The sequence below is a fragment of the Microvirga tunisiensis genome, from assembly GCF_009296175.1.
Lineage (GTDB): Bacteria > Pseudomonadota > Alphaproteobacteria > Rhizobiales > Beijerinckiaceae > Microvirga > Microvirga tunisiensis.
In genome coordinates this window covers 1-55,829 of sequence record NZ_VOSK01000004.1, presented here as the reverse complement: position 1 = coordinate 55,829, position 55,829 = coordinate 1, and the positions used below count along the sequence as shown (strand labels likewise).

The following is a 55,829-nucleotide window of genomic DNA, read 5'->3' as shown; positions in this document are numbered from 1 at the left end:
GACAGATGAGGGGGCTGCTTATGCTCGCCCTCCATCATGTTCACGTGCACGTAATCGAACGGCTCACCCATGAGCGACAGGGTAAGAGCGACCTTGTAAGTGGGCCCCGAAAAGGCAAACCCGTGCAATTCGAACCGTGCCGGCATGATGCGCTCCCCCGTCTGAGAAAATTCTGTGTTTGGGGAACCTAATCGATTGTGTCTCGCTCGGGAAGGAGCAGAATCCCATGCAACGGGGGATGTCATGGCCAACATGGAACGCGAGCGGAAACTGTTGCAGCAGAGCGTGGCGATTGTGGCCACCATTCCGGTTGCTGCGGGCCTTTACGGCGTCCTGTTCGGGCAGGCGCTCACGGGCGACGCGGTGAGCATCTCGGCGGAAAGCCATTTCCGGTTCCTGTCCGGTCTGCTCCTCGGCATCGGCCTCTGCTTCTGGAGCACCCTGCCCTCCATCGAGATCAGAACCGGCCGCTTTCGACTGCTGACCCTGCTCGTCGTCATCGGAGGTGTAGGTCGTCTCATCGGCTTGGGGCTGACCGGGCTGCCCTCGCTCTTCATGATCGGCGGCCTGATCGTCGAGCTCGTCGTCGCGCCGGTGCTGTGCCTGTGGCAGACCCGGATCGCCAATCTCTATGCGCAGGAATATGGGGTCGCGGAGGTGTGAGATCAGCCTGTCGCAGGATTGTCCAGCCATGGTCCCGGCTGCCCTCACATTGCCGGAATAAGGGCCTATCATCTTGTCGAATAAGGATTTGTAGTCAAAGCGTACCATCATGCCATGTGCCGTCTGGAAGCCCAGATGGACGAGCGAGCGTCCGCGACACGGATGCTCGGGATCGTCGATGGCCCAGGCCGCATCCCGCAAAAGGCCCCATCATGAGCGAAGATGAAAAATTCGTCGCGATTCTCCGGCAATCCGCCGATGTCGATACCGATGTCGTCGATGCCATCGAGCGCCTGATCCGCGAGGCAACGGATCACGACCTGAACCACATCAACGTTCTCGCCTTTGCGGCCAGGAACAAGCTCGATGAGGAACGCGTCATCGGCGCCTTCCTTCATGCTGCCCGACTCGGGTTGTTCGAGATGTCGTGGAACGTGCTCTGCCCCGGATGCGGCGGCGTGCTCGAGTCTGGTATGAGCCTCAAATCGATCAATCAGAGCGAATACAGCTGCGCCCTCTGTGCCGCCGGATATGAGCCGACCCTCGACGAGATGGTCGAGGTCACGTTCACGGTAAGCCCGCGGGTGCGCAAGATCGCGGCCCACGATCCCGACACCCTTCCCATGCATGAATACATGCGCCAGATCTTCTGGAGCTCGGGCATCGATCTCCCTGACGATTTCGAACGCCTCCTCGAGGAGATCGTGCTCGATGCGGTGGAACTCCCGCCCGGTGAGAGAGCGATCCTGTCGTTGCAGCTCCCGGCGGAATTCGTGATCGTTATCGAGCCGGTCACGCATGCGGCTCAATTCATCGACGTGAAGGGTGAGCCCACGCGCGAGCGTCAGAGCGTCTCGCTCGTTCTCAACGAGAGCCATCCGCAGAACGATACCCTCGTCATGCAGCCGGGCCCGTTGCGGATTTCGCTCGAGAACCGCACCAACCGGCGCGTCCTGCCCTCCGTTTGGGTGGCCGGCAACGAACTGCACGACATGCTGAAGCGGCGACGTCTTTTCCTCACGGCAAAGCGCCTGCTCACGAACCAGACTTTTCGCGATCTCTACCGCACCGACACGCTCGACATCGATCAGCGCCTGAAGATCACCAGCCTGACCTTTCTGTTCACGGACCTGAAAGGCTCGACGGAACTCTACGAACGCGTCGGCGATCTCGTGGCCTACGATCTCGTGCGCGAGCATTTCCGCGTTCTCCACGAGATCGTCGCGGCCGAGACCGGAGCCGTCGTCAAGACCATCGGCGATGCCGTGATGGCGACGTTCCCGACACCGGATCACGCGATTTCTGCGGCGCTGCGGATGCGCGACGCGATGCACAGCCTCAACGAGCAACGCGGCCAGGAAGACCTGTTGCTCAAGATCGGCATTCACGAAGGGCCGTGCCTCGCCGTGACGCTGAACGACCGGCAGGATTATTTCGGCCAGACGGTGAACATCGCCTCTCGCGTCCAGGGGCTTGCGGTCTCGCGCTCGATCTTCGCGACGGACAACGTTGTCGAGAATCCGGAGGTCTCGCACGTCATCGCCCGCCAGGGTCTGCAGCCGACCCTGCAGAAGACATCGCTTCGCGGGATCAACGACGAGTTCCTGGTCTACGAGATCCCATGACCGGCTGGACTCATCATTTGCTGAGTCAGGAATGTATGGGTCTCATCCCCGTCATGGCCGTCCCCGGACTTTTGATCCGGGGATCAGTCCCGGCCATCCCGATCCGAAAAGCGCTGTGCTTTCCGTAATCGGGATCACCGGCACAGGGCCGGTGATGACGTCGAGTTCTGATCGTCAGTCGCGCCCACTCACGTCCTCGCCGATGTCCTTGAGCAAATGCGGACTGAGCCTTGCGCGAAGGGAAGCCTGCAGCTCGGAGGGAGGGAGAGTTTTTGCGGATGCCTGGCCGCGCTCGCGCACGGTCGGAATCAGATCAATGCGAATGGTCAGCCAGACGAGGGAAAGTGTAATCTGCTTCATCGAAACCTGCAGCGTCGTTGAATGGAAGGATTGCGGCGTGGGGGCATGGAACAAAGAGCAAAACCATGTGACGCCTCCTTCGGCTGAGGTTGATGAAAAAAGCGGCCGATCGATCAGCCGCTGGAACAGGATACTCCACCTTGGACGATTTTGCCAGACGGTTAGCTCAAAGTGCCTTCTCGAACCGATATTCCGCTGATTTGGAAATATCGGTGAGTTGGCGCTGCCCGTCGATCTGCGTGTAGCCCAATCGCTTGTAGAGCCTGTGTGCGGTCGTGAACCGCGTGTCCGACCAGAGGACGATGCGCTCTGCGCCCCTTACGCGGGCATGGCTCTCGGCCTGCCGCACGAGCAAGGAGCCGAGCCCCTGTCCACGCTGGTCGGAGCGCACATAGAGCCGGTGCAGTTCCGCCGTTCCGCTTTCCGGAAAGTCGACGGCAACGCAGGCGCAGACGCGTCCGCGCTCATCCCCGACCGCCCAGAAGGCGCCCTCCGTCTCGGCATAGGATGTGCTGGGAGAGATCAGGTCCGGCAGATCGTCGTGCGGATCGACGAAGCACCCCGGATATTCCGCGTAGCACAGCGACAGGAGACCGAAGAGATCCTGTGCGTCGGCATCGATGACGGGCCGGATCATCGGCTGGTCTTCAACTTTTCTCGCTCGTTCCGTCATTGCCCCTCCGCGCCGTCGTTGCGGCGATTGTCATTTCAAGCATGTCGTGCAGCAGGCGATAGGCCTGCGCCGACAAATGGATGCCGTCGGTCGTCATCCCTTCCCTCGCCGCGCCATTCCCGTCGGCAAAGGCGTTCTGCAGATCGACGATGCCGGCCACGCGACCGTCTGCAATCTGCACGATGCGGCGGCTCAGGGACGCCATGGCATCGGGAGAATAGAAGCTCGTCAGGCGCTTGGCCGGCTCGATGGGCGGCGGGGTCAGCACGACGACCGGAACGTTCGCTTCCTCAAAATGTCCGACGATCCGGTCGAAATATTCCGCGACGCCGTCGAGTGCGCTCTCGGTGCAATCCTTCTTGGAATCGTTGGTGCCGACGAGGAGCACGGCGATGCTGGGCTCCGCCGAATTCAGGAGAAGCGGCACCCGCGGCTCCAGCGCCTCGGTCCAGATGCCGGAATAGCCCGCATTAAGCACAGGCAACGCGCCGATACGGTTCCAGTAGAAACCTTCGACGATGGAATCGCCGATGAAGAGGAGCCCGCCCGGACCCACTGCGGACTTGTGCGAGCTGATCACGATGTCGCGGATCAGCCAGTGCGGGGCGAAGGGATTGGGCTGCGAGGTCACGGGATCTGAGCCTCCATGAGGCCCGGCGGAAGCTTTTGCGTTCCGCCGGTTGGCCGAATGGCCTTACTCGATCCCGAGCTTCTGCTTCAGGATCTCGTTGAGAGCCTGCGGGTTGGCCTTGCCGCCCGTGGCCTTCATGGTCTGGCCGACGAACCAGCCGAGCAGCGTCGGCTTCGCCTTGGCCTGTTCCACCTTGTCCGGGTTGGCGGCGATGATCTCGTCAACGGCCTTCTCGATCGCGCCCATGTCGGTCACCTGCTTCATGCCGCGCTTTTCCACGATCTCGCGCGGGTCGCCGCCCTCGGTGAAGACGATCTCGAACAGGTCCTTGGCGATCTTGCCGGAGATCACGTTCTCGCCGATCAGCTCGATGATGGCGCCGAGCTGCGACGCAGACACGGGGGATTCCGTGATGTCCTTGCCTTCCTTGTTGAGGCGGCCGAACAGCTCGTTGATGATCCAGTTCGCCGCGGCCTTGCCGTCGCGGCCCTTCGCCACCTCCTCGAAGAAGTCGGCGGAGGCGCGCTCGGCCACCAGCACGCTCGCGTCATAGGGCGAGAGGCCGTAATCGGCCATGAAGCGGGCCTTCTTCTCATCCGGCAGTTCCGGCAGGTGCTGGGCCAGATTGTCCACATAGGCCTGGTCGAATTCGAGCGGCAGCAGGTCCGGATCGGGGAAGTAGCGGTAATCGTGCGCCTCTTCCTTGGAGCGCATGGAACGCGTCTCGCCCTTGCCGGGATCGTAGAGGCGGGTCTCCTGGTCGATCTTGCCGCCATCCTCCAGGATTGCGATCTGGCGGCGCGCCTCGACCTCGATGGCTTGGCCGATGAACCGGATGGAGTTGACGTTCTTGATCTCGCAGCGGGTGCCGAGCTCTTCGCCCGGACGACGCACGGAGACGTTCACGTCGGCGCGGAGGTTGCCCTTGTCCATGTCGCCGTCGCAGGTGCCGAGATAGCGCAGGATCGTGCGCAGCTTGGTGACATAGGCGCGCGCCTCGTCCGCCGAGCGCAGGTCCGGCTTCGACACGATCTCCATCAGGGCCACGCCCGAGCGGTTGAGGTCGACGAAGCTCAAGGTGGGGTGCAGATCGTGGATCGACTTGCCGGCATCCTGCTCGAGATGCAGGCGCTCGATGCGCACGGTGATCGTCTCGCCGCTCTCGGGCACGTCCACGATCACCTCGCCCTCGCCCACGATGGGGCTCTTGTACTGGCTGATCTGGTAGCCCTGCGGCAGATCCGGATAGAAGTAGTTCTTGCGGTCGAAGGTGCTGCGCAGGTTGATCTCGGCCTTGAGACCCAGGCCGGTGCGGATGGCCTGGCGCACGCATTCCTCGTTGATCACGGGCAGCATGCCGGGCATGGCCGCATCCACCAGGGAAACGTGGCTGTTCGGATCGCCGCCGAAGGCGGTCGAGGCGCCGGAGAACAGCTTGGCCTGGCTCGTCACCTGGGCATGGATCTCCATCCCGACGACGATTTCCCAATCGCCTGTCGCGCCTTTGATGAGCTTCTTAGGGTTGACCGGAGCGTTCATGAACCTTGCGCCTCTATCTCTCGCCTCTGCTGAAGCATCGGACCCAAAAGTGGAGTTGCACGTTTGGGACCCATCCGATGCTTTCTCCATAAATGAGAGCATCGTTGTGCGCGGAAAAACCGGGTCCACCTTTCCGCACGATGCACTACCCGGAGTAAGAGCGCCCCTCGAACGGGTCAACCCTTTTCAAGATGAACGGGCGTTCAGATTGCTTAACCCAACGTTAAGATTAGAAACAATTTATGCACAGATATCGAAAATAATTGCCACGCTCGGATGAAACCCCATCCGACATACAGCGTTGTTCGGGAGGTAAAACGGTCAAGGAGTTTCAAAATGGCTATGGATCCTATGGATCGCGAACCGAATGTCTACAATCGCGAGACCAATGTCTACGATAACACGAAGCGCGGTTCGAACACTCTTGCTTACGTGATCGGCGGTCTTGTTGTCGCGCTGGGCCTGTTGGCCTTCCTCTTCTATGATGGCGGCAGCAACGAGCCGAGCACCACCGGCAGCACCGGCACTCAGACGCAGAGCTCGTCGCCCAGCACCGGCTCGACCGCTCCGGCTACCCCGACGACTCCGTCGGCTCCCGCAGCCCCGGCGAGCCCTGCTTCCCCGTCGGCTCCGGCCAACCCGCAGTAAATTCGCGTCTCGCGTAACGCTGCGTACGATGGGTCTGACCTCCGGGTCAGGCCCATTTTTGCGTGGGCTCCCGCCCGGTTCGTGAGGAACCAAGCCGAAGCGCGAACGGTTAGGCTTGATAAAACCTGCCCGACCGGCAACGCATGAGGAGGATTGCCATATGGCCAGCAAATCGAGCTTCACCCCCGAGGAATGGTCTCGTCTCGTTGCAAGCCCGGTCGTCGCCAGCATGGCGATCACCGCGGCGGACCCGGGCGGGCTCTGGAGCCTGCTGCAGGAATCCATGTCGAGCGGCTGGGCGCTTCTGGAGGCGAAGCAGGATGCGCAGGCCAACCCCCTCGTGAAGGCCGTCGCGGACGATATCGCCAACACGGATACCCGGAACGCCGTCCGCGAATCCTTCCAGTCGCAGTTCAAGGGCAGCCAGTTCGCCGACATCAAGCGCAAGGCCATCGAAGAGCTTCACGCCGTCTCGACCCTGCTCGACGCCAAGGCCCCCGACGAGGCGGCTGCCTTCAAGGCTTGGCTGTGGAGCGTCGCGCAGAAATCGGCGGAAGCCGGCAAGGAAGGCGGTTTCCTCGGCTTCGGCGGCGTGGCCGTGAGTGATGCCGAGAAGGCGACTCTGGCGGAGATCGCCACTGCGCTGGGCAGTCCGGCTGGATCCGGTGGCGGGCTGGCCGAGACCTGATGCCCTGCCCTCATGCGGCTTGAACGATCGCCTTCCGCTTGCCTTGCGGAATCGTCATGGCGGCCACGCCTGCGAGGATAAACCGAAGCCCGATCCACGCCGCCCTGCTGAGGCTCTCGCCCAGGAAATAGGCCCCGATGGCGATCCCGATGGGTGCCCGCAGATAGGCCTGGGCCGTGGTGCCCACGGAGCCGAGGGTATGGATCAGGCGGAAATAGATGACGAAGGCCATGGCGGTCGAGAACACGGCAAGGCCGATCAGCGCCATGATCGATGCCCCTGACGGAACCAGGGTCCATGGCCGGTCCACAATCAGGCTCAGGGGCAGCAGGATCATCGCCCCCGACAGGAGCGATCCGGCGGCCGGAGCCATGGGATCGAGGTTCTTGAAGTTGCGCCCAAAAATCGCGGCTCCGGCATAACAGATCGTTGCCAGCACGACGGCGAGCTGCGCGGTCAATTCCTGGCCGACATGGGTGAAGGCCTGGCTACCGACGATGATGGATGTTCCGGCAAGGCCGAGGACGACCCCGGCGAACTTGCGGAGCGATGTCGCCTCGTGACGGGACCATAGCCACGTGATCAGGAAGGTGAAGACCGGCGTCATCGAGTTCAGGATCACGGCGAGGCCGGCATCGATGGACTTCTCCGCCCAGGCGATCAGCGTGAACGGAATGACGCTGTTGAGGCAGGCCTGAACTGCGAAGTTCCGCCAGCTCGCGGCATCCCGCGGCAAGCGGATCCCGCGCCACCTCATGATGAGCACGAGAATCCCGCCCGCAATCAGCGTGCGGGCGGCAATCAGGGTGATAGGCGGGATCGTGTCGATGCCGATCTTGATGAAGGTATAGGACGAGGCCCAGAGCGTCGCGAGGATCGCAAGCAGTGCGAGTTCGACGGCATGGTTGGGCTGGAGGGGACGCGTCGCCATGATTGAAGGTCCGTGCACTGCGGTGGAAAGCGGCACGAACCTGACATAGCTTGTGAAGATTGTCGCCCCATGATGCTTCGGCGCCGATCGAACTATCGCAGCGCCGAACTGAGGCCTGCCTTACCGTCGCGCCACCCGGCGGGCGGCATAGGCGCCGCTGGCCCAGAGCATCGCGGCGATGAAGCGGACCGGGAACAGGGTGAGTGCATCGGAGCGCACGGGGGCGATCCAGGGCAGCCCCATGCTGCTGATCGCCCAGGAGACGAGCACCGACACGGCTAGCGCCGCCATGCCGATGATCAACACCTTTCCAAACTGGTCGGCCTTCCAGCCGAGCCAGACCGCCATGAGGATCAGGACCGGATCGAAGGCCGCAGGCAGCCAGTCCCAGAGATGGATGACGGGAACGGTGGGGTGCACGTCGTCTATGCCCACCAAGCTTGAGGCAGCGTGATGCGGCCGGCGGAATCCTCGATCACCTGACCGGCGGCGAAGAGCGTCTCCTCGTCGAAGGCGCGGCCGATGAGCTGGAGGCCGAGCGGCAACCCTTGAGCATCCCGCCCGGCCGGAACGGCGATGCCGGGAAGGCCGGCCATGTTCACCGTCACGGTGAAGATGTCGTTCAGGTACATCTCGACCGGGTCGCCCGAGCCCTTCTCGCCGATGCCGAAGGCGGCTGACGGCGTCGCGGGGGTGAGGATCGCATGCACTCCTTTAGCGTAAACCTCCTCGAAGTCGCGCTTGATGAGGGTGCGCAGCTTCTGGGCGCGAACGTAATAGGCATCGTAATAGCCGGCCGAGAGCACGTAGGTACCGATCATGATGCGGCGCTTGACCTCGCGGCCGAAGCCGGCGGCGCGGGTCTTCTCATAGAGATCGACGATGTCCCGGCCGTTCTCGCGCAGGCCGTAACGCACGCCGTCATAGCGGGCCAGGTTCGAGGACGCCTCGGCCGGCGCCACGATGTAATAGGCCGGCAGCGCGTATTTGGTGTGCGGCAGCGACACCTCGACGATCTCGGCGCCGGCGGCACGCAGCCATTCAGCGCCCTGATGCCAGAGCTGCTCGATTTCGGGCGACATGCCGTCGACGCGATATTCCTTCGGAATGCCGATCTTGAGGCCCTTCACGCCGCGGGTAACCGAAGCTTCGAAATCCGGCACGGGAAGGTCCACGCAGGTGGTGTCCTTGGCGTCGGGGCCAGACATGGAGCGCAGCATGATGGCCGAATCCCGCACGGTGCGGGTGATCGGGCCAGCCTGGTCCAGGGACGAGGCGAAGGCCACCGTGCCCCAGCGGGAGACGCGTCCATAGGTCGGCTTGATGCCGACGGTGCCGGTGAACGCCGCCGGCTGGCGGATCGAACCGCCCGTATCGGTCGCGGTGGCGCCCAGGCACAGGTGAGCGGCAACCGCCGCGGCCGAGCCGCCCGAGGAGCCGCCGGGCACCAGATGGGTGCCCTCGACGGCGCCGGATGCGCCCGCGCTCACATTCGAACCCTCGCGCCGCCAGGGCGACACGACCGGCCCGAAGGCGCTGGTCTCGTTGGATGAGCCCATGGCGAACTCGTCCATGTTGAGCTTGCCGAGCATGACCGCGCCGTCGTTCCAGAGGTTCCGGGTGACGGTGGATTCATAAGGCGGAATGAAGTTGCCGAGGATCTTGGAGCCGGCCGTCGAAACCGTGCCTTCCGTGCAGAACAGGTCCTTGATGCCGAGCGGAATACCCTCGAGCGCCCCGCCCTCGCCTCTGGCGATCTTCTCGTCCGAGGCCTTGGCCATGGCGAGCGCCTTTTCCGGCGTCTCGAGCACATAGGCGTTGAGCGCCCTCGCCTTCTCCATGGCGGCGAGATGGGCCTGCGCGAGTTCGGTCGCGGAGAAGGTCTTGGCCTTCAGGCCGTCGCGGGCCTCGGCAATCGTGAGATGGGTCAGTTCGGTCACGGGACTGGATCTCTTCATCGGCGTCGAAAGGGCGCCATAATCTTCACGGGATCCCCGGTCGCGCTCCGCGTGCCCGGGGATGATCGAATTTAAAGACGGTCCGCCCTTTATTCGATCACCTTCGGCACCAGGAAAAAGTTGTCTTCCGTGGCGGGAGCGTTCTGGACGACCTTCTCCGGATAGCCGCCATCGGTCACGCCGTCCTGGCGCTTCTTCATGACCATCGGCGTCACGGACGTCATGGGCTCCACGCCCTCCACGTCCACCTCGTTGAGTTGCTCGACGAAGGAGAGAATCGCGTTGAGCTCGCCCTGGAGATGAGGCACCTCCGCATCCGTCACGGCAATGCGCGCCAGATGGGCGATGCGGCGGACCGTTTTCTCATCGACCGACATGAATGGTCTAACCTCTTGGAAATAGCTTCCGCGGCCTATAGCACCCGCCTGCCTCGGGGGGCAATGTTGGATGTGCGGGGAAGGCTTTACTCTGGCACTGCCGGTCTGCGCGCCCTGGCGGGAAGGACACCTTCCCCGTCCTGGCTGTCCCCGGGCTCGATCCGGGATCAGCCCCGGCCATCCCGCTTTCAGACCCGTCGCCCTCATCGTGAGGAGCAGCCGTGAGGCTGCGTCTCGAAGGAGGAGTTCAGGGCTCTCCGGACCCTCCTTCGAGACGCCGCTTGCAGCGGCTCCTCAGGATGAGGGCGAGAGACACGATCGGGATCACGGCCCGCGACACCCTCTGCCGTCATGGCCGGGCCTGCCCCGGCCATCCCGATCCGGTGAGGTGCTTCGCTTTACGGATCGGGATCACCGGCACAAGGCCGGTGATGACGGGGAGGATTATAGCCAGGCCTGCGGACTATGTTCTCACTTTGTTCTTGACACTGTGTATCATCTGGGCTCGACCCGTGCTCATCCCGGCCCGACGACGGGCGCGCTCGCGAGGCGTCGCAGATGTGGGGCGGGGAGCGGTCCTGCAGCAGGCCGCGCACGCCGGTTGGCGGGAGGCCCTTGGCAGCCCTGTGCTGGTCCAAGTCGAAACGCCTAACAGTCCCGCGTGCGAGGCGCCGTCCGGCTCTTCCATTCCACCATACCCATCGAGCCGGGCTGCCCAGCCACCCTCGATCACCTTCCGGCTCGCAGCGCAAGCTGCGGGCCCGCAGGCCCATGTCTTGTTCAGAGCCACTGCTTCCGGCGGAAACGCCAATACAGCCAGGTACAGGTCAACACGATGATCGTCAGCACGAACGGGTAGCCGTATTTCCAATGCAGCTCGGGCAGCACGTCGAAATTCATGCCGTAGATGCCGGCCACCGCGGTGGGCACCGCCAGGATGGCCGCCCAGGCCGCCAGCTTGCGGGTGATCTCGTTCTGCTGCGACTGGCCGGTCATCAGGCTCGATTCAAACGCGAAGGCCAGCACCTCCCGCAGCGACTCGATCTCCTCCTGCACCCGGCGGATGTGGTCGGAGACGTCGCGGAAGAGCGGCTGCATCGCGGCGTCCACTCCCGGCATCCCCGGCTGTTCGAGACGCCGGCACACCTCCACCAGCGGCACCGCGGCATTGCGCAGGCGCAGGAGATCCCGGCGCAGCTGATAGAGCCGGACGATCTGGTTCTGCGGCTGGTTCGCGGTCAGGATGCTGTCCTCGATCTCCTCCACCTCTTCCTGGATCGTCTCGATGACGGGCATGTAGTTGTCGACGATGAAGTCGAGAATGGCATAGAGGATGAAGTCCTCGCCCTCCGAGAGCGCCTTGGGCGCCGCCTCGCAGCGCTCCCGCACCGGCGTATAGGTCGTCGAGGCGCCATGGCGGACGGAGACCACGTAGCCGCGCCCGACGAACAGGTGCGTCTCGCCGAAGGCGATGCGCCCCTCCACCATCTGGGCCGTCCGGGCGACGACGAACAGCGCATCGCCGTATTGCTCGATCTTGGGTCGCTGATGCGCCTTGAGGGCATCCTCGATGGCGAGCTCATGCAGGCCGAACTCCGCCTGGACCCTCCTCAGGAGATCGAGCCCGGGCTCGTGCAGGCCGATCCAGACCACGTGCCCGGGCTTGCGCGACCATTCCCCGGCCTCCTCGATCGGGATCTCCAGCACGCGCCGCCCCCCCGCATAGACTGCCGACGCGACGACGCCGGGCATGCCCTTGGGCTGAGCGGAGACGAGCTTGAGAGGGTTTGCCATGACGATCCAACGCATAACAGTTCCGGACGTTGCCATGATGTAACGCGCACGCGCCGCTCCGCAAGCGCCGATGCGGGCTGGTGGTGGATCCGGGTGCGACGTGGTACATTGGCTCGCCGCCTGCAGGGGATCGAACCGATGACCAAGACCGTCACATCCCTCTTCCATAGCGAGCAGCACGCGACCGCCGCTGCGAGCCACTTGAAGCAGGCCGGCATTCCGGCCGACGACATCGACATTTGGACCACCCCGCACAATCTCGCGCCTCTCCTGGAGGATCTGGGCGTCTCGCGAACGGATGCCCATGCCTATGCCGAGGGCGTGATCCGCGGCGGCACCGTGGTGATCGTGAAATGCGATGCGTCCGCGGTCGACGAGGTCGTCGGCATTCTGGACAAGGAAGGCGTGCTGGATCTCGACGAGCAGCAGGCCGTCTGGCGCTCCGAAGGTTGGGAGGGCCCCGTTGCCGCAGAGCAAGCGGGCGACCTCACCGGATCTTCGGAGATGGCCCGGTCCAGAACCGACAGTACGGGCGCCGAACAGACGGAAGTGGTCGTCCACGGTCGGATCCGTATTCAATCCCGCAGGGCGGAGCGCCCGGTGCAGGAATAGGCATGCCGGCGTTCACGCAGGCACGACGATATCGAACTGGCCATGGAGCGCGCCGGGCTCCGGAGATTGCGCCGCGAGCAACGGCACGATGACGCTGCGGCGCGCGTTCGGGTCTCGGATACGGTTCAGGACGCCGTCGCGGGCGTTCAGAGTTTCGCCTTCGATATACATCTGCGTGACCAGCCGTCCCTGCCCCGGCACATGCACGGCAAAATGAATGTGGGGCGTCCGACCGGGATATGGCACGGGTCGAATGGTGCGAAAGCGATATCGCCCCTGCTCGTCGACCTGCGTGCGGCCGTACCCCTGGAAGGCGTGATCGATGCGTCCCTGTCCGGCCGCGCGAGGATGACGGTAGATGCCATTGGCATCGCACTGCCAGATCTCGACGACGCTTCCGGGCTTTGGCCGGCCGCGCAGATCGAGCACACGCCCCGACACGTGGATCACCTGCCCCAGCGCCCGCGCGGCTTGGCCCGTCACCCGAACGAGATCGTTGTCCATGTCGGGCGGAAACTCGACGGGATAGAAAGGCCCCTCGGTCTGACCCGGCGTCGCGACAAGCTCGGCGGCAAGCAGGATCTTCGGAGCGACCGCAGCCGCCGCCGCGACGCCCGCATGGAGCAACACGGATCGCCGATCGAGAGGCGCAAGGGACGGACAGGCCATCGAAACCTCGGACTTGGATCAATGGCCCTGAGGATAAGCCAGCCCTGCCCTCATGCCAGATCCTCGGAAACGGAATCGCAGCAACGTGATGAATGCCTCGGACCGGTGAGCGAGGCATGAACATTCGCTCATGCTGCACATCGCCAGGGTGTGGCTTCATTCGATGCTGCCCTCCGGCTCTCCGACGAGGACGGAAGGGTCGATCACTCCTTTTCGTTCGGGAGGAGCGCATCGAACTGCTCGGGCGTCAGGTAGCCAGTGACTGCCGCACTGCGACTTTTCTGGTAGCCCATGATCGCTTCCCGAGTCAGCGGTCCCATGATCGCATCGAGCGGACCCGTGTAGAGGCCAAGATCCCGCAGCCGTTGCTGAATCAGACGGCGCTGCTTTTGCCCGAGTTGCGTGTCTTCGATGGGGGTCGCTACCGGCGCATGTCTCAACCCTTCAGCCTGGGCGGCTGCAATCTGGGCCTGTGCTTCGACGCGCTTGGCTTCCTGCTTTGCCTTTTCAGCGTCGGCTTGAGCCTTCTCGACATCGGCCTGTGCCTTCTTGGCATCCGCTTGAGCCTTCAGCACCTCGGCCTGTGCCCGCTCGGCTCTCAACTGCTCATCGCGAGCGCGTGTTTCGGCCTGCTCACGCGCTCGGCGCTCCGCTTCCAGCTTTCCCTCGATTTCGTCCGGCTTCTGGGCGGTGGAGGCGACTTGTGGGGTGGTCGAGGCGACCGACTGCGCGACAGGTGCGGGAGCGGGCTTTGCGAGGCTGAGCTCGTCAACGCGCCCAAACACGGCCCCCATGCTGCCGTTCGATGCAACTTTTACCGCCTCACTGAGCGACGGACTTGGTTGTTGGAGCAGTTTAGTCAGCGCCTCCGCGGCCTGTTCGCCTGCTGCGTCGATCCGGGACACCGGAATGCGAGCCGAGCTGGAGAATATGGTGACGGCGTTTTTTGGAGCTTCGCTGGTGAACTGAGGCCTGGCATCCAATCCTTCAATGGGAGTCTCGAAGGTCGGCGACGTCATGAAGAAGAATACGCCACCCGTCTGCGCTCGCCCGACGATCTGCGCGATATTGGTGATCGAGAGAGCGCGCGATAGAAGGTCGGTCGCTCGTCCGAGTTCAGTGTTGGTTGCCAGGAAAAAAGTCTGGCCGCCCCAAGCGACGCCGTGCCCGATCAAGACGACGAAGGCAAGGTCGGCTCCCTCCGCCTTCGCTGCGAAATCGCGCAGACTGGCTCTGGCTGTAGCATTGCTCGGGTTGGGGCTTACGATCACCTCGAAGCCACGAGCTTTGAGGGCCTCTGCGATCTCGGCACCACGCTTCGCACCGATGCCGGATTTCGGAAGCTTCTGATAATCTTCCGATGCTAGGACTAAAGCGATCCTCCCGGCAGCCCGAGCAGTGGCGACGCTCATCAGAAGCAAGAACAACGCAAAGATGATACTCCCCAAAAAGAGTATCGCGTGCGCCCAACCAAGCTCTGCCAATGTGCTTTTGCGCACAGAGGAACGGCCCGCAAACCCACCTGCTTGTCCGAAATGCATGGCACGGCTCCACGACTTGCACTATCATGAAATTCGGTAGTTGTTACGCGAACTCACCTCACGAGCCGTTGGAGATCTCCCGTGGGATTACGGCTGAAATTCAATATCATTCTCGCCGTCTGCTATCTGCTTGGGCTCAGCCTGTCGATCTATCCATTTTATCAAATTTCCAGACAAGAAGCCATGGATCAGCTACAGTCGCAGATCGATGTTCTGCGAGCTCAAGCGCTCTCAATACGTCGCTATACCTCGGAAGAGATTCAGCCTTTGCTCGCCGAGCACTCGAGCGTCCAGTTCCTGCCGCAGACGATTCCATCCTTTTCGGCTCAGACGGCATTTCGCAACTTCCGAGGATTTTACCCGCAATTCTTCTACAAGGAAGCTGCGCTCAACCCGACCAACCCCGCCGATCTTGCGCGCGACTGGGAGCGCGAAGTCATCGAGAAGCTTCGGGCAAACTCCGATCTGACCAAGGATGTCAGCTTTCAGACGATCGACAGTCGCTCCCACTACACGGCAACCTATCCCCTGGTGATCAAAGACGAGTCCTGTCTGACCTGCCATTCGACTCCAGACAGGGCTCCCCCCTCGATGGTCGCGCTCTATGGCAATAAGAACGGCTTCGGCTGGAAGCTTAACGAGACGATCGGAGCGCAGATCATCTCCGTGCCCATGGACATTGCCGAAGGATCGATCTGGCGGAACCTGGGACTATTCGTTGGCACCTCGAGCGTCATCTTTCTGGTTCTGCTGATCCTGCTCAACATCCTGCTGAACCGGTATGTGATCAGCCCGGTTACGCGGATGGCGAAGACAGCAGAGGCCGTCAGCATGGGCGATGCATCCGTTGCCGAGTTCGAATTTCCAGGTTCGGACGAGATCGCTTCCCTGTCACGCTCTTTCAACCGGATGCGCAGGAGCTTGGATAGCGCATTGAAGATGCTCGAAAAGTGATCAACACGATTGATCCCTGGCCCAACAGAACCAGATTACCGCTCGTCAGGGAATTTTCTCCGATGGCCGCAGACAAGGATCTGAGGACAGGAAGTAGCCAAGGCGGAGCAAGTGGAATGCCCGCCAGGGTTGGCAAGTATCGCCTTGACCATGTCGTCGGCCGCGGTGCAATCGGCGTCGTCTACAAAGGTTATGATGAACAGATTGATCGGCCATTGGCGATCAAGACACTTCGTCCCGAAATTCTGGAGAACCTGAGCGAGAACGACGAGCTTCTTCGCCGTTTCGCCACCGAAGCGCGGTCCGCTGCACGGTGCCTGCACCCCAACATCGTCACAGTCTTTGATTTCGTGGAGCATGACGGCGCGCCTTATATCATCATGGAGTACGTCAATGCAGGCACGCTGGAGAATGTGATCCGGCGGGGCACGCTGCTGCCAATTCGGCAGGTCGGCGAGATCATGGCACAGCTGCTATTCGCCCTCGGCTACGCTCACTCCAAAGGGGTCATCCACCGCGACGTCAAGCCCGCCAACATCCTCTGCCCTTCCGCAGCCTCGATCAAAGTCTCCGATTTCGGTGTGGCCCATGTCGAGGCCCTCGATCTTACGAAGCCGGGCGGCATCCCGATCGGCACGCCGAACTACATGGCTCCGGAGCGGTTTCTCGGGCGTCCAGCCGATGCCCGCGCCGATCTTTTCTCCGCCGGAGTCATCCTCTTTCAAATGCTGACCGGCGCGAAGCCGTTCATTGCTGCCGATCTGCCTGAATTGATGCGCAAGCTCATGAACGATTCACCGCCACCGATCATGACCTATCGGCCTGAACTCTGGCCGGAAATCGACGCGGTCGTGCAGCGGGCTCTGGCTCGCAACCCCGAGGATCGTTTCCAGACAGCGGATGAATTCGTCGTTGCACTCAATGCATCGATTGAAATGCGCCCCAGCGCCGACCTCCCACCGCTCGATTTGACCGAGCTCTCCCACACACCGGGAAAGGAACAGCCTGCACCTGCAAAGGAACATCTCAATCAAACGATGGCCGAAGTGCTCACTCCCGGCACGATCGATGCGCTTGGGCGATCTCTCGCGCACTCGCTTGGTCCGATTGGGCACCTTTTGGTGAAACAGGCCTCCCACGAGACCATGGATGTCGATACGTTCCTCGATCTGCTCGTGCAGCAAATCAAAACCGAGGCCGAAGCGACAACCTTCCGGAAAACGGCCCAGCAGGTGCTGCGTGACGACAAGGGCTTCAAGATAGCCCAGATGGAAGCCGTCATCTCACAGACGGAAATTCGAGCGGTGACCGAGGTTCTGCTGCCTCTCATCGGTCCGGTTGCTCCGACGCTTGTCGCCCGCCAAGCGGAAAAATCGGTCGGCCGGGATGATTTCTACCGCCGTCTTTCAGACTTCATTCCTAGCGAACGGGACCGCGCAAGCTTTCTCAAGATTCGTGGTAAACTCAGCGAGATCAAATAGTGACATGTAGGTCTTCGATGAAAGAGTGATGGACAATCTGGCACCCGATGCACCGCAGCCTGCCGGCAAACGAATCCGACGCCTCCGAGCGGTCTTCGCGGCCGACATGGCAAATTTTGGCGGGTTGGTTTCTGTGGACGAGACCAACACCCTCGATGCCTTGTGGGCAACCCGGCGCATTGCCCGAGAGGAACTTGCGGCGCATGGCGGATGGCTTTTCGGGATGCCGGGAGATGGCCTCTTCGCGCTCTTCGAGAGTGCAGTCGATGCCGTCCGATGCGCACTTGAGACGCAGGCGCGCCTTGCGGCCATGACGAAACTCGACGCGGTTCGCCTGCGGATCGGCATCCATCTCGGCGATGTTCTGTTCCAAGAGGATCTTCCTTTCGGCGAAACGCTCGTCATAGCAGCGCGTCTGGAAAGTCTCGCCGAACCTGGGGGGATTCTCGTATCGGCAGCCGTCATGGAGGCGGTGGCGCCGCGCATCTCGGCGACATTCGGTGAGCGCGGTGTGTTCGACCTCAAGCACAGTCCGCGGCGGATCACGACGTTCAGTGTGGCGATGCCCCCCGCGTCGTCCGATATGAATGCGACCTTGAGCCTGATCGAGCCGCTCGACCGGACGGTGCTGTCGGTGGCTCCGGCAAGGAAGGAAGAGAGGGTCATCCTCCCATCGCCTTCCCCTGCCTGCCCGGACCCGCAGACCATATCGATGCCGAAGGCCGCACCTCTCGTCGTCCCAGTCCGCTCCGCGGATCCGGCTTCGCTACCTGGTGGTGAAGCTGTCCCAGAAAGCCCCCCTGTGCGCTCGGCCCCTGTGGACTCCGCTGCCTTTCAGGCCTGTCTTGCCGAGCTTGCCCACACCCTCACGACCTATCTCGGCCCTGTCGCCGGATTGCTCGTCAAGCGGCATGCCGCAACCGAGGCGGATCTTGCTCAGCTTGTTGAGGATCTTGCCCGCGAGATTCCGGCAAAGGACGAGCGCCTGCAGTTTCTCAGCCGCGCTCAACAGGTTGTGGCGCGACGGCGCCGCTGACCTCTACTCGCCGAATTCTGCAATTTCGTCGATCCGCTCGAGGTCGTGAACGATCAGCCCGCCTCGGTTCTGAGTCAGGAGGCGCTCTTCGGCCCACCGGTTCAGAACCTTGTTCAAGCCCTCGCGTGACATCGCGGTCCATTGGGCCATCTCGCTTTGGGTCAGCTTGAGAACGACTTCGATCCCCTTAGGCGTGGCCTTGCCATGATCCCGGGCAAGATGGCCGAGAATGCGCGCGAGTCGTTGGGGCGCCTGGCGCAGGGTGGCATCCTCCATCCGGGCGCTGGTCCATCTGAGGCGCATGCACAGCAGATCGATTACGTTGCGCACCAGTTGCGGATCACGATCCAGCGCTTCGTAGAACGTTCGCCGAGCGATGCTCATCAGGCGCGTCCGCAGCATGGCGGAAGCACCCGCAGTCCGCACGCCACTGTCAAGCATGCCGATTTCGCCGAAAACGGCTCCATTGGTCAGCACGTTAAGCGTGACTTCGGCACCTGCTGCCGAGACCGTCCAGATCCGAACTCGCCCATCGGCAATGACATAAAGCGCATCGGAGGCATCTCCAACATTGAACAGCAGCTCGCCCTTCTCCAGCGTTCGATGCTGAGCTCTGCGCGCAATCTGTTCGACAGTCGATGGATCAATGGCCCTGAAGATATCGAGCGCTTCGAGCTTGACCGCCTTGTCTGCGCCGGTCGCCGCATGTGACGCTTGAATCTCTGCCATGGTCGATTTCCCACAGGGGTGGAGCACAAGGCCACCGAGCATAACGTCCACCGGACCACGTGCAAAGACAAACCGTAGAGCAAGGCCATGTGTGACGCAGATCACTGTCTGCTGCTGGGCACGGGTGGTACATCTGGCGCTCCGCGCCCGATTTCGCTGGGCAATCAGCATGATCGACCGATCGGGCCGCAATCGAGGAGAGCCCGATGTCCGATCGCACTTGGCACAAGAGCTGGAATGGACCGGATGAAAATTCGGAGCGACATCCCGGCTGCCCCCACCACGCCTCCTATCAGGATGATGAACCTCATGTGCGCTCCCGCGGGGGCCGAAGCGACATCCATGAAGACCGGGGCGATCCGCCAGAACACCACCTCAGGAACGATTACGGCGATCGCGGGCGAGATCAGGACGATTCTCCTGACGACTCGGTGCAGCCGCATGACGGCGGGAATCTTGGCTGGGATACCGCCTGGGACGATGCCGGCGGGTTCGAAGCGGTGCTTTTAAGTCATCTGTCCGACACGCTTGGCCCTGCCGGGGGCTTTCCGCCGATCATCGTCTTCGCGATCGACGACCTCAATGTGGAATTCAATACCCTGATCCAGACCACGCAGATTCAGAACACCCTTGTTTTCCTGAACGCGTCCGACGGCGGCTCCATCGATATCGGCGGCGATGTCAATGCGAACGGTTTCCAGTCAGCATCGGTCGAACAATCGACCGGATTCATGAACCTTCCAGACTTCGCTTGAACGATGTGAGAACGCCACAATCCTCCTGCGTGCTCTGATGGGCCCCATTCTTGGGCCCCCTTCTTTGTTACGAGTTCTCCGCCTACCGGCGATCCTCTCCCAGGGCATCATCGGCTGAGCGCCGGTGGCGTTCTTCCTCTCTGGCCTCGCCGTGCCCGCCCGGCCCGTCCGACCGAACGATCCGCGCGGACCAAGCCTCCAAACTGAAAGATTGTGAAGCATGTCACAGCGTTTGGCGGGGAGTTCGCCCATGATCGCAACACAGACGCCAATTGGCCTGACCTAGCTTGCACGGTTTCGGCTCGCCTGGATGGCTCGCAACAAGGACGCTCGCGATGAAGCAAGGAATGAGGAACAGCGCCGAAGTCCAACTCCGTAACGCTCTTCGCACGCTCAGGAAGCCGCTGATCGGCATCAGCGCCATCAGCTGCCTCGGAAACGTCCTGATGCTGACCGGCCCCATCTTCATGATGCTGGTCTACAACAAAGTGCTGTCGAGCAAGAGCCTCCCGACATTGGTGGCTCTCTCACTGCTCGCTCTGCTGCTTTATGCCTTCTATGGTCTTTTGGAGGGCCTGCGCGGCAGGCTCATGGCCCGTGTGGGCATCACCTTCGACCACCGGCTGGCTCCAACCCTGTTCGAGGCAACGCTGAAGCTGCCGCTCCATTTCGGACCGCATGCCCGCAATCATGATCCGCTTCAGGACCTGGCGTCGATTCGCAATTATCTCATGGGTCCTGGTCCGGCCGCTCTCCTCGATCTCCCATGGATGCCGATCTATTTCACGATCCTGCTTCTGATCAATCCGATCCTGTTTCTTGCTGCCGGAGCCGGCGCTCTGTTTCTCGTCATCCTCAGCCTGATCAACGAATACGTCACCAAAGGGACGATCAAGTCTGCAAACCAGGTGCATTCGGCAACCATGACCCTGCTGCTTGATGCAAGGCGCAACTCCGAGGCGGCCGCGGCCATGAGCATGGGAGACGACCTGTGCAAGCGTTGGGGCAGCAGCTACGTGAACTCGATCTCCCATGCACGCAGTCTCGCAGATCACGCCAGCGTCTTTGGCGCCATTTCCAAAACGGTTCGTCACGTCCTGCAATCGGCTATGCTCGCACTCGGCGCCTATCTCGTCATCGAGGCGCAGATGTCGCCGGGTGCCATGATCGCGAGCTCGGTGATCCTGGCCCGCGCGCTCACGCCCATCGATCAGGTCATCGGGAACTGGCGCAACACATCAGCCGCATTGCAGGCCCTCCGGCGGCTGCGGCTCCTCACCTCCAAGCTTCCGAAGGCAGTTCAGCAGCAACATGGCATGCCGCGTCCGCACCACGCGCTGTCAGTGCGGGACGTCGCAATCGTTCCTCCGGGTGGGGCAGTCGCAACCGTCGCCGGCGTATCGTTCGAAATCGAGGCAGGCGACGCCCTTGGGATCATCGGCCCGAGCGGCTGCGGCAAGTCCACTCTCGTCCGCGCCCTGGTCGGCGCCTGGCCCACGGCCCGTGGCGAGGTTCGCTTCGACAATGCCTTGATCGGCCAGTACTCGCCGGACGCTCTCGCCGATGCGATCGGCCACCTTCCCCAGAGCATCGAGCTGTTCGATGGCACGATTGCCGAGAACATCGCACGCTTTCGCAAGGATGCAACCACCGAACAGGTGATCGAAGCCGCGCGGTTGGCAGGCGTGCACGACATGATCCTCGCTTTCCCGCTGGGATATGACACGCCGGTCGGAGAAGGCGGCGCCACATTATCCGGCGGTCAGCGCCAGCGCATCGGTCTCGCCCGCGCCCTGTTCGGAAATCCGTTCCTCATCGTGCTCGACGAGCCCAATTCCAACCTCGATCCGCTTGGAGAACAATCGCTTAACGACGCCATTCACCAGATGCGCCAGGCAGGGAAGATCGTCGTCATTGTGGCTCATCGGCCGAGCGCGATCTTTGCCGCCAACAAGATCCTGTCGGTCCGCGGCGGCCGCGCCGAGATGTTCGGTCCGAAGGAGCAGGTTCTCGCCGCGTTGTTCCCTCGCATCGGGCAGCCGCACAAGCCATCTCAAATGATGGGTCCACAGTCAGGCGGAACAGCGATCACACAGCCCGGGCCGGTCACTGCAACGGGTGGGGTTATCTCCGAGCTGCATCCCACGGCGTCCACGCAATCCGAACCCGAGGTGCTGGGTGTGGGACCTTCGGCCCGGACGGACAGTCCTGCCACGGCGACCGTCACCAGCCTGGATGCAACCCGGGCGCAACGATGAAATGGCCATGTGAGCTAGGAACTGTGACCTGGGCCACAGCATCGGGTCGCGCAGCGTGCCAACGTGTTTCAGGAATGAGCGTCGGGCTTTCATGACCTGCGCGAGAGCCTGAAGACGGATCAACCAGTCGCCCTGCAGGCGACGGCAGCCCACACAGCGGAGTGCGCCATGACCGAGTTCGAAGCTGACCTCGTCGCCAATTCCTCCTCCATGCGCCGGCTGATGCGCTGGTTCCTCTTGAGTTCGTTCATCGTGTTCTTCGGGATCGGCGGCTGGGCGGTCGCGGCCAAAGTCGACAGTGCGGTCGTGACATCGGGTACTTTTGCGGTTCAATCCAGTGCCCAGGCCGTTCAGCATCTGGAGGGCGGTGTCATCGGAGCGATCCTCGTCAAGGGGGGCGAGCTTGTGCAGGAAGGGCAAGTCGTTGTCCGGCTCGATGCCGCAAAGGTTACAGCCGATGCGAGCATATTCGAACGCAAGCTGATCGATCTGACCGCCCAAAAGGCCCGCCTCGAGGCCGAGAACCTGGACCGCACGTCGATCACGCGACCTGCAATTTCAATTCCCTCGAAGCAGGCGGAAAGCGCATTGAGAGCAGCTTTCGCTGCCGAGGAGAACTTCATGAACGAGCGGCGCTTCACGCGGATGAGCCAGCTCTCTCAGCACCAGGAGCGCAAACATCAGGTCGAGCGGCAGATTGACGGGTTCGGGGAGAGATACAAGGCACTCAAGGAAGAACTCGTCCAGGTGACGGCCGAGCTTACCGACCAGCGAATGCTCGACAGCAAGGGCCTGATCCGACGCCCTGTGCTGCGCCAGACAGAGCGCGAGGTGAGCCGCCTGAAAGGCGAAATGGGCGATATCGAAGCCCGCATTGCAGGCGCCCGCTCGCAGCTCACGGAGATTCAGTTTAAAATTGCCGAGCTTACCCAGAATTCGCGGTCGGAGGTCCTGAGACAGCTTCAGACTGTTACGGCAAGTCTCGCCGAGACCGAAGAGCAACTCGCGGCCGCCCGGGACCGTCTTCAGCGGCTCGACATCCGTGCACCAAGGACGGGACTGGTCCACGAGCTCATGGTTCATACGGTCGGCGGCATTGTCGCCCCCGGCCAGAAGCTTATGTCGATCATCCCCAGCGCGGAACCTCTGATCGTGAATGCAAAAATCCGGCCCGACGAGGTGGATCAGGTGCATCTCGACCAGCCGGCGACCATCCATATCAGCTCGTTCAAACTCCCCGTGCCGCTGGAGCTCGAGGGATTGGTCACCAGTGTCTCTCCGGATCAGGTGGTCAGCAACCAGTCCGGACAGGCCTATTTTACCGTCACGATCGCAATCGCTCCGGGAGAACGGCGCAAGCTGGAGGGGAAGGAACTGACACCGGGGCTTCCCGCCGAAGTGCTGATCCGGGGCGATTCTCGGCGCATCATCACCTATCTGACGCAGCCGCTCACCGACAAGCTTGCCATCACCTTCCGCGAATAATGACGGGACACTCTCATCTGACGCCCTGGCGGCCGCGCAGGATCCTGCGCGGCCGCCAGGTTATAGATTGTGACTTCGGCGACTTCTTTGGCAGGACGCCGGCAGAGTTTCCTACCCAGTTCGCACCCTCGTCACCGAGGACGGAAGCCATATAAGATCTCCCCGACCAGGACCTGGACGATGCCTACGCCAGGGGGCGACCATGAACAGGGCTGAGAGCAGCTTTTCACGCAGGAGACGTTCTGCGCGGAGGCAGGAGGTGAAATCCGTCAATCTGGCACTCCAGGGCGGTGGAGCCCACGGAGCCTTTGCGTGGGGCGTGCTCGACCGCCTGCTGGAAGAGGACGCCATTGCCTTCGATGGAATCAGCGCCACGAGCGCAGGAGCGGTCAATGCCGTCGTCTGCGCTTACGGGTTGATCAAGGGAGGACGCGGGGGAGCCCGCCAGGCCCTGAGGGAGTTTTGGCAACAGATCTCACGTACCGCTCTTTTGAGTCCCATTCAACCCTCCTTCCTTGATCGCCTGACGGGAAATCGCAGTCTGGAGACATCGCCGATCTTTCTTCTGTTTCACATGCTGACGCAAGTGGTCTCGCCGTACGAACTCAATCCGTTCAACTATAATCCGCTTCTCGACGTGCTTGAACGAGTCGTCGATTTCGAGCTTTTGCGACGCAATCCTAAGGTCAAGCTGTTTCTCTCGGCCACCAATGTTCGCTCGGGTAAGATCCGGGTTTTCGAGAACCACGAGATGAGCGCCGAGGTCGTGCTTGCATCGACCTGCCTGCCGTTCATCTTTCAGGCCGTCAAAATCGACGAGGAGTATTATTGGGATGGAGGCTACATGGGAAACCCAGCTCTCTTCCCGTTAATCTACCACTGCGAGGCCGCCGACATCGTCGTGATTCAAATCAATCCCATCAGCAGGCCCACCGTTCCGACGACGGCTGCCGAGATCCTCAACCGGATCAACGAGATCAGCTTCAACTCGTCCCTGATGAGGGAGGTGCGTGCGGTCGAATTCCTGAACGGACTTGTCAACGAGGGACGCGTCCTGACACCCGATATCAGGCAGGTGCGCCTGCATGCCGTCGAAGCCGACGAAGTCATGCAGCGCCTTGGAGCAGCCTCGAAACTGAACGCTGATTGGGATTTTCTCATCGATCTGTACACGATCGGCCGCAAGAAGGCAGATGCCTGGCTGCGGGACCATTTCTCGAAAGTCGGGGTCAAGTCATCCATCGATATCCGGGACAAATATCTGTAGGCGTGAGAGAGAGTTTCACGACGTGTCTTGGCCGTCGTCTGTCCTGACCGCCGTGACGATCCTCAGATTCACGTAACCGCGGACCGCTCTTCACAGGGCGCGCCGGCATAAGCATCGGGCCATCGATCCTGCTCAAGCTCAAGTTTGTGACCGCAGGCACAGAACAAACGTACGAAAAAAGTCAGTCTGATCCCATTAGCGGTTCAGGCCGAGGGGAATTCTCCCATTCGGTCTGACCGCCACCATCTCCCGCGGGAGGCCGAAATGGGAAGACGGATTTGGATCGTTCTGGCTTTGCTCTTGTCGGCGATGAGTTCCGTGAACGCCGGTCCACATCTCTTTCGAGATGACGAAGCTCCGCCCCTCCCAGGCTGGGTAGAGTTCTGCAATCGAAACCCGGAAGAATGCAGCGTCGATCTCCGGCAACCGGAAACCCTCCCGATGACGGCGGATCTTGCCGCCCTCCTCTCCTCCGTGAATCTCTCCGTGAACCGTGCGTTGATACCTGTGACCGATCATAGCCATTGGGGCGTCATCGATCTGTGGAAATATCCAACCGACGGATTGGGCGACTGCGAGGACTACCAGCTCCTTAAGCGCAGAATGCTGATCGACGCAGGCCTGCCGCGCCGGGCGCTGCGGATGACGGTCGTCATCGACGAGAACGGCGAAGGCCATGCGGTTCTGACCGTCCGCACGGATCGCGGGGATCTCATCCTGGACAACAAGTCGGATGAGGTGCTGGAGTGGTTCAGGACGAACTACAGGTATATCAAGCGGGAAAGCGCTGAGACGACGGGTTGGGTTTATCTCAGTCTCGATCCGGCCGGCACATCACTCACGTCATCTTACGATAAATGACCTTTGGTCCCATCGGATCGGTTGTCCGGACGTCCGAACCTGATCGGCGGCAACTGACGTCATGGCCTGCGCTCATGTTGCCGGACGGAAATCAAGGCGCCTTATTCCGATCCCCGGTCGCGATCGGCGGCTTCCTGCTGCAGGCGCCGTGTGTCGATGATCTTCACGCGGGCCCGACCAAGCGCCACGACTCCGCTTTTCCGCCATTTCTGTAGCTGCCGATTGACCGTTTCCCGTCCGGCTCCGACAAGAACGCTGAGCTCTTCCTGCGTGATGTCGATCTCCTCCCCGAAATCCTCGGCAAGCTTCAACAGGCGTCGCGCCAGCCTGGATTTGAGGGACAGGAGCGATGCCTCTTCCAACCGTTCGCTCGAGAAGCGGAGGCGCTCGCAAAGCAACTCGATGATCCTGGTCGTGATCTCCGGCTGCCGCTTGAGAAGATCCTGAAAATCACTACGCCGGATCATGAATAATTCGACTTTGCCAGAGGCAACCGCATCGGCACTCCTGGGCTGCCCATCCAAAAGGGCGATCTCGCCGAAGATGTCGCCAGGCCCAAGGATATTGAGCGTGAACTGCCGGCCTGTATCGGTCGTCGTCGTGATGACGATCTGCCCCCGCCTTACCCCGTAGAGAGCATCCCCAGGGTCGCCCTTGAGAAACAACGTTTCTCCATCGAGCATCTTTCGGGATGTACATAAGGCCGCGATCTGTGCGATCGCGTCGGGACCGAGCGCGGAGAAAAAGGAACTCACGGAGAGAGCCGAGAAAAACGGCAAATCCCTTTGGATCTGTTCTCCACCGAGACGCACTGCTGTGCCTCCCCAGAATCGTCTCGCGAATGGAACTCGCAACCCAAGCCGAAAGCCAAGCAATTATATATGAATTAGGGATTCTCTCAACCTGACAGGACAGGGTTCTGTCTCAAAGGCCGACCACGGAGTGAAAGCTATGTGTAGGATTCGCGCTCCCGGCGGAGCCCAGGAATAGAGGCCTATTCCTGCGCCGTTCGACCGGCGAGCGGATCGCTCAGGCGAAAGCGGCGTATGTTGAATCGAATGCGAAATACCTCTGATCCGGCAGGCGAGTGCTGCGCGTGCCGGTCCCCGGCAATGCCAAGCCTGCGGAAAGGCTGGACGGGTTGAACCCTCCCCACCTCCGGCTCTTCCGCCATTTCCGCTAATGCTTAGCTCCGGTCAGTTCCTGCAAGGTCCAGCGCCGTGCGCGCCGCGTAGCGGAGAGCCTCGAACGCTTCATTGCGGCCTCCTGCTGGCGAACTGACGGGGATGGATGACGATTGCGGGCTCTGCCTTCCGAACGGCAGGCCGGATCGGGACGGAGACGATCACTGGCTGATCGGTCGATCGGTCCAGGACGATGAGAACCATGACTACCTCCGGAGTTTGTTCCTATGATCGCTGAAATCGGGACTAGGTTCGGTGGCGACGGCCACAGAGTTGAAACTGGCTTAAACGGCGAGCGAAACCTGCAGACGCGTGAGCCGGGTCACATCGAGCATCTCCTTGCCCGACAATACGACGGGGCGCGGCGCGCGGCCGTTCACGGCGATGGCGTCGGCCACGAAGAGGAGAGCGAGGAGGCATAGGATGCGACGGGACATGATCGGGCTCCATGTGAGACTGACCATGCCACCGGACTCTGCTGGGAACCGTGATCGTGAGCACAGAAGCCGGGAGCGCCCCGTGCCAGAGTGGAGCTATCGAGATGGAGGCTTACATGTTCTATCTGTACTTTCACTGCGCAGGTCCCGGCGAGATCCTGATCGATCGTAACGGAACAGAGGTTCTCGATCTGATAGAGGCTCGTGATTGGGCTGTTACCTTGGCGCGCGCACTCGTCGAGAGCGCCTACGGCACACGCGACTTCTCGGACTGGCACGTCTATGTCAGTGACGAGGACGATGACGAAATGCTGCTGATCCCATTCTCCGCCGTCATGCCGACCATCCACTAAGGACGAGCCCGCAGGGTGCAGAGCGAGTTCAGCCCCTCTTAAGGCCGAGGTTCGTCATCCTGCCTCTCCGTAGCCGGCGATTGAAAATTCGCCCTTTGGGCGTTTTGGGTCATAGCCATTACAACAGTCGAAACCTTCCAAGCCCTCACGCCGTCCCCGATCGCGGCCGATACCGGAATTCAGGCAAACTCGACCATCCTCAAATCAACGCTGCACTCCCAGGCAACGAATTCATTGCGTGGATGTAAACCATTATCCCGCTGAAGGAACTCTCGCGCCAAGGACCTCACAGCTTCGGATATCGACGCCGACGGGCGAGCCAGTCGGAGTGTTCGGCCAAATGACGCCATCTGCGCGCCGTTGAACGGAGTTCCGCGCGCATGTCCGCCTTCTGGTACGGATCGTCCGCCAGACGATCCGCCCTGGCGGCCTTCTCCTGGTAGTGCTGAATAAGATTCATACTCTTTTCCCGCATGACGCGCCTGGACCACAGCCCTCGATACGTTTGCGGCATCACGTCCTGACGAACCCTGCCGGCTTGTCGGGAACGGTGATGGTCACTTGCTGACCGGTCCGGGGATCGAGAATCGTGAGCGTCATGTCGGGCTCCTTCAATGGAGTCCATCATGGCTCGGAGCGCTCCGTCGCTCCGTGACGACCGTCACATAAGTCCTGGTGTGATGTAGCGCACAGCCTATTGAAGGTGATTGGGCTAATTTAAGAGGGTTCCTCCCTGTCAACTCAGCGCCCAGATCTCGTTTCGGGCGCTTTTCTTTTGGCATTTTCCAGAGCGCTGCGCCTTCGATACGGAGTTACTTGCCTTCAAGGTTTCAGGGATCGTCAGCATCTTCGGCGTCATCGGTCCGTTCACTTTCACTCTGTGATGGGCCTCACATTGGCAGGCTGTCCTTCTGTGTAGGGTTGGAGGGTGCAATGGCCCTTTCAGAGGAGATTGAATATGACAAAGACTTATCGGGCACGGGTTGGTGCCGTGCTGTCCCTCGTACTCTTGAGCGGATATGGTGCTACGAGTGCCTCAGCGTGTGACCCTCGGGTCACCACACGTCCCGGAGACCTATGGGACAGGCCGGTCCCCGTAGTGCGAGACCATCGTCGTCCTGTTGAGGCCTATCCCGGAGGCGTGGTTGTCACCGACACCTCTCGTGGTCCAATCGTGCGGGACCATCGTTCACGCCCGGTCGTGCGGGATCACCGCTGGTAATACTTGGCGCGAGAACATTTTTCGGCGGAGTGGATCCAGTTCGTCATCAGAAATGCGACAAACCAAGGAGAGATGATTCCGCGCGAGTGGAACCATCTCTTCGGCCAGAGCATCAGTATTGAATTGCTCATGGCCTGATAAACCAATCAGTCAGGGTATTTGCTCCCATCACACCGGCGATAGTCATTGTCCACCATGATGGCCATGATGGTCCGGCCGCTCAGAGGCCTTGACCATCGGGCTCTCCGTTCAGAAGCGCAGGTTTCGACGAAGCAACGTCCGAAATAGGTCAATACCGCTTTGATGCCGCGATTTACCCTTGAAAAGATTGATCTGTATTGCGCCGCCCGATGGCGAGGCCGCACTTCCATCGGACCAGGGCATGGGATCCGAACGCGGATCCGCTCTTCGCTCCGAACGATGCGCCAGCGAGCGATCCAGCACTGCAGGATACGATGGAAGAAACCCCTGCTCCGTTAAGTCATGTCACCTCTGCGCCAGAACGATGCTCCGTCGGGCAAGTTCCTGCTCCTCGGCATCGAAATACCGCTGAAGCCAAACGTACGCCTCCCGGATCAACACTCTACGCTTCGAAGGATCTGTAACCTTGCGCGACAATGTCATCGTAATTGTGTAGCGGGCCCAATAACGCCTGCACTTGTCCATGGCATCCACTCCTGGGTGTCGAGAATTCAGATTGAACCTACATGCCCTAAGAGCCCCACCGGGATCTGTGCCCGGCGTCACAGTGCCAGATCGACAACGCGACAGGTCGGTCGCCGAACTCTGAGCCTTATCCCAGCAGAGCGGAAGGTAGATCCCTGCTCCGAACTGTGACGGCGGCCACAGTCCTCCAGCGGGATTCGGGATACAAAGATCTTATCCTGACACGGGAGCATATCATGAAGCACAATCGGAAGCCGTTCGTATCCATCCGGAAAGGCAATTCTAAATCGGTCTTCGACTCAATTTACCTTCGCGAAGCCGTGTTCCGCAAGGCCGTCACGGCAGCGGATGTCAAAGCTGGACTTCTGCCAAGAAAGAACAGTTAAGAAACTGTTGTCGATCGTCAATAGGAGCGTGACCTGAACCATCAGGTCCTTCAGTCGAGATTTCTCGCCATAGGTCGATGAAATCACCTGAAGATCACGCGCGAATGTTCCCAAGATCGTAGTCGCCAAGGATGTCCATCGCGACATATCGGCTCCGATCCATGATCGAATTGCCGTTGCCCAGCGATCTCGTGGGACATCTTACAATGCATGGCAGATTGTTGAGACAGCTCTGACGGGTCTGCATTCTCGCAAGAAGGATCCGGATCTCGTTCTGCAGGGCTTCCAGCCGGCATCGTCAATCTTAGTCCAGCGATGCCCTGTTGAGTCGATCGGCTTGCCATCCCTTAGCTCACGCGCCGCCAATAGCCTTCGAATGGGATCGCCACGTCTCGACGGTCGTCCGTCGAGAACCGAGGATAATCGTTACTTTGCGTCCAGCCGCCATTCCCGCCTGGAACGAAATGCAGATACGCGAACACGATATGAGAGATGACCCACATGCCGACCTCCTGAATTACATCGATGTTAACCGGGAGGAGCGGATCGCTCTGCGATGAAAGTCACACAACGTGCGGCGCCATTCCGAACGGCGCTTCCGATGATTCAGTATTCGGGCGACCTGACGTGAGAGCGTTTCCGATGACGAGCGGCATCTCCGCGTATTCGCCGGCGACCCTACCGGCAGGTCACGGATTCGCCAGCTGACGGTCGATCGCCCGTTCGATCCATTCGTCGCGCGTTATTCCAGCCCGTCCCGCTGCTTCGTCGATTTGTTTGAGCAGATCCGGTGTCAAGGCCGTCTGAACGAGAACATCCACCTCATCGGGATTTGTCGGCACATAGGCCAGCCCCGTCAACAAACGCGCAAACCGACGAACCCGGTCGGCCTTCTGCTGATCCGAGAGGGTGCCGTCGGCGGCCACAAGCGGACAATAAGAGCCAATCAGGCGGTCGACGATGAGTGCAGGCTTCATCCCGCTCCTGCGAAGATCGGTCATGAGTTCCCCCAGCCGATTGCCTGCAGTGACGTCGTTGGCTCCCGAGTACAGATCGCTGAGCGAGAGAGCCGTTCCAGGCGCGCCTGCGGCGGTGGTCTCAGGGCAGGTGAAGGCGGCGGCACCGGCCGGTGCCATGACTGCTCCTCCGATTCCGGCGAGCGACACCAGAGCAACGAACAATCCGTGTCTGACGGCCATCATTCCCTCCATCGCATCTCAAAGGGCTGACATTTTAACGCTTCGCGAGAGGGAACGGTCAATCGTTAAAGCGGGCGATGGAGCTGGGCGGCGGGACAGCGTGATCCTATCTGGTGGATTATGCCCCCTGTCGAAGCATTGCGCCTTCAGGGGGTACATCTTCGTCGGGCATCCCAGAGTTCTCTCGCCCGCAACCGGCATGTCTCATACTGGCCTGCTTTTCCTCTTGCCAGTGTCAGAAGTGCAGTCGCGGCGGTGGCGGTAACGATATCCGTGGCGCGCTCGTCGCGTACCTTGCCCGCCCAAACGGCGCGCCAGTATTCCAGACCTGTCATTCCGGTCAGAGGATAGGCTTTGGGCTCCGGCCGTGCGGGGACGAAGAGATCCTCCGCTCTGCCGTCGACAAGGCGCAGGAGTGTGCTTGAGCGGAAAGGTGTTGCCTCGGCGGCGTCACGGCTTGCGCCGAGAATGGTCATGTTCCTGAATCCGAGAACTGCCCCCGCATCGCGATGCAGTTCGCGATAGGCTGGACGCACGACGCCCATCATGCTCGTGGCTGCACCGAGCGGGTTGAGAAGGGGCATCAGGGAATTGATCGATGAGCGCGTCTCGAGCACGCTGTAGAGCGACAGCAGGCTATGAATTTGCGAGGACAGGGCCGCAACCGGGATATAGGCGATCCCGTGCTCGGCGATGGCATCGGCGGCTGCGGCAGGGCTTGCACAGATCGGTATGCCTATGGCACGCGCGGCGGACACGAGCGTGCCTTTGATGTTACCGGCTCCATCGTTGCCATGGAGAAGGATGCGGTAGCCGGAACGCGCGAGCAGCAATGCAGCCTGGAGGAACCAGGGCATTCTTCGTGATTTCGGAGAGATGTAAGCCGGCCAGTCGAGATCGACGGACGATGAGCCTGGATCAGTCGCTCCAATGTGAATGCGGGCCGCCTGCGCAAAACCGGCGAGTTCGGCGGCAGTCTCTCCCCTGAAGTGCATGACGGAGAGCAGAGCGCCGACCTGCACGGGATCCGCCCTTCCTTCGAGAATGGTGCAGAACGCATCTTCCGCTTCGCTCGTTGTCAGAGGGCGGCTGTGCCCGATCCCGGCTCCGATCGTCGCGCTGTGTTTTGCAAGCCGCTTTCGCGCATCGTTCGCTTTCCCAATGACGGCGAGCTTGCGCGCAAAAGACTCCGGAAGCGGCTCGCCCTCGAGCAGGATGCTCGGCCTCGTCGTCAGGGGCGCCGCTTCGATGACGGGACTTCCCGACGATGCTATGAGATCGATGGTCAAGCCATCCGATGATCTCACATGCGGCTGAAAAAGCGCCTCGGCCTCGGCCGCCAGAGCGCGGATGCGCTGGCGCATGGATTCTGCAAACGGCGTTGGGATGAGCCGTCTCGAGGAGCGAATGAAGATCGGGTCGTCATAGACTTCGCGGATCTGACCGAGGAGCCTGCTCATGGCAGGCGTTCCTATCCCCATCCGTTCGGCGGCTCGGCTGACGCTCCCCTCCATGAGCAAGGCGTCGAGCGCCAAGAGGAGTCGGAGCCGACCCAGCTTCAGGAAAGGTTCTTCGGGTGCAGGAGCCACAATTGTTCTGTCTTCAAATCCCATTCAAAAAACGCCGGATAATCGCATGACGATTTCACAAGGCAGAGTGGCTATTCCTCATTCCGGCAGATCTTTCAAGCCGCACAGGACAACTTTAGAGCTATTATAATTTGCGTTTTTCTGAACTCAGAATGAGTCTCAAACATAGGCGTTGACCATGCTCTCCCGCCAAACCTAGTAGCTGCCTCATCGTTCAGTGATGTGAGGGGCTTGGAAACAGATGGAAGGGATTGACGCTTCGGTTCGGCAGGATTCCAGGACAGAACTCGCAGCCCACACGGCTCGCGCTCCCCGTTTCGAGAAGCCGAAATCCGCCGCGCGACATCGGCAGGATGCGAGAATTCGGACCGGCCGAATGCTTGCCACGCTCTTCGCCTGCACGAGCCTGTCGACCACTCTTCTCCTCAGCCCGAATGCCGCCCTTGCGCAGGCTGTCGACACCAACGCGGCTGCGGGTAACAATGATGTGATCAACCTCGATCAGGTGGTCGTGACGGCGGCGGGCTTCGAGCAGACCGTGAGGGATGCGCCGGCGAGCATTTCCGTCATCACCCGCGAAGAACTCGAGAAGGGTTCGTTCCGTGACCTGACGGACGCCCTGCGGGAAGTGCAAGGCGTCACGGTGACCGGCGTCGCCAACGAGAAGGACATCTTCATCCGTGGTCTTCCCGGCACCTACACCCTGATCCTCGTCGACGGGAAGCGGCAGAGCACGCGCGATGCCCGCACCAACGGTAATTCGGGCTTCGAGCAGAGCTTCATTCCCCCGGTCTCGGCCATCGACCGCATCGAGGTCGTGCGCGGCCCGATGTCCTCTCTCTACGGCTCCGATGCCATGGGCGGCGTCATCAACATCATCACGCGAAAGGTGTCCGACAGCTGGACGAGCACAGTAACGGCGGACGGCACGCTCCAGCAGCACCAATATTTCGGCAACTCGGCTCAAGGGTCGTTCTACACGAGCGGTCCGCTCATCCATCGCATGCTGGGCCTTCAGCTCTGGGGACGCGGCTTCGGTCGCAGTGAGGACGATTTCCTGAGCGGCATCACGGGGGCCCGCGAAGGCAATATCGGCGGGCGGCTGACCTTCACGCCCAACGAGAACCATGACCTCATGCTCGAGAGCGGCTTCACGCGGATTCGCCGGAACGCCTCCAAACGGGGCACGCTCGAAACTTCGGCCAACGACACGTACAACGACAACGACCGCAAGTACTGGTCGCTGACTCATGAAGGCCGCTGGGGTCCCACGACATCGACCTTCTCGATTCTGCAGGAATGGGCGGAACGCCGGAGCTACACGGAGAATCCGCGCACGTTCGCCTTCGACAAGAACCCACGCTCGCCTGAGATCCGGAACACGATCGTCGACGGCAAGTTCACGACTCCCTTCGACCTTCTCGGCAACCACACCCTGGTGACCGGCGGCCAGTGGTCCAACGCCGCGCTGAACGACCAGAACCCGGGTCGGCGCACCGGCGTCGATGAGACGTTCACGATCAACCAATGGGCTCTCTTCGCAGAGGACGAATGGCGTCTGACCGACACCTTCTCGCTCACGAATGGCTTGCGCATGGATTATCACGAGATCTACGGCGCCCATTACAGCCCCCGCAGCTACGCGGTCTGGCATGCCACCGAGAACCTGACCCTTAAGGGCGGCGTCTCGACCGGCTTCCGGGCTCCTGAGATTCGCCAGATCGCGCCGGGTTACGCCTACACCACAGGCGGCGGCGGCTGCACCTACGGGCCCAACGGAACCTGCGGCGTGATCCTGGCCGACCCGAATCTCCAGGCGGAAACGAGCACGAGCTACGAGGTCGCGGCTCTCTGGGACAATCTTAACGGGTTCACCGCGAGCGCAACCTATTTCTACACCGACTTCAAGGACAAGATCAGCAACTCGCTGGTGCTGGACGATGCCGGCAATCCGGTGCGCTGGTCGGAAGATCCAAACTACCGCCTCTGGTACAACTACAATATCGACGATGCGATCATCCAGGGCGTGGAACTGGCCGCCAGCTGGCGGGCGACGGACGAAATCTCGATCCGCGGCAGCTACACCTTCACGGATTCCGAGCAGCGGACCGGCGATTTCGCCGGCTTCCCTCTGACCCGCACGCCAAGGCACATGGCCAATGCGCGCCTGGATTGGGTCACGCCCGTGGCGGGCCTCTCGACATGGACAGCGGTGAACTATCACGGCTCCGAAATCGTAGGTGGCGCACGCATCGGAACCAACGGCACGCCGGTCATCATCAACGGCGCCTCCGGCCGGACATACGACGCCTACGCCACGATGGATGCGGGCCTCAACTATAACTTCACCGAGCAGCTGGCCCTAAACGCCGCCATCTACAACATCTTCGACAAGGAGATCGAACCCACCGACTACAACACGGTCGTGGAGGGGCGCCGCCTCTGGGTGGGCATGTCCGCGACCTTCTAAGCCCCGGACGAGCCCCCTCCCCGACCGTTTCGGCCACGCGATGGCCCCGAACAGGAACAGGCATGACACAGGACAGCAAGCCGGACATCCACGAGAGGCCCCGCCAACGGCCTCCATTGAGGAGCTGGGCTCTTCGGGTCGTCGACAGCGTCGACGTGGAACCCAACATGCGCCGCGTCGTCCTGACGGCGGACGATATCGGTGAGTTCGCCTACAAGCCGGGCCAGGCCATCGTCCTGATGATCCCCTTGGCCGACGGTGAGACGGGACGGCGGGACTATACGATCCGCGGCATGGATCGTACGGCGGGTACGATCAGCATCGATTTCGTTCTGCACGGCGAGACGCCGGCCCCCACCTGGGCGCGGCAGGCGAAGCCCGGCGATATGATCGAGGCGCGCGGACCACGCGGAGGCACCGTGCTGCGCCCGGATGCGGATTGGCATCTCCTGACGGGCGACGAGACCTGCATTCCGGCCATCGCCCATATCCTAGAGACGATGCCGGTCGGAGCGAAGGCGTTCGTCTTCATCGAGGTCGATGACAGAAATGGCGAGATCGATCTGAAAACGGAAACGGATGCGGTCATTCGCTGGGTGCATCGCAATGGCGCACCGGCCGGACCGAGCGAGTTGATGAACGGCATGCTACAGGATCTCGCCCTGCCGCCGGGCAACGGCCACGCTTACATCATCGGCGAAACCAGCAATGTTCGCCGTCAGCGCCATACCCTTTTGGCCCGCGGGCTCGCCCGCGATCAGATCTCATCGGAAGGCTATTGGCGTCCGGGGCGGATCGGCGGACACGACCACGTGGACGACTGAGCTCCCGAAGGCCGAAGGAAGATCGATAACCGGAGAATTGGAGTGATGATGACTTTCTCTGCCCGCTGCCCCCGTCCCCTGGCAGCCCTTGTCGCCGGGGCACTCGCCCTCGCCCCCTTGACGATCGGCGCCCATGTGCAGGACCTGACAATCCAACATGCCAAGGGTGCGACGACCGTTCCCGCAAAGCTCAAGAAGGTTGTCGCCTTCGACATGGCCTCGCTCGACACGTTGAATGCCCTGGGCGTGGAGGTCTCCGGCGTCCCGACCTCACGGTTCCCGGAGTATCTGGCGAAGTACGGCTCGGACAAATACGAGAAGGTCGGCACCCTGTTCGAGCCGGATTACGAGGCCGTCAACGGGGCCGACCCGGACCTGATCATCGTGGGTGGCCGCTCCAGCGCGAAATATGCCGATCTGGCGAAGATTGCCCCGACCATCGACCTGACTGTCGACCCGAAGGACTTTCTCGGCAGCGTGAAGCGCAACGTCCAGCTTCTCGGCAAGATCTTCGACAAGCAGGCTGAAGCCGAGTCCCAATTGGCGAAGCTCGAGAAGTCCATGGCCGACCTGCGCCAGGATGCGGCCAAGGCTGGCAAGGGCCTGCTAGTGCTGACGACAGGTGGCAAGATGAGCGCCTATGGACCGGGCTCGCGCTTCGGCGTGCTGCACGGCGAGTTCGGAATCGTACCCGCGGTCGAGGGGCTGGCGACCACCAACCACGGTCAGGCCGTGACGGCGGAATTTATCCTCAAGACCAATCCGGACTGGCTGTTCGTGATCGACCGGGACGTGGTCACCGGCCAGGGCAACGGCGCGGCTAAGAAGGTGCTGGAGAACGAGCTTGTGGCCCAGACCACGGCCTGGACGAAGGGCCAGGTCGTGTATCTCGATCCGGTCAACTGGTATCTCGTCGGCGGCGGGCTCACGGCTCTGCAAGCGAGCGTCGACCAGATTGCCAAGGCCGTGATGAAGAAGTAAGCCGCTTTTCCGGATACGGACCGACTGCGGGTCGCTCCCTGAGCGATCCGCTTTTGCATGTGGAACCCCGGGCCGGGCCAAGGCCCGCCTGAAGCCCCGAGCGAACGTGAGACTCCTCCTTCCTGCCCTGGCAGCCGTGATGATCCTGGCTCTGATCAGCCTGCTGATCGGCGCGAGCGATCTGTCCTTCGCCGCCCTCCTCTCTCCTCAGGAGGGAGAGCGCGCCGTCCAGATCCTCGTGGTGTCCCGCATTCCCAGAACCGTTGCCCTCATCCTGGCCGGCACGGCCATGGCGGTGGCCGGGCTGATCATGCAGATGCTGACCCAGAACCGGTTCGTCGAGCCATCCACGGCGGGCACGGTCGAGGCGGCGAGTCTCGGCCTTCTTATCGTCACGCTCTTCGCCCCCGACTTCCCGGTGATCGGGAAGATGCTGGTGGCCGCAGCCTTTGCGCTCGCCGGAACGGCCCTGTTCCTGCGGATCCTCCGCCTCGTACCCCTGCGCTCCGTCCTGACCGTGCCGCTGGTCGGCATCATGCTCGGCGGCATCATCAGCGCGATCACCACGTTCTTCGCCTACCGGTTCGACCTCATGCAGTCCCTGAATGCCTGGACGACCGGGGACTTTTCCGGCGTTCTGCGCGGCCGCTACGAGTTGTTGTGGGTGACTTTTGTCCTTACCCTTCTGGCCTATGCGGCCGCCGACCGGCTCACCCTGGCCGGGATGGGACGGGATTTCGCCACGAACCTCGGCCTGCGTTACCGCAGCATCGTGTCCTTCGGCCTGATCATCGTGTCCATGGTCACGGCGACCGTCGTCGTCACGGTCGGCATGATGCCGTTTCTCGGCCTGATCGTGCCGAACGTGGTCAGCATGATGATCGGCGACAACATGCGACGCGCCCTGCCCTGGGTCGCCGTGATGGGCGCGGTTCTCGTGCTGGCCTGCGACGTGGTCGGCCGCGTGGTGTATTACCCCTACGAGGTTCCGATCGGCACGATCATGGGAATCGTCGGCAGTACCCTCTTCCTGGTCCTTCTGCTCAAGGGGCGAGAGCGCCTTGCGTAAGAAAGACCTGCGACCGATCCGCGTGCTCCTGATCCTCGCTGCCGTCGCGGCGGCGGTGATCGTGCTGTTCATGACGCTGAACGCCAAAGGACGGTGGGATTTCATCCTCCCGTTCCGCGGCATGAAGGTCCTGTCCATGGTCCTTGTCGCCTATGCCATCGCGGTTTCGACCGTGCTGTTCCAGACGGTGAGCCACAACCGGATTCTGACGCCCTCGATTATGGGCTTCGACGCCTCTACGTCCTGATCCAGACCGGCCTGATCTTCACCCTGGGATCAGCCGGACTGACCGCCCTGGACCCGCGCCTGCTGTTCGGGATCGAGGTCGCCGCGATGGTGGCGTTCTCCAGCCTTCTCTACCGCTGGCTGTTCTCCGGCAGCAGCCGCAGCCTTCATCTCCTCCTTCTCGTCGGCATCGTCTTCGGCGTGCTGTTTCGCAGCCTGTCCGGCTTCATGCAGCGGATCATCGATCCCAACGAGTTCGTCGTGCTGCAGGACCGGCTGTTCGCGAACTTCAACAGCGTCGATGGCAACCTGCTGACTGTTTCCTCTGCAGCAGTTGCTGCCGTATCCGTCATCGGCTGGCGGCTCATGCACACCTACGACGTGCTGGCTCTGGGCCGCGAAACCGCCGTCAACTTAGGCGTCGACCACAACCGGGTGACGAGTGTCGTGCTCATGCTGGTTGCGGTCCTCGTCTCCGTATCCACGGCTCTCGTCGGACCCGTCACCTTCTTCGGGCTTCTCGTCGCCAATCTGGCGTATCAGATTGCCGGAACCCACAAGCACCGCTTCATCCTGCCTGTCGCGAGCCTGCTCGCGATCATCTGCATCGTCGGCGGACAGCTCGTGCTCGAGCGGATCTTCGCCTTCGACACGGCGCTCAGCATCGTCGTCGAATTCGTGGGCGGAATCGTCTTCCTTGCCCTCCTGATCAGAGGAACGGCCCGTTGATCGAGATCTCCAAAGTCAGCAAGGCCTATGGCGACGCCATCGTCGTGCGCGACGTGTCGCTGCAGCTTCCCCGGCGCGGCGTCACCTCCATCATCGGCCCCAACGGCGCCGGCAAGTCGACGCTTCTGTCGATGATCAGCCGCCTTCTGCCCATGAGTGCCGGCACGGTGACGGTCGACGGACTCGATGTCACGCAGACGCCGTCCGACATTCTTGCCAGACGGTTGTCCATTCTCCGGCAGGACAATCGGGTATCGTCCCGTCTGACCGTTCGGGATCTGGTCGAGTTCGGGCGCTGTCCCTATTCAAAGGGACGCCTCACGACGGAAGACCGCGCCCACGCCGCCAGGGCAATCGGGTATCTGGATCTCGAGCCTTTGGCCGACCGCTTTCTCGACCAATTGTCAGGCGGCCAGCGCCAGCGGGCCTACGTCGCCATGGTGCTGTGCCAGGACACCGACTACGTCCTCTTCGACGAGCCTTTGAACAATCTCGACATGAAGCACGCGGTCGGCATGATGAAACTGCTGCGCCGAGCCGCCGACGATTTGGGCAAGACGATCGTGCTCGTCCTGCATGACATCAACTTTGCGTCCTGCTACTCGGATTATCTGGTCGCCATGCGCGACGGTGCCGTCGTCCATCATGGCACCCCGGCCGAGATCATGACCGGTCCTGTTATTCGCGCCGTCTACGACATGGACGTCGAGATCCAGGACGTCCGCGGCCACAGAATTTCGAACTATTATCTCTGAGCCCCAGAACCGTCACCAGCGCTTGTGCATGCAGCGCCTCGGTTTCGTGTACACTGCGCATTCGGGCGATACGCGCGATCCCCGAAGAGGAGCGCGCAACAAGCCGAAAGTGGAGGACCCGTCCGCATGCCCAACCGTCTGATCGCAGACCGCGACCGCTTCGCGAAACTCCATCCCGAACAGCGGATCGCCGTCGGCGGCCGCGAGTGGGGATACGTGCAGGCAGGCGATCGTGGTCCGGCGCTGCTGCTCATCCCCGGCACGCTTGGCCGCGCCGACATCTTCTGGCAGCAGATCGAGGCGCTGAAGGGCCGCGCCCGCATCGTCGCCGTCACTTATCCCAGGAGCGGCGGCGTGATCGAGTGGGCAAGCGATCTCGCAGAATTGTGCGGCAGGCTCGATCTTGGGCGCGTCACCGTGCTCGGTTCGTCCCTCGGGGGATACGTGGCACAGTACTTCGCCGCGACCTACCCGGATCTCACCGAGAGGCTCATCGCGGCCAACACGCTGCATTCCGTCGCCAACGTTGCGACCCGCCCGCCCTATTCCTCGGACCTCGACAACGCCCCGATCGAGGAGATCCGCGCGGGGTTCGGCCGCGGTCTCGGCGCTTGGCGCGAGGCGCATCCTGAACAGGCGGAGGTAATCGACCTTCTGATGGCGGAAGCGGCCGGGCGCATTCCCGCGCCGGAGCTCCGCACGCGGCTGAATGCGCTGAAGCGCGGGCCCGAATTGCCGCCGCTCGATCTGCCCCGGGAACGGATTGCGACGATTGAGGGCGCCGACGACCCGCTGATCCCGCCGCAGATGCGCGACGCAGTGCGTGCCCGGCTGAACCCGTCAGTGGCTTATCGCTTCGAATGGGGTGGACACTTTCCCTATGTCGTGCGACCGGATCTCTATGTGGCGCTGCTCGAAGAGCAGCTCGGCCTGCCCGTCGCGGGCGACGGCTGGGGCAAAGGGGAAATGCGCGCGCGATGATCGTCCTCTCCGACAAGGAAATCCGGTCGCTCCTGCCGATGACCGACGCCATCGAAGTCGTCCAGCGAGCGATGATCGCGGTCTCTGCCAGCGCGGCCAACCTGCCGCTGCGATCGGTCGTCGACGTCGGCGCACCGAACAAGATGGGTGTCATGCCCGGCGCGCTCATGCCGGGCAATGATCAGGTCGAGGCATGCTTCGGCGTGAAGCTGGTGAGCCTGTTCCCCGGCAATCCCGATGCCGGATACTCTTCCCATCAGGGAGCGATCGTCCTGTTCGAGCCGGAGCACGGCTCGGCGATCGCCATGATGAATGCCGGGCTTTTGACCGCAGTGCGCACGGCCGCCGCGAGCGCGGTGGCGACGCGGGCGCTCGCTCGGCCGGATTGCGGCACGCTCGTGATGGTCGGGGTCGGCGAACAGGCCGAGCATCACCTCGAGGCCATGCTCTGCGTGCGGCCTTCGATCCGGGAGGTGCGGATGGTCGGGCGGCGGCGCGAGAAGGCGGATGCCTTCGCGTCCCATGCCGCTGAACGCTATCCCGGCCTCGCCGTCAGCGTGTTCGACGACGTTCGCTCCGCCGTCGAGGGAGCCGACCTCGTCTGCACCGTCACGTCCTCGCCCGAGCCTGTCCTGATGGGCGAGTGGGTGACGCCGGGCACCCATCTGAACGTGGTCGGCGCCTCGATCCCCTCGAAGCGCGAGATCGACGAGGAGATGGTGGCGCGCTCCCGGCTCTACGTCGACTACCGGCCCTCCACTTTCGCGCAGGCCGGCGAAGTCATCCATGCGCTCGAGAGCGGCCGCATCCAACGTGAGCACGTGCTGGCAGAGATCGGCGAGGTTCTTGCGGAAAAGGCGGCAGGGCGTGAGGCGGCCAGCGACATCACGCTCTACCGCTCGCTCGGCATCGCAGCGCAGGATCTCGCCTGCGCAACCCATTGCTGGCATGAGGCGAGGGCCCGAGGCCTGGGCGTCGAGGCATGGCTGGATTGAGCGGGGCGAGCGCTACCGCTGGCGATCCCACACGAGGGCCGCCAGAGGCATGACGTGATTGCGTCTCAGGGTGATGATCAGGACGCCGCAGAGCGCAATGCCTGTGCCGATCCCCATTCGCAGGTCGAAATGATCCCCCGTGATGAGAAGTCCGAGTGCCACGGTCATCAGCGGGTTCATGATCGTCAGGGGCGCGATCAGGTTGGCGGGGTATTTTCCGATGAGCCCGTAATAGATGGTGTGGGCCACCAGGGACACGATCAGGGCAGAAAACAGCAGAGCCGCCAGGAAGGCCCAGCCGGCCTCCATCGCGCGCGGGATCTGGTTGGCCTCGAGGCTCGCGGTGAGTAAGGTCAGCGGCAGAACGGAAGCAAGGCCGATCCAGGCCTGGAACCGCAGCGGCTGCACGCCCTCCATCTGCTTCATTATCACGGCCGCCAGCGAGCCCGCGGCCGCGGATCCCAGGATCAGGGCGAGGCCGCCCGAGATCGGAAAGCCGCCGGCTGGATCCCACATCACGAGCACGCCGCCCACGAAAGTCAGCGTAATGCCCAGGCCCCGCTTCCAATAGACCTTCTCTCCCAGTATCGCGACCGACAGAAGGGTCGTGATCGGCAGGCCGAGCTGCGACACGATGGCAGCGCTCGACGGGCTCGCAGTCCGGATGCCTAGGAAGAAGAGAGCAAAGCCGCCTCCCCCCATCAGGACCCGACCAGAAGGATGCGCCAGGTCGGTCGGGGCATCGGCAGGAGCCAGGGCAGTGCCAGCATGGCGACGATGCCGTAGCGGATGGCCGCATAGAACAATGGCGGGATCGCCATGTCCGAGACGACGATCTTGCTTACGACCGTATGGGCCGCCCACAGGAGGCAGACCACGAGCATTAGGGAGAAATCACGCAGAGTCATGATGATGGATAACTCGGCCCCAGCCTGCACCACAAATGCCGCGTCGGAAGGCCTGCCATGCTCCCAGGGGCCTTGGGACCGGTGCCCTTCACGTCCTTCGTCATCACCGGCCTTGTGCCGGTGATCTCGTTTGGTTGAAGCGCTGTGCTCATTGGATCGGGATGACCGGGACAAGCCCGGCCATGACATCCAGGGCTTGTGCACATAATGCTCGAGGGGCCTTGCTTCCTAAATCCAAACAGAGCCTCAAACGACATGGTCCCAGATATCGTCCTGCGGCTCGTAGCCGATGAGCCGGCGGGTGGTCTCGATATCCCATGGCATGCCTCGATTGGCCGACATGCCGTTGACCACGATCCCAGGCTGCGGCCAGGCTTCCGCATCGGCGAGAAGCGCCCGTTCCATGACGGCCGCGAAGTCCCGGTTCGAGAGCCACATGTTGCGGAACCACCGCAGATCACGCTCGGTGTCCGGGCCGGCATTCGTTTCCTCGCCGGGCAGGCCGGACGTGTTGATCGTCTCCGGCCTGTTCTCTCCCGGCTGGCACCAGCCGATCCGAACGCAGACGCTGGTCAGCCTGCCGTTCGACCGGTGCGCCTCGGAGAGGCAGGCTCGCTCGCCCATCAGCTTGGACGCCGCATAGGCAAAGCCCTGGAGCATCTCCCGGCCGTTGAACCAGCGCGTCCCCGGCCCCGGCGGCAGGGACGTCGTCAAGGCGCCGGGAGTCAGGGCATCGGCCAGGGGCGCGTCCTTGTATTGCCCCATCACGTGGTTGGATGAGGCGAACACGATCCGTTGCAGTCCGGCCCGGCCGACCGCCGCCAGCAGGGCCAGGGTCATGTCGAAGGACGCGCTGGCATCGCTCCAGGGCGCATCGGGATACGGATTCTGGGCTGCGAAATGCACCGCAGCATCGACCCCGGCCAAGGCCTCATGCCATCGCATGTCGGAGGGATCCGCAAGATCACCCGCGACCCATTGCACCCGATCCGCAGGCGTCATGGATGACGGCGTCGAGCGATCGAGTGCGACGATCCGCACGCACCAGTCCTGTGCCAGGAGATGAGCGATCAGCTTCTGGCCGAGATTGCCTCCCGCGCCCGTGACGAGGACGGAGCGGACCGGTTTCAAGGAAGTCATGATCGAACGGCCCCTCCGTGATGATGTTCGATGGGCAGTATCACCCTGCCGCCGTCGGCTGTCACCAGTTGGTCACCGAGCCGTCCCGCCTCCTCAGGTGCGGCGCCTCCCAGAACTCGAAGCTCTGCCTCGCGATCAGCTCCTCGTTGACCTCAATACCGAGACCGGGTGCATCGGGAACGACATAATGCGCGCCCTGCAGCCGCGGCTGAGCTGGGAAAAAGTCCGAGTTGTCGAAACCGAGATGCGTTTCCGCGGGGCTCGCGCGGGTTTCGAGCCAGGAAAAGTTCGGGACAGCGGCCGAGAAATGGATGGTCGCCGCCGTGCAGACAGGCCCGAGCGGGTTGTGCGGCATCATGTCGACGTAATGGGTCTCGCTCCAGGCGGCGACCTTCATCGATTCCGTCAGGCCGCCGACATTGCAGACATCGAGGCGATTGTATTGATGGATGTCGCGCTCGATATAGGGCTGAAACTGCCATTTCGACGCGAACTCCTCGCCGATGGCGAAGGGAATGTCGGTCAGGCGACGCAGCGCCTCGTAGGAACTCGGCGACTCATCGCGGATCGGCTCCTCGAGAAAGTCGAGGGTGCCGGACGGCATCTTTTGGCAGAAGCTCGCGGCCTCCGCGACGCTGAGGCGGTGGTGATAGTCGATGCCAAGGACGATATCGCCGCCAAGGGTTTCGCGGGCCTTCACGCACCACTTCGCGGTCGTCGCAATATGCTCACGCGGCTCGTAGATGTCCTTGTGCTCGTGGCCGGAGGGCGAGAGGCGCATGGCCGTCCAGCCATGCTCGACCAACATCTGCGCCTGTTCGATCATCGCCGGACCAGGCTCCGCGAAGGTGGTCGCGAAGGTCGGAATACGGTCGCGCTGCTTGCCTCCGAGGAGCTCGTACACAGGCACGCCGAGAGCCTTGCCCTTGATGTCGTGGAGCGCAATGTCGATGGCCGAGATCGCGGCCTGCAGCACACGGCCGCCCTCGAAATACTGGCTGCGGTACATCTCCTGCCACAGGGCGCCGATCTTGAAGGGATCGCGGCCGCGCAGGAATTCGGCATAATGCTCGAGCGCGCCGACGACGGCTTTCTCACGGCCGGAGAGGCCACTCTCGCCCCAGCCGAAAATGCCCTCATCCGTCTCGACCTTCACCAGAAGCTGGTTCCGGATTCCGACCTTGACGGCGTAGCTCTTGATCGCGGTGATCTTCATCTCGTCCTCGAATTACCAATGCCACAGGGTGCCGTCTTCGAGACGGTTCACCGGGAGATACGCGCGCTGATACGGGTATCTTTCCGCCAGACTTTCATCGATATCGACACCATGGCCGACGGCCTCGCCCGGATGCAGGTAGCCGTCGGACAGGCTCCAGGCACTCGGGAAGACCTCGAGGATCTGCGGCAGATAGCCGGAATATTCCTGGATGCCGAAATTGGGGACCCACAGGTCGAGGTGGAGGTTGGCGCCGAGGCAGATCGGCGACATGTCCATCGCTCCGTGGCACGCAGTGCGGACGTTGTAGACGCTCGCGAAATCCATGATGCGGCGAAGCGCCGTGACTCCGCCCGCATGCACGGTCGTCATGCGGATGTAGTCGATGAGCTGCTCCTCCATGAGAAGCCGCGCATCCCAGATGGTGTTGAACACCTCTCCGACGGCGAGCGGGGTCGTGGTGTGCTTGCGGATCAGCCGGAAGCCCTCCTGGTGCTCGGCGGCCACCGCATCCTCGAGCCAGAAGAGACGCGCGAATTCCAGATCCTTGCCGAGCCGCGCCGCTTCGATGGGCGTCAGTCGATGATGGGTATCGTGCAAAAGCTCGATGTCCCAGCCGTGGGCGTCCCGCACCGCCTTGAAGAGTTCCGGGACATAGCGCAGGTATTTCGATGTCGACCAGGTTTCCTCATGCGGGACCGCATCGTCGAGAGCATTGTTGGTCACCGATTTCGCGCCCGTGCCGTAGACGTCCGGAAGTCCGGGAATGCCGACCTGAACACGGATCGCCTTATAGCCCTGCTCCTTGCGGTGGGCAACGGCCTCGACCGCCTCGGCGATGTCGCGCCCCTGGGCATGGGTGTAGCACAGCACCTTCTCGCGGCTCGCGCCGCCGAGAAGCTGATAGAGCGGCATGTTGGCGGCCTTGGCCTTGATGTCCCAGAGCGCGGTGTCGATGCCGCCGATCGCCGCCATGGTGACCGGACCGCGCCGCCAATAAGCGCCCCTGTAGAAATACTGCCAGATGTCCTCGATCCGACTCGGGTCGCGGCCGATCAGCAGCGGTGCGAGATGGTCCCGCAGATAGGCGGCGACCGCCAGCTCCCGGCCGTTCAGCGTCGCGTCGCCGACTCCGGTCAGCCCCTCGTCGGTAAAGATCTTAACGGTGACGAAGTTGCGTCCCGGCGAGCAGACGATGATTTTGACGTCGGTGATTTTCATCGCGTTATCCGTTGGCTGAAACCGTGCGGCCGGCATCGTACCGGAACCGGTTGTGGATGCGCCGATTGTGTGGATCGGGATGGGGAATGGCGGAGAGCAGCGCCCGCGTGTAGCCGTGCGCCGGGTCGTTGACGACCTGATCGGTCTCGCCCACCTCGACGATCTTGCCGCGATACATGACCGCGACGCGGTCGCACATGTAGCGGATCACCGACATGTCATGGGAGATGAACACGTAGGAGAGGCCGAGCTCGTCCTGCAGCTTCATCATGAGGTCGAGCATCTGGGAGCGCAGCGAGACGTCGAGCGCCGAGGTCGCCTCGTCGGCGATGATGAGGCGCGGGTTCAGCGCGATGGCGCGGGCGATGCCGATGCGCTGGCGCTGGCCGCCGGAGAAGGCATGCGGATAGCGCTCCCGCCAGGCCGGCTCCAGTCCCACATGCTGCATCAGGTCGGCGACACGGTCGTTGAGCTCCCTGCCCTTCATGCCGGCGATCTTGAGCGGTTCGGCGATGATCTGGCCGACGGTCTTGCGTGGGCTGAGCGAGCCTACCGGATCCTGAAAGATCATGCGGACTTCGCTGCGGATTTTCACCAGCGCGGCCTTGTCGGCCGTGCGGATGTCGACCGTGTGGCCGTCCGGGCGGCGATAATCGATGGCGCCGGACTGCGCGTCGTAGATGCGCAGCAGGCAGCGTCCCATCGTGGTCTTGCCGGAGCCCGACTCGCCGACGATGCCGAGCGTCTCGCCCGGGCGCACGATCAGCGAAACGTCGTCGACCGCCTTGAGGCCGGATGCAAAGGTGAGCGAGAGGTTCCGGACATCGAGGAGCGGCGGGGTCCCGGTAGGAATCGCCGGCCGAGAGAGCCGCACCTCCGCCTTCTTCTCCAACCTCACGACGGAGTCGATCAGCCGGCGCGTATAGGCGTCCTGCGGCGTATGGAAGATCTGCTCGACCGATCCTCTCTCCATCACCTTGCCGCGATACATGACGAGGACCTCGTCGGCGATTTCAGCGACCACTCCCATGTCATGGGTGATGAAGAGCACGGCCATGCCATGGCTCTGCTGCAGCTTCTTGATGAGATCGAGGATTTCGGCCTGTGTCGTCACGTCGAGGGCCGTCGTCGGCTCGTCGGCGATCAGCACGGAAGGGTTGCAGGCGAGCGCCATGGCGATCATCACGCGCTGGCGCATGCCACCCGAGAACTCGAAGGTGTAGCGGTCGATGGCCGTTTCGGGGCGCGGAATCTCGACCTGCCGCAGGAGTTCGAGGACTCGCTCGCGCTGCTCGTGCTTCGGCGTGCCGAAATGGATGCGCAGCGCCTCGCCGATCTGCGTGCCGATGCGGTGGACCGGTGAGAGCGAGCTCATCGGCTCCTGGAAGATCATGGCGATCTCCTTGCCGCGCACACTGCGGATCTCCCGGCCCCGCGGGTCGAGCTTGGCGAGGTCGGTCGTCGAGCCGTCGGCACGCGTCAGAAGGACGGAGCCGCCCTCGATGCGGCCGGGCCTGTCGACGATCTGCAGGATCGACCGCGCGGTCACAGACTTGCCGGAACCGGATTCGCCGACGACGCACAGCGTCTTGCCGCGTTTTAGCTCGAACGAGACACCGTCGACCGCCTTGAAGATGCCCGTGCGGGTTGGGAAAAGGGTCTTGAGGTCCTTGACCTCGAGGATCGTGTCGCTCGTCGTGCTCATGACACCGACTCGTAGGGATCTGCGGCATCGCGGAGGCCGTCGCCGAGGAAGTTGAGGGCAAGAACCGAGATGACGATGGCGGTAGCCGGCGTGAAGAGCAGCCACGGCGCCTGGGCGACGGCGCGGATGTTCTGAGCCTCCTGCAGGAGAACGCCCCAGGAGACAATTGGCGGCTGCAGGCCGATGCCGAGGAAGGACAGCGCCGTCTCGGCCAGGATCATCGAGGGGATCGCCAGTGTCAGGGTCGCGATGATGTGGCTGATGAAGGACGGCACCAGATGGTGGAAAATGATGCCGATCTCGCTCATGCCGTCGAGGCGGGCGGCGGTGACGAAGTCCTCGTTTCTCAAGGACAGGAACTTGCCGCGCACCTCGCGCGCCAGGCTCGTCCAGCCGATCAGCGAGACGATCAGCGTGATGACGAAGTAGGTCCGAAGCGGCGGCCAGCCGACGGGGATCGCAGCCGCGAAGCCCATCCAGAGGGGAATGGTCGGGATCGAGCGCAGCAATTCGATGAAGCGCTGGATCGCAAGGTCGATCCAGCCTCCGAAAAAGCCGGAGATGCCACCGATGGTCACCCCGAGGATCAGGCTGATGAAGACGCCCACGAGGCCGATGGACAGCGAAATCTTGGCGCCGTGGACGACACGCGAGAAGATGTCGCGACCGAGGCGGTCGGCGCCGAAGATGTACATGCTGTCGCCCGGCTTCGGGTTCGTGAGGCCGAAGAGCTTGGTCTGCATCGGAATGAAGCCGAGCAGGTAATAGGGCTGCTGCGCCGGCACGAAGAAGGACACCGAGACCGGCTTCGTGGGATCGGGCATGAACTCCCGGCGCATCGACTCGGTGTTCAGGGTCATCTTGAGCTGATCGACATGCGGCTGGAACGAGCCGTCCAGCATCAGCGACAGGCCCTGGGGCGGTGCATAGGTGAAGCGCGCGTTCGTGGCATTGGGATCGAACGGCGCGATGAAATCCGCGAAGGCCGCGACGAGATACATGAACACGATCACGACGAGGCTCGCGAGCGCGATCTTGTGCTTCTTGAACTTGAGCCAGAACAGGCGCCACTGGCCGGCGACGGCCATGTCCCTGCGGTGCAGATCGAGCGACGCCGTCGTTTCGGGCGGAAGGCTGGTGATGTCTGTCATTGGAGCCGGATCCGCGGGTCGGTGATGGCGAGCAGGATGTCCGAGATCAGCGTGCCGATGATGGTGAGCACCGAGATCAGCAGGATGAGCGAGCCGGCGAGATACATGTCCTGGGCGAGCAGCGAGCGGAGCAGCAGCGGCCCCGTGGTCGGCAAGCTCATGACGACGGAAACGTTGATCTCGCCCGAGATGACGGCCGGCAAGATCCAGCCGATCGTCGAGATCAGCGGGTTGAGGGCAAGGCGCACCGGATAGCGCAGCAGGAGCTCGAATTCGGACATGCCCTTGGCCCGCGCCGTGGTGACATAGGGCTTCGAGAGTTCGTCGAGCAGGTTGGCGCGCATGATGCGCACCAGCGCGGCGAGCGATCCGAGACCGATGACGACGACCGGCAGCCAGACGTGCTGGGCGAAGTCGACGAGCTTGCCGAGGCTCCACGGCGCATCGACGTAGTCGGGCGAGAACAGCCCGCCGACGCTCTGACCGAACCAGGCGGACATGACGTACATGGCCGAGAGCGCCATCAGGAAGTCCGGCACGGCCAGAAAGAAGAAAGCCAGGAATGTCGCCGTGTAATCGGAGATCGAGTACTGGCGCACCGCCGACAGGATCCCGATCGGGATCGCGATCGCCCAGACGAAGCAGAGCGTCAGAACCGAGAGCAGCAGCGAGAAGCCGAGGCGGTTCCAGATGAGCTCCGTGACCGGCTTGCCGAGTTCGAAGGATATGCCGAAATCGCCGCGGGTCAGGATTCCCGCGATCCACTTGTAGTACTGGAAATAGATCGGCTGATCGAGGCCGTAGCGCTCGCGCATGGCGGCGACCGTGCCTGCCTCCACGGCGCCGCCCTGGCTTGCCCAGTCCGCCATCAGGGTCGTGAGATAATCTCCCGGCGGGAGCTGGATGATGATGAAGGCCACGATGGAGACGGCGAACAGTGTCGGAATCGCGAACACCATTCGCTTGACGATGTAGCGGAGCATGAACCTGACCGTTCGAGGTGATCGAAGGGGTATCCGACGGCAGCTCGCAGGCCGCCGCCGGCGCCGGAAGTGGCCCTACTTGGCCGGCTTGTCGAAATACCACTGGGTCAGCGTCGGAGCCGGGTGCCAGAGGTTGCCGGTGATCGGGATGCCGTTGACGACGTTCTTCAGGCTGTTCGAGGTCATCATGTATTTCGGCATCGGGCGCGAAATGCCGATGTTGAGGAAGTTGTCGGCCGACAGGTTGAGGAAGTCCTTCATCTTCTGGCGGCGGTCGTCGTCCGTCACGGCGGCATTGACCTTGTCATAGGCGGCCATCAGCGCCTGGATCGCCTCCGGCGGTTCCTCGCCCGTGGCATGGTTCGAATACCACTCGCTCCATTTCATCGCGAAGAAGATGTCGGCCTTCTGGAAGGGCATGTAGCAGCGGGGATCCGTATAGACTTCGGAAAGCCCGCCCACGCAGTTCCAGATATAGGCGTCCTGCTCGTTCGCCGACCACATCGTGTTGAGGCGGGCGCGGTCGGTGGTGCGCAGCTGGATGTCGACGCCGATATCCTTGGCATATTGCTGCACCATCTGCATGACGTCCGGATAGGACAGGCCGAAGACGTCGGCCACCATGAAGTTGATGGTGAAGCGCTTGCCGGTCTCGTCGAGACGGAAGCCTTCGGCATCCTTCTTCGGCATGATCTTGTCGAGGATTTCATTCGAGCGCTTGGGATCGAACTCGGTGTATTGCTTCGCTTGGCGCTCGTTGAAGAGCTCGTGCTCGGGCTGGACGGCCACCTGTGCCGGAGCGCCCTGCCCCACATAGACGAGATCGATGATCTCCTGCCGGTTGATCGCATGGCTGAGCGCGATCCGGAAATCCTTGTTCTGGAAGATCTTGCGCTTGACCGGATCGGTCGAGTTCAGATTGAGCAGGATGACCGCGTCGTTCGCCGGCAGGTCCTTGACGTCCACGAAGCGGTAATTGCCGGTCTTCTGGCCGTCGAAGAGCACCGACTTGAAGGTGGAGTTGTTGATGTGGCGGAACGCGAAGTCGAACTCGCCGGACGTCATCTTGAGAGCCATGAGCTGCGGGTCGTCGAGCTTGGCCCAGGTGATGCCGTCGATATAGGGGAGCTGGTTTCCGGCCGTGTCCACCTTCCAGTAATAGGGATTGCGCGTCGCGACCACGCGCTCGCTGTCGGCATAGGGAACGGTCAGCACCCAGGGATTGAGGGTCGGCAGCTCGAGGTTCTGCCAGAAGGGCGGCTGGAAGGTCAGCGAGACCTTGGAATTGAACAGCGCCACCCAGTCGCCGGCGGCCGGGTTGGCCTTCAGGAGCGCCGGGATGCCTTCCTTGTTGTACTTCTCGTGGAACTTGCTGAGGTAATGCTTGGGATAGATGACCGGCAGGTGGCCCTGGCCATAGGCGAGCTGCTGCAGGAAGAGCCCATAGGGCGACTCGAACTTGAACTCCACCGTCTGGTCGTCGATCTTCGTCACCTTGACCGGCTTGCCGGCCACCGTGAAGGTCGGGTTCTTGGCGGGCGAGAGCGCGTTGTTCATGAACACGTCTTCGTACCAGAACATGATGTCGTCGACTGTGAAGGGCTGACCGTCGCTCCACTTCAGGCCCTTGCGGAGCTTGAACGTATAGGTGGTCGCATCGTCGGAAGCCTTGAACTCCTCGGCGAGCGACGGCATGACCTTCTTCCACTGCGGGTCCCAGCGCACGAGCAACTCGTTGGCGATGGTGCGGGTCAGATTGTACTGGTCGCCGTTGGCGAGGATCGTCGTGCGCAGGGTGCCGCCATATTTGCCGACGCCGTCGATCATGGCTTCCACATAGGGATTGTCCGGGAGGCGGCTGGCGACGGCGGGCAGCTTGCCTGCCTTCACCTGCTCATCGAGCATCGGAGCCTGCTTGTAATCAGCCGCCCCGGCCGGCGACAGCGCCCCCAGAAGCATGGCGCCCAACAGGCCCGTCGACATGACGAGGCCCGGCAGCTTGTGCTGGTAGCCCATAGCGTTTTCTCCTCTTGGCCGGCTTTTTGCCGGTTTCCTCCCGAACAACAGCCTTTCGGCTCTCGCACTGAAAAGCTTTCAACTCGTACATTATTTGTCAATCTGAATGTATCGTTTAGGATAGTTCACCCTTGGCAAGGGCGCGCAGAGTGAATAAAGAAACATTTTTATGAGAACGATCGCCAGCATCCGACACGCTGCCCCCGAGGACGAGGACAACGGCTCCTCGGTCTACGACCGCCTGCGGGACGACATCATTCACGGGCGCGTCAAACCGAACGAGCGCCTCAAGGTGTCCGAGCTTGCAAGCCGGATGGGCACGTCCACCAACCCCGTGAGGGAAGCTCTGCAGCAGCTGCGCGGCGAAGGCTTCGTCGTCATGACGCCGAACCGCGGCGCCCGCGTCCGGCCCATCGACGAGGAGTTCGTGCGGGACATCTGCGAGATCGAAGTGCTCATCGAGCCAGCGCTGACCCGGTGGTTCGTCGGGATCGTCACCAAGGCCGAAATCGACGAGCTGGAGCGTATCCAGGCGGACATCGAGGCGCTGAACTTCGCGGACGAGATGAAACACTCCAATCTCGACCTGCAGTTCCACCAGCTCATGTACGACCGCCACTACAACCGGCACGCGGTCGACCTGTGGGTGCGCCACCGTCAAATTCTCTGGGCGATCAGCCGTCGCTTCCCGACGTCGCTCAGCCGGCAGACGAACGTGCGCGAGGAGCATCAGGAGCTGATCGCCTGCATCAAGGCGCAGGATGCCGAGGGCGCCGCACAGGTGATCGCCAGGCATGTCAGCGGCTCCGGCCGTCATATCATGGAGCGCATGCGCCTGGCCCGGCTCTCGCCGCAGCCCTAGGAGCCTGCCCCGCCACGTCATCACCGGCCTTGTGCCGGTGATCCCGATCCGTAAAGCACAGCGCCTCACAGGATCGGGATGGCCGGCACAAGACCGGCCATAACGTAAAGGTCACATCCAGTCGCCCCTGTCATCACCACCGCAGCTCCTCTCCGCAAAGATGAGAAAAGGGCAGAGTATGGCCGTTACGAAAAAGCCCAGGCTCCGGGGCGAACGGGCGGGATGCCTTCGCATCTCTCGCCTCGCCTGCTACGGGCCTGGGCTAATAGGGTCCAGACGGGCGCCTGCATCGTCAGGCAAGCGCAGGAACGGACCATGCCGGAGTACATCCGTCCTGGCACGGTCTCATCGACGCTGGCGGTGACGCCCGCCGCTGTCGAAGTCCACAACAATGTCCGCTGGGTCTGCCTGATATGGGGATCGAAGAGCGATCCGCAAGGGGTGCCGCGCACTTCTTCCAGCGCATCAGGCGACAAAAGAGGATTCGGTTTTCCGCGCCCGACGATCTGCTCCCCTGAGGCTGGATCATCAGTCTCACACCTCATCCTGAGGAGCCTGCACGGCAGGCGTCTCGAAGGAGGATCCGGAGAACACTGGAAGCGCCCTGATCCTTCGAGACGGATTGCTGACGCAATCCCCTCAGGATGAGGGCTCAGGAGTGCCTCATCTTCAAGCCGGTCTTCCAGGAAGCAAGCATTGGATCCAATGCTCAAATGGTGCGTCTGACCTGAGCATGCGTCGCTAGGACGGCATCTCGCCCAGGTTGCTCCCGCTCGGGATCACCGGACCTGTCCGCCGCTTGGCCCGGTCGGCGGCTTCCTCGGCGCATTTCTCCAGGTGGGCCGTCTTGTTGATCACCTGAAGGTTGGGCGCGCCCCAGAAGGCGAGCAGTTCGGGCCAGGGCCGCGAGCGATGCTCGGACCAGACGGCGAAGAGCGGAACGCGGTGGTCGACCTCGGCGGTCTTAAGCAGGCGGCGCCCGCTCGTTGCGCATCGCCGCTGCTGGCGCAGCTTCAGGATCCTGAGATGGTCGGGTGGTGCCGTCCAGAGCTGCCAGGCCACGACGCAGGCGGCGTGCCACGTGGCATTCCTGTTCGGCTTGTCGTCGCCCCAGAGGTCGCAATGCCAGCCCAGCCGGTAAACAGGCTGTCCGCAGACGCAGCAATGCCCCGGCCCGCGCGTGAAGGCCGCCTCCCGATAAGGTGCCGGGGGCGTGCGGAAGGACATCGGCAGACCGGCCTCCTTGTCGGAGCCGAGACGCCACTGCCATCCCGCCGGCTGTCCGCTCCTGACCGCTAGCGCCCGCGCGAGCCGGTCGGCCAGGAGCGGGCGATGCCGCCAGTAGGATTCCACCGCGCGGCGCTGGGTCGGCGGGATCAATGGCTGCCGGAGCGCGTGGGACAGAGCGCAGGCGGGAAAAAGCGCGGAGAGACGTTTCTCGAGCCGGGCGCGCGCCTTCTGGTTCTTCTCGTCTCGCCAGGTTGACATCCGGATCGGCCGCCTCGTGTGAATCGTTCTGGGGACCGGAGCGTCGGTCCCAATAGCAGATTTCACTTTTGGGATCGATTCGTTGCTCAATCCTAAAGGCGGCGCATCATCGATGCGGAAAACCGATCGGCTTTGCGCTTTCGCGTTCTCGCCCTAAGCTTGCAGGATACGAAAAGTTATCCGTTGGGAGAAAACGCCGATGAAAGCCCTTCGATGCGACGAGCCCGGCCGGCTTACCATTATCCAGCGGGATGTTCCGAGCGCCGGTCCAGGTGAGGTGCTGGTGCGCATCCGGCGGGTCGGGATCTGCGGAACCGATTATCATATTGTCCAGGGCAATCAGCCCTATCTCGAATACCCGCGGGTGATCGGCCACGAACTCGCAGGCGAGATCGCCGAGGCGCCGAGCGGCAGTTCGTTCAAGAGCGGCGATATCGTCTGCATCGAGCCCTATCTCTATTGCGGAACGTGCCGCGCCTGTCGGCAGGGAAAAACGAATTGCTGCCAGAACCTGCAGGTCCTGGGGGTGCACCGCGACGGCGGGGCCTGCGAGTACATTGCCGTGCCGGAGCGCAATGTCGTGCCGGCGACGGGCTTGGGCCTGGATGAGGCGGCGATGGTCGAGTTCCTGGCGATCGGCGCCCATGGCGTACGCCGCTCCGGGGCCGGCCCGGCGAGCCGGGTCGCCGTGGTAGGCGCCGGGCCGATCGGGATCGCGGCGGCGATTTTCGCCAAGGCCCGCGGCGCTGAGGTTTCCGTCCTCGACATGAACGCCCGGCGGCTTGCCTTCTGCCGGGACGAGATCGGCGCCGACCATGTCTTCGAGGTGTCGTCCGGCATCGACGATCGACTCAAGGCGGCCACCGACGGCGATTTCTTTGATGTCGTCATCGATGCCACCGGAAGCCCCAGGGCGATGATGACGGGCTTTTCCTATGTCAGCCACGGCGGCACCTACGTGCTCCTGTCGATCGTGCGCGCCGACATCACGTTCAGCGACCCGGAGTTCCACAAGCGCGAGACGTCCCTGCTCGGCAGCCGCAATGCCACGCGGCAGGATTTCGAGACTGTGCTCGAGGCCATACGCAGCGGCAAAGTGCCGACGGCAGCGCTGGCAAGTCACCGTGGCGGCCTTGACGACGCACCGGGACTCATACCGATGTGGTCGGCTCCCGAGGCCGGGGTGATCAAGGCGCTCGTCGAACTCTAGCCGTTCCTATTCACCAGAGTTTGTTTCGGGGCCTATTTGGTAGCGCGGGCGTGCCGATCCGCTGCGTTTCTTTCACCGCGGCAAGGTCTGGAACGTGGGGAACGCGTTGGCAGGGACGGGATGGGATGACCGGGGCGATGGCAGCCCCGGCGCTCAGGGCGAGGCCGCCCGGGGCTGGGGTGCCAGAGCGCTCGCAAGACGCCGGACGAGATCCGCTTCCGGACAGCACGAGGCAAAGGCCAGTCGGATGCGGCTGGTGGTTTCCTGCACCCGCACGGCGATCTTGAGCAGGCGCAACCGCAGCGTTGCGAACTCCGCCCGGGCGAGAT

Annotated in this window: 54 protein-coding genes and 1 pseudogene (1 of these 55 running past the window's edge); 24 read left to right on the top strand and 31 right to left on the bottom strand. The window is 62.4% G+C overall.

Going from position 1 to position 55,829, the window contains the following annotated elements; genetic code table 11:
* On the bottom strand, positions 1-146 hold the beginning of the coding sequence (locus tag FS320_RS02900) for a glutathione S-transferase family protein (protein ID WP_162002771.1). The gene continues 496 nt to the left of window position 1, outside the view; 146 of the gene's 642 nt are visible here — the first part of the coding sequence; it begins with the start codon at positions 144-146; the stop codon falls past the left edge of the window.
* Positions 147-252: 106 nt separating this feature from the next.
* Here FS320_RS02900 and FS320_RS02895 point away from each other — a divergent pair, with 106 nt between their 5' ends.
* Positions 253-663: a DUF4345 domain-containing protein gene (locus FS320_RS02895; protein WP_152709166.1), complete on the top strand. Its 411-nt coding sequence runs from the start codon at positions 253-255 to the stop codon at positions 661-663.
* A gap of 212 nt (positions 664-875) precedes the next feature.
* Positions 876-2,288 carry an adenylate/guanylate cyclase domain-containing protein gene (locus FS320_RS02890; RefSeq protein ID WP_152709105.1) on the top strand — a complete coding sequence of 471 codons (1,413 nt, stop codon included), beginning with the start codon at positions 876-878 and terminating at the stop codon, positions 2,286-2,288.
* A gap of 174 nt (positions 2,289-2,462) precedes the next feature.
* Here FS320_RS02890 and FS320_RS02885 read toward each other — a convergent pair whose 3' ends face one another.
* The 4 genes from FS320_RS02885 to gatB form a co-directional block, all read right to left on the bottom strand.
* Positions 2,463-2,648 carry a hypothetical protein gene (locus tag FS320_RS02885; protein WP_152709104.1) on the bottom strand — a complete coding sequence of 62 codons (186 nt, stop codon included), beginning with the start codon at positions 2,646-2,648 and terminating at the stop codon, positions 2,463-2,465.
* A 166-nt stretch (positions 2,649-2,814) separates the two neighbouring features.
* A complete protein-coding gene (locus FS320_RS02880) occupies positions 2,815-3,285 on the bottom strand; it encodes a GNAT family N-acetyltransferase (protein WP_162002770.1) in 471 nt (156 codons plus the stop codon).
* A 10-nt stretch (positions 3,286-3,295) separates the two neighbouring features.
* Positions 3,296-3,952: a GDSL-type esterase/lipase family protein gene (locus FS320_RS02875; RefSeq protein WP_152709102.1), complete on the bottom strand. Its 657-nt coding sequence runs from the start codon at positions 3,950-3,952 to the stop codon at positions 3,296-3,298.
* 63 nt (positions 3,953-4,015) lie between these two features.
* The gene (gene gatB / locus FS320_RS02870; RefSeq protein ID WP_152709101.1) at positions 4,016-5,491 is read right to left on the bottom strand and encodes an Asp-tRNA(Asn)/Glu-tRNA(Gln) amidotransferase subunit GatB; all 1,476 of its coding nucleotides are present in this window, start codon (positions 5,489-5,491) and stop codon (positions 4,016-4,018) included.
* A 336-nt stretch (positions 5,492-5,827) separates the two neighbouring features.
* Here gatB and FS320_RS45050 point away from each other — a divergent pair, with 336 nt between their 5' ends.
* Together FS320_RS45050 and FS320_RS02860 are read left to right on the top strand one after the other, a co-directional pair.
* Complete coding sequence (locus FS320_RS45050) at positions 5,828-6,139, top strand: hypothetical protein (protein WP_153885283.1); 312 nt, start codon at positions 5,828-5,830, stop codon at positions 6,137-6,139.
* A 160-nt stretch (positions 6,140-6,299) separates the two neighbouring features.
* Positions 6,300-6,827 (top strand): hypothetical protein, encoded by a 528-nt coding sequence (locus FS320_RS02860; protein ID WP_152709099.1) that lies wholly within the window; start codon positions 6,300-6,302, stop codon positions 6,825-6,827.
* 10 nt (positions 6,828-6,837) lie between these two features.
* Here FS320_RS02860 and FS320_RS02855 read toward each other — a convergent pair whose 3' ends face one another.
* The 5 genes from FS320_RS02855 to corA all read right to left on the bottom strand — a co-directional run bounded on the left by FS320_RS02855 (position 6,838) and on the right by corA (position 11,887).
* Positions 6,838-7,758 carry a DMT family transporter gene (locus FS320_RS02855; RefSeq protein WP_152709098.1) on the bottom strand — a complete coding sequence of 307 codons (921 nt, stop codon included), beginning with the start codon at positions 7,756-7,758 and terminating at the stop codon, positions 6,838-6,840.
* A gap of 120 nt (positions 7,759-7,878) precedes the next feature.
* Positions 7,879-8,178: a hypothetical protein gene (locus FS320_RS02850; protein ID WP_420846691.1), complete on the bottom strand. Its 300-nt coding sequence runs from the start codon at positions 8,176-8,178 to the stop codon at positions 7,879-7,881.
* A 5-nt stretch (positions 8,179-8,183) separates the two neighbouring features.
* On the bottom strand, positions 8,184-9,716 hold the full coding sequence (gatA, locus tag FS320_RS02845) for an Asp-tRNA(Asn)/Glu-tRNA(Gln) amidotransferase subunit GatA (RefSeq protein ID WP_152709096.1): 1,533 nt from the start codon (positions 9,714-9,716) through the stop codon (positions 8,184-8,186).
* A gap of 89 nt (positions 9,717-9,805) precedes the next feature.
* The gene (gene gatC / locus FS320_RS02840; protein ID WP_152709095.1) at positions 9,806-10,093 is read right to left on the bottom strand and encodes an Asp-tRNA(Asn)/Glu-tRNA(Gln) amidotransferase subunit GatC; all 288 of its coding nucleotides are present in this window, start codon (positions 10,091-10,093) and stop codon (positions 9,806-9,808) included.
* A gap of 780 nt (positions 10,094-10,873) precedes the next feature.
* The gene (gene corA, locus FS320_RS02835) at positions 10,874-11,887 is read right to left on the bottom strand and encodes a magnesium/cobalt transporter CorA (protein ID WP_152709094.1); all 1,014 of its coding nucleotides are present in this window, start codon (positions 11,885-11,887) and stop codon (positions 10,874-10,876) included.
* Positions 11,888-12,025: 138 nt separating this feature from the next.
* Here corA and FS320_RS02830 point away from each other — a divergent pair, with 138 nt between their 5' ends.
* Positions 12,026-12,499 (top strand): hypothetical protein, encoded by a 474-nt coding sequence (locus FS320_RS02830; protein ID WP_152709093.1) that lies wholly within the window; start codon positions 12,026-12,028, stop codon positions 12,497-12,499.
* A gap of 12 nt (positions 12,500-12,511) precedes the next feature.
* On the opposite strand, the gene FS320_RS02825 is transcribed toward FS320_RS02830, so the two are convergent.
* On the bottom strand, positions 12,512-13,168 hold the full coding sequence (locus FS320_RS02825) for a dioxygenase family protein (protein ID WP_152709092.1): 657 nt from the start codon (positions 13,166-13,168) through the stop codon (positions 12,512-12,514).
* Between the two features lie 203 nt (positions 13,169-13,371).
* Entirely contained in the window at positions 13,372-14,595 is a 1,224-nt protein-coding gene (locus tag FS320_RS02820) for a peptidoglycan-binding protein (protein ID WP_162002769.1), read from the bottom strand.
* Between the two features lie 297 nt (positions 14,596-14,892).
* On the opposite strand from FS320_RS02820, the gene FS320_RS02815 reads away from it, so the two are divergent.
* The 3 genes from FS320_RS02815 (at position 14,893) to FS320_RS02805 (ending at position 18,180) form a co-directional block, all read left to right on the top strand.
* The gene (locus FS320_RS02815) at positions 14,893-15,663 is read left to right on the top strand and encodes a Tll0287-like domain-containing protein (RefSeq protein ID WP_244626935.1); all 771 of its coding nucleotides are present in this window, start codon (positions 14,893-14,895) and stop codon (positions 15,661-15,663) included.
* 116 nt (positions 15,664-15,779) lie between these two features.
* A complete protein-coding gene (locus tag FS320_RS02810) occupies positions 15,780-17,144 on the top strand; it encodes a serine/threonine-protein kinase (protein ID WP_162002768.1) in 1,365 nt (454 codons plus the stop codon).
* 28 nt (positions 17,145-17,172) lie between these two features.
* Positions 17,173-18,180: an adenylate/guanylate cyclase domain-containing protein gene (locus FS320_RS02805; protein WP_152709088.1), complete on the top strand. Its 1,008-nt coding sequence runs from the start codon at positions 17,173-17,175 to the stop codon at positions 18,178-18,180.
* Between the two features lie 3 nt (positions 18,181-18,183).
* Here FS320_RS02805 and FS320_RS02800 read toward each other — a convergent pair whose 3' ends face one another.
* A complete protein-coding gene (locus tag FS320_RS02800) occupies positions 18,184-18,909 on the bottom strand; it encodes a Crp/Fnr family transcriptional regulator (RefSeq protein WP_162002767.1) in 726 nt (241 codons plus the stop codon).
* A 431-nt stretch (positions 18,910-19,340) separates the two neighbouring features.
* Between FS320_RS02800 and FS320_RS02795 the strand changes: the two genes are divergently transcribed.
* The 5 genes from FS320_RS02795 to FS320_RS02775 all read left to right on the top strand — a co-directional run bounded on the left by FS320_RS02795 (position 19,341) and on the right by FS320_RS02775 (position 25,535).
* The gene (locus FS320_RS02795; RefSeq protein ID WP_152709086.1) at positions 19,341-19,664 is read left to right on the top strand and encodes a hypothetical protein; all 324 of its coding nucleotides are present in this window, start codon (positions 19,341-19,343) and stop codon (positions 19,662-19,664) included.
* 335 nt (positions 19,665-19,999) lie between these two features.
* Positions 20,000-21,922 (top strand): type I secretion system permease/ATPase, encoded by a 1,923-nt coding sequence (locus FS320_RS02790; protein WP_152709085.1) that lies wholly within the window; start codon positions 20,000-20,002, stop codon positions 21,920-21,922.
* 168 nt (positions 21,923-22,090) lie between these two features.
* Positions 22,091-23,407, top strand: a complete 1,317-nt coding sequence (locus tag FS320_RS02785; protein ID WP_152709084.1) for an HlyD family type I secretion periplasmic adaptor subunit — start codon at positions 22,091-22,093, stop codon at positions 23,405-23,407.
* A 259-nt stretch (positions 23,408-23,666) separates the two neighbouring features.
* Positions 23,667-24,674: a patatin-like phospholipase family protein gene (locus tag FS320_RS02780; RefSeq protein WP_338105268.1), complete on the top strand. Its 1,008-nt coding sequence runs from the start codon at positions 23,667-23,669 to the stop codon at positions 24,672-24,674.
* A gap of 264 nt (positions 24,675-24,938) precedes the next feature.
* Positions 24,939-25,535, top strand: a complete 597-nt coding sequence (locus FS320_RS02775) for a transglutaminase-like cysteine peptidase (RefSeq protein WP_152709082.1) — start codon at positions 24,939-24,941, stop codon at positions 25,533-25,535.
* A gap of 101 nt (positions 25,536-25,636) precedes the next feature.
* On the opposite strand, the gene FS320_RS02770 is transcribed toward FS320_RS02775, so the two are convergent.
* Together FS320_RS02770 and FS320_RS45045 are read right to left on the bottom strand one after the other, a co-directional pair.
* Positions 25,637-26,290 carry a Crp/Fnr family transcriptional regulator gene (locus FS320_RS02770; RefSeq protein WP_338105267.1) on the bottom strand — a complete coding sequence of 218 codons (654 nt, stop codon included), beginning with the start codon at positions 26,288-26,290 and terminating at the stop codon, positions 25,637-25,639.
* Between the two features lie 713 nt (positions 26,291-27,003).
* A complete protein-coding gene (locus tag FS320_RS45045) occupies positions 27,004-27,156 on the bottom strand; it encodes a hypothetical protein (RefSeq protein WP_153885282.1) in 153 nt (50 codons plus the stop codon).
* 116 nt (positions 27,157-27,272) lie between these two features.
* Here FS320_RS45045 and FS320_RS02765 point away from each other — a divergent pair, with 116 nt between their 5' ends.
* Positions 27,273-27,509 (top strand): DUF6894 family protein, encoded by a 237-nt coding sequence (locus tag FS320_RS02765; protein WP_108523456.1) that lies wholly within the window; start codon positions 27,273-27,275, stop codon positions 27,507-27,509.
* A gap of 286 nt (positions 27,510-27,795) precedes the next feature.
* Here FS320_RS02765 and FS320_RS45040 read toward each other — a convergent pair whose 3' ends face one another.
* From FS320_RS45040 to FS320_RS02750, 5 genes are all read right to left on the bottom strand, one after another.
* A complete protein-coding gene (locus FS320_RS45040; protein ID WP_153885281.1) occupies positions 27,796-27,969 on the bottom strand; it encodes a hypothetical protein in 174 nt (57 codons plus the stop codon).
* A gap of 1,727 nt (positions 27,970-29,696) precedes the next feature.
* Positions 29,697-29,912 carry a hypothetical protein gene (locus FS320_RS02760; protein ID WP_152709081.1) on the bottom strand — a complete coding sequence of 72 codons (216 nt, stop codon included), beginning with the start codon at positions 29,910-29,912 and terminating at the stop codon, positions 29,697-29,699.
* Between the two features lie 218 nt (positions 29,913-30,130).
* Positions 30,131-30,286: a hypothetical protein gene (locus FS320_RS45035; RefSeq protein WP_153885280.1), complete on the bottom strand. Its 156-nt coding sequence runs from the start codon at positions 30,284-30,286 to the stop codon at positions 30,131-30,133.
* Positions 30,287-30,472: 186 nt separating this feature from the next.
* On the bottom strand, positions 30,473-30,985 hold the full coding sequence (locus FS320_RS02755) for a CopG family transcriptional regulator (protein WP_152709080.1): 513 nt from the start codon (positions 30,983-30,985) through the stop codon (positions 30,473-30,475).
* 143 nt (positions 30,986-31,128) lie between these two features.
* Entirely contained in the window at positions 31,129-32,595 is a 1,467-nt protein-coding gene (locus FS320_RS02750; RefSeq protein WP_152709079.1) for a glycosyl transferase family protein, read from the bottom strand.
* Between the two features lie 352 nt (positions 32,596-32,947).
* On the opposite strand from FS320_RS02750, the gene FS320_RS02745 reads away from it, so the two are divergent.
* From FS320_RS02745 to FS320_RS02710, 8 genes and pseudogenes are all read left to right on the top strand, one after another.
* The gene (locus FS320_RS02745) at positions 32,948-35,041 is read left to right on the top strand and encodes a TonB-dependent receptor domain-containing protein (protein ID WP_162866250.1); all 2,094 of its coding nucleotides are present in this window, start codon (positions 32,948-32,950) and stop codon (positions 35,039-35,041) included.
* A 62-nt stretch (positions 35,042-35,103) separates the two neighbouring features.
* Positions 35,104-35,865 carry a siderophore-interacting protein gene (locus tag FS320_RS02740; RefSeq protein ID WP_152709078.1) on the top strand — a complete coding sequence of 254 codons (762 nt, stop codon included), beginning with the start codon at positions 35,104-35,106 and terminating at the stop codon, positions 35,863-35,865.
* 45 nt (positions 35,866-35,910) lie between these two features.
* Entirely contained in the window at positions 35,911-36,846 is a 936-nt protein-coding gene (locus FS320_RS02735) for a siderophore ABC transporter substrate-binding protein (protein ID WP_152709077.1), read from the top strand.
* A gap of 139 nt (positions 36,847-36,985) precedes the next feature.
* Complete coding sequence (locus tag FS320_RS02730; RefSeq protein ID WP_152709163.1) at positions 36,986-37,915, top strand: ABC transporter permease; 930 nt, start codon at positions 36,986-36,988, stop codon at positions 37,913-37,915.
* Positions 37,908-38,869, top strand: a pseudogene (locus FS320_RS02725) (iron chelate uptake ABC transporter family permease subunit). The gene FS320_RS02730 and the pseudogene FS320_RS02725 overlap by 8 nt, the downstream one beginning before the upstream one ends.
* A complete protein-coding gene (locus tag FS320_RS02720) occupies positions 38,866-39,624 on the top strand; it encodes an iron ABC transporter ATP-binding protein (RefSeq protein ID WP_152709076.1) in 759 nt (252 codons plus the stop codon). The pseudogene FS320_RS02725 and the gene FS320_RS02720 overlap by 4 nt, the downstream one beginning before the upstream one ends.
* Before the next feature lie 126 nt (positions 39,625-39,750).
* Entirely contained in the window at positions 39,751-40,605 is an 855-nt protein-coding gene (locus FS320_RS02715) for an alpha/beta fold hydrolase (RefSeq protein WP_152709075.1), read from the top strand.
* A complete protein-coding gene (locus FS320_RS02710; protein ID WP_152709074.1) occupies positions 40,602-41,600 on the top strand; it encodes an ornithine cyclodeaminase family protein in 999 nt (332 codons plus the stop codon). Before FS320_RS02715 ends, FS320_RS02710 begins: the two co-directional genes overlap by 4 nt.
* A 12-nt stretch (positions 41,601-41,612) precedes the next feature.
* Here the strand turns inward: FS320_RS02710 and FS320_RS49665 are convergent, their stop codons facing one another.
* From FS320_RS49665 to FS320_RS02670, 9 genes are all read right to left on the bottom strand, one after another.
* Entirely contained in the window at positions 41,613-42,302 is a 690-nt protein-coding gene (locus FS320_RS49665) for a DMT family transporter (protein WP_202882826.1), read from the bottom strand.
* Positions 42,302-42,508, bottom strand: coding sequence for an EamA family transporter (locus tag FS320_RS49660; RefSeq protein WP_202882825.1), 207 nt, complete (start codon positions 42,506-42,508; stop codon positions 42,302-42,304). The genes FS320_RS49665 and FS320_RS49660 overlap by 1 nt, the downstream gene beginning before the upstream one ends.
* A gap of 246 nt (positions 42,509-42,754) precedes the next feature.
* Positions 42,755-43,648, bottom strand: coding sequence for an NAD-dependent epimerase/dehydratase family protein (locus tag FS320_RS02700; RefSeq protein WP_152709073.1), 894 nt, complete (start codon positions 43,646-43,648; stop codon positions 42,755-42,757).
* Between the two features lie 61 nt (positions 43,649-43,709).
* A complete protein-coding gene (locus FS320_RS02695; RefSeq protein ID WP_152709072.1) occupies positions 43,710-44,864 on the bottom strand; it encodes a mandelate racemase/muconate lactonizing enzyme family protein in 1,155 nt (384 codons plus the stop codon).
* Positions 44,865-44,876: 12 nt separating this feature from the next.
* On the bottom strand, positions 44,877-46,085 hold the full coding sequence (gene manD / locus FS320_RS02690; RefSeq protein ID WP_152709071.1) for a D-mannonate dehydratase ManD: 1,209 nt from the start codon (positions 46,083-46,085) through the stop codon (positions 44,877-44,879).
* Positions 46,086-46,089: 4 nt separating this feature from the next.
* Complete coding sequence (locus tag FS320_RS02685; protein ID WP_152709070.1) at positions 46,090-47,790, bottom strand: ABC transporter ATP-binding protein; 1,701 nt, start codon at positions 47,788-47,790, stop codon at positions 46,090-46,092.
* On the bottom strand, positions 47,787-48,941 hold the full coding sequence (locus tag FS320_RS02680; protein ID WP_152709069.1) for an ABC transporter permease: 1,155 nt from the start codon (positions 48,939-48,941) through the stop codon (positions 47,787-47,789). The genes FS320_RS02685 and FS320_RS02680 overlap by 4 nt, the downstream gene beginning before the upstream one ends.
* Complete coding sequence (locus tag FS320_RS02675) at positions 48,938-49,924, bottom strand: ABC transporter permease (protein WP_152709068.1); 987 nt, start codon at positions 49,922-49,924, stop codon at positions 48,938-48,940. The genes FS320_RS02680 and FS320_RS02675 overlap by 4 nt, the downstream gene beginning before the upstream one ends.
* Before the next feature lie 75 nt (positions 49,925-49,999).
* Positions 50,000-51,940 (bottom strand): ABC transporter substrate-binding protein, encoded by a 1,941-nt coding sequence (locus tag FS320_RS02670; RefSeq protein ID WP_152709067.1) that lies wholly within the window; start codon positions 51,938-51,940, stop codon positions 50,000-50,002.
* 169 nt (positions 51,941-52,109) lie between these two features.
* Here FS320_RS02670 and FS320_RS02665 point away from each other — a divergent pair, with 169 nt between their 5' ends.
* Positions 52,110-52,802 (top strand): GntR family transcriptional regulator, encoded by a 693-nt coding sequence (locus tag FS320_RS02665; RefSeq protein ID WP_152709066.1) that lies wholly within the window; start codon positions 52,110-52,112, stop codon positions 52,800-52,802.
* Between the two features lie 741 nt (positions 52,803-53,543).
* On the opposite strand, the gene FS320_RS02660 is transcribed toward FS320_RS02665, so the two are convergent.
* Positions 53,544-54,290, bottom strand: coding sequence for a hypothetical protein (locus FS320_RS02660; protein WP_152709065.1), 747 nt, complete (start codon positions 54,288-54,290; stop codon positions 53,544-53,546).
* 199 nt (positions 54,291-54,489) lie between these two features.
* Between FS320_RS02660 and FS320_RS02655 the strand changes: the two genes are divergently transcribed.
* Positions 54,490-55,500 carry a zinc-binding alcohol dehydrogenase family protein gene (locus tag FS320_RS02655; RefSeq protein ID WP_152709064.1) on the top strand — a complete coding sequence of 337 codons (1,011 nt, stop codon included), beginning with the start codon at positions 54,490-54,492 and terminating at the stop codon, positions 55,498-55,500.
* A gap of 153 nt (positions 55,501-55,653) precedes the next feature.
* Here the strand turns inward: FS320_RS02655 and FS320_RS02650 are convergent.
* On the bottom strand, positions 55,654-55,829 hold a 176-nt coding region (locus tag FS320_RS02650; RefSeq protein ID WP_192926244.1), incomplete at its 5' end, for a transposase.

Excerpts from the sequence above, each read along its gene's own strand:
- FS320_RS02895 (WP_152709166.1), top strand. The coding sequence starts at position 253 with ATGGAACGCGAGCGGAAACTGTTGCAGCAGAGCGTGGCGATTGTGGCC.
- FS320_RS02890 (WP_152709105.1), top strand. The coding sequence starts at position 876 with ATGAGCGAAGATGAAAAATTCGTCGCGATTCTCCGGCAATCCGCCGAT.
- FS320_RS02885 (WP_152709104.1), bottom strand. The coding sequence starts at position 2,648 with ATGAAGCAGATTACACTTTCCCTCGTCTGGCTGACCATTCGCATTGAT.
- FS320_RS02880 (WP_162002770.1), bottom strand. The coding sequence starts at position 3,285 with ATGATCCGGCCCGTCATCGATGCCGACGCACAGGATCTCTTCGGTCTC.
- gatB (WP_152709101.1), bottom strand. The coding sequence starts at position 5,491 with ATGAACGCTCCGGTCAACCCTAAGAAGCTCATCAAAGGCGCGACAGGC.
- FS320_RS45050 (WP_153885283.1), top strand. The coding sequence starts at position 5,828 with ATGGCTATGGATCCTATGGATCGCGAACCGAATGTCTACAATCGCGAG.
- FS320_RS02860 (WP_152709099.1), top strand. The coding sequence starts at position 6,300 with ATGGCCAGCAAATCGAGCTTCACCCCCGAGGAATGGTCTCGTCTCGTT.
- FS320_RS02855 (WP_152709098.1), bottom strand. The coding sequence starts at position 7,758 with ATGGCGACGCGTCCCCTCCAGCCCAACCATGCCGTCGAACTCGCACTG.
- gatA (WP_152709096.1), bottom strand. The coding sequence starts at position 9,716 with ATGAAGAGATCCAGTCCCGTGACCGAACTGACCCATCTCACGATTGCC.
- gatC (WP_152709095.1), bottom strand. The coding sequence starts at position 10,093 with ATGTCGGTCGATGAGAAAACGGTCCGCCGCATCGCCCATCTGGCGCGC.
- corA (WP_152709094.1), bottom strand. The coding sequence starts at position 11,887 with ATGGCAAACCCTCTCAAGCTCGTCTCCGCTCAGCCCAAGGGCATGCCC.
- FS320_RS02830 (WP_152709093.1), top strand. The coding sequence starts at position 12,026 with ATGACCAAGACCGTCACATCCCTCTTCCATAGCGAGCAGCACGCGACC.
- FS320_RS02825 (WP_152709092.1), bottom strand. The coding sequence starts at position 13,168 with ATGGCCTGTCCGTCCCTTGCGCCTCTCGATCGGCGATCCGTGTTGCTC.
- FS320_RS02815 (WP_244626935.1), top strand. The coding sequence starts at position 14,893 with ATGGATCAGCTACAGTCGCAGATCGATGTTCTGCGAGCTCAAGCGCTC.
- FS320_RS02810 (WP_162002768.1), top strand. The coding sequence starts at position 15,780 with ATGCCCGCCAGGGTTGGCAAGTATCGCCTTGACCATGTCGTCGGCCGC.
- FS320_RS02805 (WP_152709088.1), top strand. The coding sequence starts at position 17,173 with ATGGACAATCTGGCACCCGATGCACCGCAGCCTGCCGGCAAACGAATC.
- FS320_RS02800 (WP_162002767.1), bottom strand. The coding sequence starts at position 18,909 with ATGGCAGAGATTCAAGCGTCACATGCGGCGACCGGCGCAGACAAGGCG.
- FS320_RS02790 (WP_152709085.1), top strand. The coding sequence starts at position 20,000 with ATGAAGCAAGGAATGAGGAACAGCGCCGAAGTCCAACTCCGTAACGCT.
- FS320_RS02785 (WP_152709084.1), top strand. The coding sequence starts at position 22,091 with ATGACCGAGTTCGAAGCTGACCTCGTCGCCAATTCCTCCTCCATGCGC.
- FS320_RS02775 (WP_152709082.1), top strand. The coding sequence starts at position 24,939 with ATGGGAAGACGGATTTGGATCGTTCTGGCTTTGCTCTTGTCGGCGATG.
- FS320_RS45045 (WP_153885282.1), bottom strand. The coding sequence starts at position 27,156 with ATGTCCCGTCGCATCCTATGCCTCCTCGCTCTCCTCTTCGTGGCCGAC.
- FS320_RS02765 (WP_108523456.1), top strand. The coding sequence starts at position 27,273 with ATGTTCTATCTGTACTTTCACTGCGCAGGTCCCGGCGAGATCCTGATC.
- FS320_RS45040 (WP_153885281.1), bottom strand. The coding sequence starts at position 27,969 with ATGAATCTTATTCAGCACTACCAGGAGAAGGCCGCCAGGGCGGATCGT.
- FS320_RS45035 (WP_153885280.1), bottom strand. The coding sequence starts at position 30,286 with ATGTGGGTCATCTCTCATATCGTGTTCGCGTATCTGCATTTCGTTCCA.
- FS320_RS02755 (WP_152709080.1), bottom strand. The coding sequence starts at position 30,985 with ATGATGGCCGTCAGACACGGATTGTTCGTTGCTCTGGTGTCGCTCGCC.
- FS320_RS02750 (WP_152709079.1), bottom strand. The coding sequence starts at position 32,595 with ATGGGATTTGAAGACAGAACAATTGTGGCTCCTGCACCCGAAGAACCT.
- FS320_RS02745 (WP_162866250.1), top strand. The coding sequence starts at position 32,948 with ATGCTTGCCACGCTCTTCGCCTGCACGAGCCTGTCGACCACTCTTCTC.
- FS320_RS02740 (WP_152709078.1), top strand. The coding sequence starts at position 35,104 with ATGACACAGGACAGCAAGCCGGACATCCACGAGAGGCCCCGCCAACGG.
- FS320_RS02735 (WP_152709077.1), top strand. The coding sequence starts at position 35,911 with ATGATGACTTTCTCTGCCCGCTGCCCCCGTCCCCTGGCAGCCCTTGTC.
- FS320_RS02730 (WP_152709163.1), top strand. The coding sequence starts at position 36,986 with ATGATCCTGGCTCTGATCAGCCTGCTGATCGGCGCGAGCGATCTGTCC.
- FS320_RS02715 (WP_152709075.1), top strand. The coding sequence starts at position 39,751 with ATGCCCAACCGTCTGATCGCAGACCGCGACCGCTTCGCGAAACTCCAT.
- FS320_RS02710 (WP_152709074.1), top strand. The coding sequence starts at position 40,602 with ATGATCGTCCTCTCCGACAAGGAAATCCGGTCGCTCCTGCCGATGACC.
- FS320_RS49665 (WP_202882826.1), bottom strand. The coding sequence starts at position 42,302 with ATGGGGGGAGGCGGCTTTGCTCTCTTCTTCCTAGGCATCCGGACTGCG.
- FS320_RS49660 (WP_202882825.1), bottom strand. The coding sequence starts at position 42,508 with ATGACTCTGCGTGATTTCTCCCTAATGCTCGTGGTCTGCCTCCTGTGG.
- FS320_RS02700 (WP_152709073.1), bottom strand. The coding sequence starts at position 43,648 with ATGACTTCCTTGAAACCGGTCCGCTCCGTCCTCGTCACGGGCGCGGGA.
- FS320_RS02695 (WP_152709072.1), bottom strand. The coding sequence starts at position 44,864 with ATGAAGATCACCGCGATCAAGAGCTACGCCGTCAAGGTCGGAATCCGG.
- manD (WP_152709071.1), bottom strand. The coding sequence starts at position 46,085 with ATGAAAATCACCGACGTCAAAATCATCGTCTGCTCGCCGGGACGCAAC.
- FS320_RS02685 (WP_152709070.1), bottom strand. The coding sequence starts at position 47,790 with ATGAGCACGACGAGCGACACGATCCTCGAGGTCAAGGACCTCAAGACC.
- FS320_RS02680 (WP_152709069.1), bottom strand. The coding sequence starts at position 48,941 with ATGACAGACATCACCAGCCTTCCGCCCGAAACGACGGCGTCGCTCGAT.
- FS320_RS02675 (WP_152709068.1), bottom strand. The coding sequence starts at position 49,924 with ATGCTCCGCTACATCGTCAAGCGAATGGTGTTCGCGATTCCGACACTG.
- FS320_RS02670 (WP_152709067.1), bottom strand. The coding sequence starts at position 51,940 with ATGGGCTACCAGCACAAGCTGCCGGGCCTCGTCATGTCGACGGGCCTG.
- FS320_RS02665 (WP_152709066.1), top strand. The coding sequence starts at position 52,110 with ATGAGAACGATCGCCAGCATCCGACACGCTGCCCCCGAGGACGAGGAC.
- FS320_RS02660 (WP_152709065.1), bottom strand. The coding sequence starts at position 54,290 with ATGTCAACCTGGCGAGACGAGAAGAACCAGAAGGCGCGCGCCCGGCTC.
- FS320_RS02655 (WP_152709064.1), top strand. The coding sequence starts at position 54,490 with ATGAAAGCCCTTCGATGCGACGAGCCCGGCCGGCTTACCATTATCCAG.